This is a genomic window from Mycobacterium sp. UM_CSW (assembly GCF_000455205.1).
Lineage (GTDB): Bacteria > Actinomycetota > Actinomycetes > Mycobacteriales > Mycobacteriaceae > Mycobacterium.
The window spans coordinates 114,080-159,697 of the sequence record NZ_AUWQ01000055.1 but is presented as its reverse complement, the minus strand read 5'-3'; the positions used below and the strand labels follow the sequence as shown (position 1 = coordinate 159,697).

The following is a 45,618-nucleotide window of genomic DNA, read 5'->3' as shown; positions in this document are numbered from 1 at the left end:
GACGAATTCGCCGCCCTGGCTGGTCAACCCCGCCGCCGCGCTCGGCCTGACCGGGCACGCCTGGAACAGCAACGGCGACGGCATCATCGTGGCCGGAGCGCTGGGGGACCTGGTCGAGGGCCTGACCGGTTCGGCGACCGTCGATGCCAGCTCGGGCTTCGACGCCTTCATTCGATTAATCTCTCCCACAAGGCTTTTCACCACGGCATTCAAGGACATCCAGGGCCTGGCCCAGGCGGCGATGCCGCAGGCCGCCAAGGCCGCCGAGGGCGCCGCCAAGGCCGTCGAGTCGGTGCCACACGCCGTTTCCGGCGCCGTGGGCGGCGCCGCCGGAACCATCGGCAGGGCGACTTCGGTTGGGGGACTGTCGGTCCCGGCGTCCTGGGCCGGCGTGGCTCCCCCGGCCAGCCCGGCCGTCGTCACGCTCAACGGCCTCGGGGCCGCCGCTGCCGCCGAGCCCGCCACCAGCGCCCTTGGCGGTGTGCCGCTGATGGGTAGTGGGGGCGGCCGCGGCGTCGCGCACTTCGCCGCTCCCCGATACGGATTCAAGCCGACGGTGGTGCCTGCCCCGTCGGTCGGCGGATGACGCCGGAGCGGAGTATCAGCCGTCGAGGTGGGTCGGCGGGTCGGCGAAGCCGAAACCCCCGGGATTCTGACCGGGCCCCATCAGATCGCAGCGCCTTTCGGGCACCAGGAAGGAACTGGCGCCGCTGGGTATGAGATGGGTGAAGGTGACACAACGTTGCCAGGTGCCGTCGGGCTGGATGGGGTCGTCGCACTTGCTGATAACGGGTCCCCCGTACACGCAGCCGGCGCTGGCCGGCGGCGCCGACGCGATCAGCCCCCCGGCCATCAGCACCACAGCCAGGCCGCCGACGATGCAGTGCTTCATGGTTTCCTCCCGTCACATCACGCCGGGTGCTCGGCGTGCCAGTAACTCGACAGCCCAACCAGTGACAATGACGCTACCGCTTGTCTAGCTGGTCGCGCGGCGGCTCCGCCGGCGGATTGGGGACCTGCAGCACGCGCTGACGGGTGGTCACCTGGAACGGGTCCAGGGACCTCGACTCATCCAGGGCCCCGCGCACGTCGTCGAGCGTGATGAGGCCGAGTTCTACCTGCAGCCACGTGGCGCTCAGCCCGAAGGCATGTGCCGCGCGCCGGGCCTCCTCGGCGTCCGGAAAGTCGTCGGCGTTCGCCCGCCCGACGCCGCCGTACCACCGGCCCTTCGTGACGCCACAGGCGTCGCGCAACTGCTCGATGGTGATGTCGCGATTCAGCGTCGCCTCGAGCAGGCGCTTCAGCCCCCATCCGGCGGCGTTGGTTCTCGGCATGCCTCCCAGAGTAACCGGATGCCAAAACGCGGTCAAACCGTCCTGAACTGCGAGTTATAGACAGGTTTCAAGAATTATCCGCATAAGCCTAGACAGAGATTCATAATTTATGACACAGTGTCCCCACAACGTCAGCCAGTGCCGGACTTCGGCACCGCGGTTCGCATCAGGAGGAACACCACATGTCGTTTGTCGTCACCGTGCCGGAGCTGCTGGAAGCGGCGGCCGGCCGGCTGCACGTTATCGGCTCTGCCGTCAGCGCGGCCAACGTGGCCGCCGCATTCCCGATCACGGGCGTCATCCCGGCCGCGGCCGACGAGGTCTCGGCGGTGACGGCGGCGGCCTTCTCCGGTTACGGCCAGCTCTACCAGGCGATCAGCTCCGAGGCGGCCTTGATCCACGAGGAGTTCGTCCACGCGCTGGGCCTCGCCGCCAACGCGTATGCCGCCACCGAGGCGGCGAACGCCGGGCAGGCCGGAGGTGTCCGGGTGGCGCACGTGGCGCCTCCTCGCATGGCGCCGACTACCCCCGCCCGCATGACGCACGTCGCGCCCCCTCGGCCCGCCCCCACGCCGCCGGCCACCCCGGTCTATGGCGCTGCACCCGCGGGTCGGGCGTCGTATGGCGGCGGTTACGGCGGCGGCAACTATGGCGGCGGTTACGGCGGTTACGCCCGCGGCAACTACGGCGGCGGTCGCGTGGACCCCTATGCGCGCTTCAGCTACGGCGCCCATGCGGCGCCCGCTGCGCCGGCCCACCCTGCTCCCGCCCACCCAGCGCCCGCGGCGCCCGTCCGCCCGGCACCGACTCAGCATGCTCGCGCCACGCCTCTCAGCCCGGCGACCGCGCCGGCGATGCCCGCTCAACCCGTGACCGTGCAGCCCACTCCGAATTACCCGGGGACCGTTCACCCCGAGCGCTACGTGCCCGCCAACCCGTCACCCGCCGGCCCCACCCAGGCCTTGCCGGCGCGCGCCTAGCAACAACCACTCAAAGAAGGGATCTACCTATGGACTTCGCCGCGTTGCCTCCGGAGATCAACTCCGCGCTGATGTATGCGGGCCCGGGTTCGGCGCCGATGCTTGCCGCGTCGGCGGCCTGGGACGGTTTGGCCGCCGAGTTGCGTTCGGCCGCAACCAGTTACGGGTCGGCGATCTTGGAGCTTGCCGACGCCGGTTGGCAGGGCCCGTCATCGGTCGCGATGGCCGGCGCCGCCGCGCCATATGTGGCGTGGATGCACAGCACCGCCGCGCAGGCCGAGCAGGCCGGGATGCAGGCAGCCGCTGCGGCTGCCGCGCACGAAGCGGCCTTTGCCGCCACCGTCCCGCCGCCGCTGGTCGCCGCCAACCGCGCCATGCTGATGACCCTGGTCGCGACCAACTTCCTGGGCATCAACACCCCGGCGATCGCCGCGACCGAGGCGCAGTACGCCGAGATGTGGGCCCAAGACGCCGCGGCGATGTACGCCTACGCCGCGTCGTCGACGACGGCGTCCGCGCTGGCCCCGATGGCGACGGCACCGGTCACCACGAACCTGGTGGGCCTGGCCGGCGGCGCCACCGGAACGGCCGTCAGCAATCTGGAGGGCGCAGCGCAGGGCCTGGCCAGCCAAGCGCTCATGGGGCTGTCGGCGATTCCGTCGGAACTCAACGCCGCCGGGCCATCGCTGATAAGTGGCTTCCAGTCCGGCATAGGCGAATTCGCGCAGCTGCTCAGCGCGCCGCTCGGCCAGGGCGCGGGGACGCCGGGAGCGACGACGCCGAACCCGGGCGTTATGGCGCCGACGGTCGCGCCCGCCCCGACCGTGCGGCCGGCGTTCATGCCCGCGACGCCCGCCGTGCCGACGATGCGCGTGATGCCGGAGATGCGGGTTCCCGCCCACCTGGCGCCGGCGGCGGCGATGGGCCAGGCCAGTTCGGTCGGCGGTCTGTCGGTGCCCTCGGGCTGGACGCCGGCGTCGGCTCCGGCCGCCGAGGCGCCGGCCGTGTCACCGATATCGGGCGCCCCTGCGGCGTCGCCGATGATGGCCCGCGGCCTTCCCGCCACCACGGTCGCCGGCATGGAGATGCGTGCATCCGGTGCCGCCGAATTGCCACGCGTCAGCGTGCTCCCTCGCGTGGTCGGATGACCGGAGGGAGGGAGCGGTTACGCAGTTCACCGATAACCAATTAGCAAACATCACAACTGTTTTCGAAGGAGACATGACATGACCACACGATTCATGACCGATCCGCACGCGATGCGGGACATGGCGGGCCGCTTCGAGGTCCACGCCCAGACCGTCGAGGACGAGGCCCGCAAGATGTGGGCGTCCGCGCAGAACATCTCCGGCGCGGGCTGGAGCGGCCAGGCGCAGGCGACCTCGCTGGACACCATGGGCCAGATGAATCAGGCCTTCCGCAACATCGTCACCATGCTGCACGGGGTGCGCGACGGCCTGGTCCGCGACGCGAACAACTACGAGCAGCAAGAACAGGCCTCCCAGCAGGTGCTGGGCAGCTAGCCAACCGATCAAGAGCAGGAGAGACTCGAATGACCATCAACTATCAATTCGGTGATGTCGACGCGCACGGCGCCACCATCCGCGCGCAGGCCGCGTCACTGGAAGCCGAACACCAGGCCATCGTTCGCGATGTGCTTGCCGCCGGGGACTTTTGGGGAGGCGCCGGCTCGACGGCCTGCCAGCAGTTCGTCACCGAGCTGGGCCGCAACTTCCAGGTGATCTACGAGCAGGCCAACGCCCACGGCCAGAAGGTGCAGGCGGCCGGAAGCAACATGGCCAGCACCGACAGCACGGTCGGATCCAGCTGGGCTTAGTGGCGATCGCAAGCGCGGCGGAGCCGGGCGCGGCGGGTCGCCACCATCGGCCTAAGGCGTAACGAGAATCTTGCAGTGCCGCTCGGGGTCGGCCAGGTCGTCGAAGGCCTGGCCGACGCCGTCCAGCCCGACCTCCCCGGTGATCACCGGCGTGACGTCGATCTCGCCCTCGGCCAGCGCGCGCAGCGAGTCGCCGAACTCCTCCGGGTTGTAGGCGAGGACGAACTGCACGCTGATCTCCTTGGCGATCGCGAAGAAGGGATGCACGGTGTCGGCCTGCATGCACACCCCCGCGACAACCAGGCGGGTGCCGGGCCGCGCGCGGCGCAGCACGTCATCGATGATTCCCGGGACACCGATCGCCTCGAACACGACCGCGGCCTTGACGGAGTCGAAGGGTGATCCCTGGGCCGCGTCCAGCGTCCGGTGCGCGCCCATCGCGGTGGCCAGCTCGCGTCGCTTCGGGGAAAAGTCGCATGCCACAATGGTTTCCACGCCGCGCGCTCGAAGGGCGGCGATGATCGCGATCCCGATCGGACCGCAACCGAGCACCAGGGCGGTCTCGCCCGGCGTGATGTTGGACTTATTGACGGCGTGCAATCCCACCGCCATGGGTTCGGTCAACGCGGCATGCTTGTAATCGAGGCCGTTGGGGATGGGCAACAGCAGCGGCGCCGAGAGCAGCATCCGTTCGGCGTAGCCGCCGATCGTGCTGTTGCTGTAGACGATCGGCTCGACGCCCTTCGGAGACAACAGAACCGGAATCGAGGTGACCATGGTCCCCGGCGGATGGGTGTCGGTATCCGGTCCGGCTTCGAGCACCTCGGCGCTGAACTCGTGACCCATGTAGACGTCGCTGTTCAGGTCGACGCCCATGCCGCCGGCGTCGGCGGCCACTTGGGCCGTCATCTCCATCACCTCGTCGCCGTGGGCAGCGAAATGCAAGTCGGAGCCGCAGATTCCACACGCCCGCACGCCGACCAGCACCTGACCCGGGCCGGGCACCGGTTCGGGCACGTCATCGCGGTAGACCATCCGTCCGTCTCGTAACACCGCAGCGCGCATCAGCTTTCCACGCCTTTCTGTTCGTCGACATGCTCGGTGATGGCCTTGACAATGGCATCGCCGGCGCGCCCGATCAATTGGTCGCGCATGCCCCTGGCCCAGTCGTGCGACGACCGCGACGCCTCGAGCTGTCCCTTGAAGTAGGGAATCACCTTGCGGGCCATCAGGTCATAACAGTGGTAGGTCGCTTCCGGTGAGGCCCAGTCGTGTCCGAGCATCAGCAATGTCCCGAAACCGCCCGACCGTTCGAGCAGGTCTTCGATGTGCGCGATCGCGTCGTCCGGCGTGCCGATGCAGCAATTTCCCTTGGCCGCATAGTCCGCCACGAACTCATACGGCGTCTGCGCCTCGCCGTCGACCTCGTTGGACAGCGGCACGAAGCCCGCCGCGCCGAAGTAGTTCGCGAAATCCTGTAGCCCGTACGTGCAATCCTCGATGGCCTGCTCACGGCTGTCGGCAATGTGCATGATGCTCAAGACGCGCCATGAAGTCCGGTCTGGCTCGTCGCGGCCGACCTTGGCGGCCTGCTCGCGCACCACCTCCCAGGTGTTCTCCAGCGCGGCGTAACCGCCCGGCACCGACATCGACAGCGAGAGCAGCGACGTGCCCAGCGCGCCGGCCAGCCGCGGGCCGGACGGGGAAATCATTGCCGCCGTGGATATCTCGGGATACGGCCAGGTGAAGGGGCGGATGTGCAACTGGGCGTCGCGCAGCGTGAACCAGTCGGTGTGCCGGTCGACCCGTTCGGACGGGCCCGCGCGAAACAGCGCCAGGATCGCCTCGAGGGATTCCTGCATCATGTGTCGCTGATCGACCGGGTCGATGCCCATCATGTACGCGTCCGACGGCAGCGCGCCGGGCCCGGTGCCGAACATGACCCGGCCGCGGGTCAGGTGGTCCAGCAGCACCCAACGGTCGGCCACCATCAGCGGGTGGTGGTAGGGCAGCGACACCACTCCGGTGCCCAGCCGGATGTGCTTCGTGCGCTCCGCCGCGGCGGCGATGAACACTTCCGGGCAGGCGATCAGCTCGTAGCCACCCGAGTGGTGTTCGCCGAACCAGGCTTCGTCGAAGCCGAGGCGGTCCAGCGCGACGACGCGCTCCATGTCGTATTCCAAAGCGACCGTAGGGGATTGGCCGGTCGGATGAAAAGGCGTGATGAAGACGCCGAAACGCAGCGGGACGCCCATTACCATTCCACTCCTTTGAGGAACTCGAGCAGTGCCGCGTTGACCTCGTCGGGCCGTTCTTGCTGCAGCCAATGGCCGGCCCCTTCGATCAGCACCTCGCGGTATGGGCCGGAGATCACCTCCGAAACGCGGTCGCGACTGGTGAAGGACAGCACCGGGTCGCCGGTTCCGGCCATAAAGAGGCACGGCACGCCAATCTTCGCGCCGTCGAGATCGGCCGTGGTCTCCCAGTTGCGGTCGAAATTTCGGTACCAGTTCAGGCCGCCGGTGAATCCCGTACGGGAGAACTCTGCGATGTAATGGTCGAGCTCGTCCTGACTGATCCAATCCGGCAACCCGTCCGGCTCGGCAAGCCGATCGATGAAGCCTTCGGGCCCGGGGGCGGCCATCCGCAGCAGCGCGTCCGCGCCGCCGGAACCGTTGAGGCCGCCCATCATCCGTCGCATGGTGCGGGCGGTGTCGCCCCCGAGTTCGGCGTCGGCGACGCCGGGCTCCTGGAAGTAGAGGATGTAAAAGAAGTTCTCACCGAACAGCTTGCGCCACGCCCGCGTCGGCGCCACCTGCGAGCGGGGCAACGCCGGAACGCTGAGCGCGGCGACCGCCGCGACCCGGGCGGGGTGCAACAGCGGCGCATGCCACACGACGGGCGCGCCCCAGTCGTGTCCGATCCACACGGCGCGCTCGGCGCCGACGTCGTCGAGCAATCCGACCAGGTCGGCGGTCAACTCGTGAATGTTGTACGCCTCGATCGGGTCCGGGCGCGACGATCCACCGTAGCCGCGCTGATCGGGTGCCAGCACGTGATAGCCGGCCTCGGCGAGGACCGGTATCTGGTGGCGCCATGAATAGGCCAACTCGGGAAAGCCATGGGCCAGGATCACCACGGGCGCGCCGCGATCTCCCGCCTCGGTCACCCGCAATTGCACGCCATTTGTGTCTACTAACCGCTGGGTTGACGAAAGCACGGTTTCACCAAATCACAAGGACACCGGGCAGAGAAGGCCTTTCTTTATCGCCTGTGTAGTCCGCCCCATAATTTGGACATGCGATTGGACCACGTGGTTCTTTGGACGAGGGACGCGCGCGCGGCGATGGATTTCTACACGAGAGTGGTTGGGCTGACGCCGGAACGTTTCGCGGAGTTCGAGGCCGGCGAGGCGCCGTTCCCGAGTGTGCGGGTGTGCGACGACTCCATCATCGATCTGATGCCGGTTGAGATGGCCTCGTCCGCGGTGGCCGAGGGAAGTGCCGGCCACCCCGTCAACCACGTCTGCCTCGCGTTGACGAAAGCCGAATACGACGCGTTGGATGCGCGCCTGCAAGCCGCCGGCGTGGACACCGGCGCGCGGCTCACCCACAGCTTCGGGGCCCGAGGGTGGTCGCCGCAGACGTACTACTTCGCCGACCCGGACGGCAACGTCGTCGAGGCCCGCTACTACGAGTGACGGCTCGGGTGGGTGGGCCGAGCGTCACGCCAGCGCGACTGTGGCCGTCCAGAGCCACGCTCGCGTGACATTCGGGAACTGCCGCTCGTTGATTCGTGAAGACGGTGGCGTGCCGCTGCCTCCCGGCTCTGCCGGGCCTGGCAGCAGCCGCTAGCGGTAGCCTGGACATTTGCAGCTTCGTGTATCGGGGAAGGACCTGGCCGACGAGGCCGATGATTGATGAACCGGAAAAACGTGATTCGCACCCTCACGGCGATCGCCGTTGTGGTGCTGCTGGGTTGGTCGTTTTTTTACTTTAGCGACGACACCCGCGGTTACAAGCCCGTCGACACCTCGGTGGCGATGGCCCAGATCAGCGGCGACAACGTCAAGAGCGCGCAGATCGACGATCGCGAGCAGCAGCTGCGGTTGACCCTGAAGAAGGGCAACAAGGACACCGACAACTCCGACAAGGTCATCACCAAATACCCCAGCGGATACGCGGTCGACCTGTTCAACGCGCTCAACACCAAGAACGCGAAGGTCAGCACCGTCGTGAACGAGGGCAGCATCCTGGGTGAGTTGCTCGTCTACGTGCTGCCGCTGCTGTTGCTGGTGGGCCTGTTCGTGATGTTCTCCCGCATGCAGGGCGGCGCCCGGATGGGCTTCGGGTTCGGCAAGTCCCGGGCGAAGATGCTCAACAAGGACATGCCCAAGACCACCTTTGCCGACGTCGCGGGCGTCGACGAGGCGGTCGAGGAGCTCTACGAGATCAAGGACTTCCTGCAGAACCCCAGCAGGTACCAGGCACTGGGCGCCAAGATTCCCAAGGGCGTGCTGCTCTACGGCCCGCCCGGAACCGGCAAGACGCTGCTGGCCCGCGCCGTCGCCGGCGAGGCCGGGGTGCCGTTCTTCACGATCTCCGGCTCCGACTTCGTCGAGATGTTCGTCGGCGTCGGCGCGTCACGCGTGAGAGACCTGTTCGAGCAGGCCAAACAGAACAGCCCGTGCATCATCTTCGTCGACGAGATCGACGCGGTCGGCCGTCAGCGCGGCGCCGGGCTGGGCGGCGGCCACGACGAGCGCGAGCAGACGCTCAACCAGTTGCTGGTCGAGATGGACGGTTTCGGCGACCGCGCCGGCGTCATCCTGATCGCGGCCACCAACCGCCCCGACATCCTCGACCCGGCGCTGCTGCGGCCCGGCCGCTTCGACCGCCAGATCCCCGTCTCCAACCCCGACCTGGCCGGCCGCCGGGCCGTCTTAAGGGTGCACTCCAAGGGCAAGCCGATCGCCCCGGACGCCGACCTGGACGGGCTGGCGAAGCGGACGGTCGGCATGACCGGCGCCGACCTCGCCAACGTCATCAACGAGGCGGCGCTGCTGACCGCCCGCGAAAACGGCACCGTCATCACCGGCCCCGCACTGGAAGAGGCGGTGGACCGGGTGATCGGCGGCCCGCGCCGCAAGGGCCGGATCATCAGCGAGCAGGAGAAGAAGATCACCGCCTATCACGAGGGCGGCCACACGCTGGCGGCCTGGGCGATGCCGGACATCGACCCGGTCTACAAGGTGACGATCCTGGCCCGCGGACGCACGGGCGGGCACGCGGTGGCGGTGCCCGAGGAAGACAAGGGCCTGCGGACCCGCTCGGAGATGATCGCCCAGCTGGTGTTCGCGATGGGCGGGCGCGCCGCCGAGGAACTGGTGTTCCGCGAGCCCACCACGGGCGCCGTGTCCGACATCGAGCAGGCCACTAAGATCGCGCGCTCGATGGTCACCGAATTTGGGATGAGTTCCAAGCTGGGCGCCGTCAAGTACGGCACCGAGCACGGCGACCCGTTCCTGGGCCGCACCATGGGAACGCAGGCCGACTACTCCCACGAGGTCGCCCGCGACATCGACGACGAGGTGCGCAAGCTGATCGAGGCCGCGCACACCGAAGCCTGGGAAATCCTCACCGAATACCGCGACGTGCTTGACACGCTGGCCGGTGAGCTGCTGGAGAAGGAAACCTTGCACCGGCCCGAGCTGGAGGGCATCTTCTCCGGCGTCGAAAAGCGCCCGCGGCTCACCATGTTCGACGACTTCGGGGGCCGCATCCCCTCGGACAAGCCGCCGATCAAGACGCCCGGCGAGCTGGCCATGGAGCGTGGCGAGCCGTGGCCGCCACCGGTCGCCGAGCCGGCCTTCAAGGCGGCCATCGCCGCGGCCAGCGAGGCCGCCGAGGCCGCCCGCGCGGAGGCCGACAGAAACGCCAACGGCCCCAACGGTTCTCACGGCGGCCAGCCCGGCGGCAATCGAGAGCCCGCTCCGCACGGTCCGACCCAGCCGGACTACGGTGCCCCGGCGGGCTGGTATGCGCCGGGCTGGCCACCGCCCCAACAGCAGCAACACCAGCCCAACTACTGGTATCCGCCCGCGCAGCCCCCGCAGCAGCCCTACTGGCCGCAGCCGGTGCCGAGCTATCCGGGTCAGCCGGGGCCGCCCGCCCATCCGCCCTACCCGCCGTACCCGCCCTATCCGCCGCCGGGTCAATCCCATCCGGATGCCGGAAACTCTCCGGAGAAAGAGGATGACGACGTGAGCCGGTCCAACCCGCCGGCGCACGGCTGACGAAACGGAGGATTCGATGGCTCTCCCGGATTTGGAGCCCGATTTAGGGCCGGATACCCGCCAGGCGACTCCGCGCATCCGGGCGTTCGACCAGCAACGCGCCGAGGCGGCGGTCCGCGAGCTGCTATATGCCATTGGGGAAGACCCCGATCGAAATGGCTTGCAGGACACCCCCGCCCGCGTCGCGCGCGCATACCGGGAGATGTTCGCCGGGCTTTACACGGACCCCGACAGCGTCCTGAACACCATGTTCGACGAGGACCACGACGAGATGGTGATCGTCAAGGAGATCCCGCTGTACTCGACCTGCGAGCATCACCTGGTCTCGTTTCACGGGGTGGCCCACGTCGGCTACATCCCCGGCCGGGACGGCAGGGTGACGGGCCTGTCCAAGATCGCCCGGCTGGTGGACCTGTACGCCAAGCGGCCCCAGGTTCAGGAGCGGCTCACCAGCCAGATCGCCGACGCCCTGGTGAACAAGCTCGATCCGCGCGGGGCGATCGTCGTTGTCGAGGCGGAGCACCTGTGCATGGCGATGCGCGGCGTCCGCAAGCCCGGCGCCGTCACCACGACCTCGGCGGTCCGCGGCATCTTCAAGACCAGTCCCGCCTCCCGGGCCGAAGCGCTCGATCTCATCCTGCGCAAGTGAGCCCGGCGCCCGTGCAGGTGATGGGAGTCCTCAACGTCACCGACGATTCGTTCTCGGACGGCGGGCGCTACCTCGATGCCGACGACGCGGTCGCCCATGGCCTGGCGATGGTCGCCGAGGGTGCCTGCATCGTCGACGTCGGAGGCGAGTCGACCCGGCCGGGCGCCGTTCGCGTCGACCCGCGGGTCGAGGCGTCGCGAGTGGTGCCCGTCGTCAAAGAACTTGCCGCGCAACGCATTACCGTCAGCATCGACACAATGCACGCCGACGTCGCGCGGGCCGCGCTGCAGAGCGGCGCGCGGATCGTCAACGACGTGTCGGGTGGTCGCGCCGACCCGGCGATGGCCCCACTGCTCGCCGAGGCCGGCGTGCCGTGGGTGTTGATGCACTGGCGGCCGGTATCGCCCGAGCGCCCGCACGAGGCCCCGCACTACCGCGACGTGGTGGCCGAGGTGCGCGGTGAACTGCTCGCCACCGTCGACGACGCGGTGGCCGCCGGTGTCGATCCCGACAAGCTGGTGATCGACCCCGGCCTGGGATTCGCCAAGACGGGGCAACACAATTGGGCGCTGCTGCACGCGCTGCCGCAGCTCGTGGCCACCGGGATTCCGGTCCTGTTGGGCGCGTCCCGCAAGCGGTTTCTCGGCACCTTGCTGGCCGGACCCGACGGGTCGCCGCGACCGCCCGACGGGCGCGAGACCGCGACCGCGGTGATCTCCGCGCTGGCCGCCCTGCACGGGGCGTGGGGCGTGCGGGTGCACGACGTGCGCGCCTCCGTCGATGCCCTCAAGGTCGTCGAGGCCTGGACTCAGAATGGCTGATCGAATCGAGTTGCGCGGCTTGGCCGTTCGCGGCCGGCACGGGGTCTTCGAACACGAGCGCGCCACCGGCCAGGATTTCGTCGTCGACATCACCGTGTGGATCGACCTGGCTGACGCCGCCGCGAGCGACGACCTGTCCGACACGTACGACTACGGCGCGCTGGCGCAGCTGGCCGCCGACATCGTCGGCGGTCCGGCGCGCAAGCTGATCGAAACGGTCGGCGCCGAGATCGCCGACCGGGTGATGGACGACGGGCGCGTGCACGCCGTCGAGGTGGTCGTGCACAAGCCGCAGGCCCCCATCCCGCAACAGTTCGCCGATGTGGCCGTCGTGGTGCGGCGGTCGCGGCGCGGCGGTCGCGGTTCGGTGATCCCGGCCGGTGGAGCAGTGTGAGTCGCGTCGTGCTGTCCATCGGGTCCAACCTGGGCGACCGGTTGGCGCGGCTGCAGTCGGTCGTCGACGGGCTCGGCAACGCCGTCGTCACGGTGTCTCCCATCTACGAGACGGATCCCTGGGGCCGGGTGGATCAGGCCCCGTTTCTCAACGCGGTGCTCGTCGCCGACGACCCCGCGTGCGACGGGCAGGCCTGGCTGAGCCGGGCGCAGGAATTCGAGCGGGCGGCGGGACGGGTCCGCGGCGAGCGCTGGGGCCCGCGCTCCCTCGACGTCGACCTGGTTGCCTGTTACGCCGACGGTGACACGGAAGTGATCACCCGCGAGCCCAACCTGACGCTGCCGCACCCGCTGGCCCACCTGCGCGCCTTCGTGATGGTGCCGTGGCTGGCCATCGAGCCGGACGCGCGCCTGACGGTGGCCGAGGGGCGGCGCCCCGTCGCGCAGTTGCTCGCCGAGCTCGACCCGGCCGACCGGGCCGGCGTTCGGCTGTCCAACCTGACGCTCGAACTCGGCAGAAACCCGGAATCGGACGCCTGATGGGCCCGACCCGCAAGCGTGACCTGACGGCCGCGGTGGTCGGCGCTGCGGTGTTGGGCTACCTGCTGGTGGTCTCGCTGTATCGCTGGTTTCCGCCCATCACGGTGTTGACCGGGCTGCCGCTGCTCGGTGTGGCCATCGCCGAGGCGCTGTGGGCGCGTTATGTGCGGGTCAAGATCAACGACGGGGAAATCGGCGCCGGACCCGGTTGGCTGCACCCGCTGGCGGTGGCGCGCAGTGTGGTGGTGGCCAAGGCGTCCGCCTGGGTGGGCGCACTGGTGCTGGGCTGGTGGGTCGGGGTGCTGGTGTACTTCCTGCCGCGGCGGTCGTGGTTGCGGGCGGCTGAGCACGACACCCCCGGCACGGTGGTGGCCGCCGTCAGCGCGCTGGCGTTGGTCGTCGCCGCGCTGTGGCTGCAGCATTGCTGCAAGTCCCCGCAGGATCCGACCGAGCACGGCGAGGGTGCGGAAACCTGACGCTCCCGGCGGCCCGGCGATCAACGGGGTTGGGAATCGCCGGTGCCGCGCGACACGCGGAGTGACCTCGCGCAGGTACTCTCAGGCCATGACCGTTCTGTCCCGCGGCGCCCGGGTTCGGCGCGGCGGCCGCAGGCCGGGGTGGGTGCTCTTGACGGCGTTGCTGGTCCTCGCGATGGGAGCCAGTTCCGCACTGGTTTTCACCAATCGGGTGGAACTGCTCAAGCTCGCTGTAATCCTGGCGCTGTGGGCCGCAGTCGCCGGCGCCTTCGTTTCGGTGCTCTACCGCCGCCAAAGCGATGCGGACCAGTCCCGCGTCCGGGACCTGAAGCTGGTCTACGACCTGCAGCTGGACCGGGAAATCTCGGCCCGCCGCGAATACGAGCTGACCGTGGAGTCGCAGCTGCGCCGCGAGCTGGCATCCGAGCTGCGCGCCCAGGCCGAGGACGACCTGGCGGCGTTGCGCGCCGAACTGAGCGCCTTGCGGACCAGTCTCGAGATCCTGTTCGACACCGACCTACAGCAGCGCCCCGCGATCGAGACCCACGAGACCGAGGCGCCCCGCGGCCGGGCGTACAGCGAGTGGGAACGCATCGGCGAGAGCAACCCGGATTGGGTGCCCAGCGATCGCGTCGCGTCGGTCGCACGGGACAACCCGGACGAAGCCGCGATCATCGACGTGCCCGAGGAACCCCTGCTGCCGCCCCGGCAGCCGCCACCCCCGCGCGAGCGGTTCCAGTACGACGTCCGCCAAGACGCGCGGTACGTCGTCTCCCAGGAGCCGCCCTACATGACGCCGCCGCCGGCGCCGGAGCAGCCGCGATACGAACAACGCCAGCCGCCGCCCCCGCCACAAGCGCAGCCGCAGCCGCAGATGCCGGAGTGGCAGCCCCCCGCCGCGGGTGCCGAGTCGCCGGGCGGGCGGCGCGCCCGTCATTACGGCGCCGAGGAAACCCTGGATGGCTCGCCTTTCGAGCATCCGCAGGCACCGCCCTACGGCGAGACTGGCCGGCGTGCGCGGTCGCGCCACTCGGCGGAATATCGCGACTACGGCGTGAGCAACTTTCCCCCGCAAGCGGGCGGTACCCCCACGGCGACGAACGAGCCCGCGCCGCCGCCCCCACCGCAACCGGGACCGCCGCCGCCACCACCGCAGATGGCCCCTCCGCCACATGCCGAGGCCGCGCCCAGGCATCGCGGCACCGACCCCCTGGCGCGGGGCTCGGATGGTGCGGACGACAGCACGCCCAGCGGCGGCCAGTCCGTGGCCGAACTGCTGGCGCGGCTGCAGGTCGAGCCCTCCGGCGGTGGTCGCCGCCGTCGCCGCGACGGCTGAGCTGGGAGCTTCCTCACATTGGGCCTGCACTGAGAATCGACTAAAGTCTTAGTGACCGTCCGGTACCCGCGCATGGGACTGGAACGAACCAAGAAAGCTATGAGGTCGTCTGCGATGAAGCAGTTCGACGGACTGCGCCCGGCCCGGCTCAAGGTGGGAATCATCTCCGCCGGGCGCGTGGGCTCCGCGCTCGGTGTCGCACTGGAGCGTGCCGACCATGTCGTCGTGGCGTGCAGCGCGGTCTCGCACGCATCGCGCCAGCGGGCGCAACACCGGTTGCCCGACACGACGGTGGCATCGCCGCCGGACGTGGCCGCCAACGCCGAGCTGCTGCTGTTGGCGGTTCCCGACAGCGAACTCGCCGGCCTGGTGTCCGGGCTGGCGGCGACCGCGGCCGTGCGCCCCGGCACGATCGTCGCGCACACCTCCGGAGCCAACGGGGTCGGGATCCTGGGGCCGCTGAGCCACGACGGCTGCATCCCGTTGGCCATTCACCCCGCGATGACGTTCACCGGCTCCGACGAGGACATCAGCCGGCTGCCCGACACCTGCTTCGGGATTACCGCGGCCGACGAGGTCGGGTACGCCATCGCGCAGTCGCTGGTCCTCGAGATGGGCGGGGAGCCGTTCTGCGTCCCCGAGCAAGCCAGAGTGCTCTATCACGCCGCGCTGGCACACGCGGGCAACCACATCGTGACGGTGCTCGCCGACGCGATCGAGGCGTTGCGGGCCGCGCTGCGCGGCAGCGAACTGCTCGGCCAACAGAGCGTCGACGACCAGCCCGGCGGTCTCGCCGAGCGCATCGTCGGGCCGCTGGCCCGGGCGGCGCTGGAGAACACCCTGCGGCGCGGGCAGGGCGCCCTCACCGGGCCGGTCGCCCGCGGTGACGCCGCCGCCGTCGCCGAGCACCTGGCCGCGCTGGCCGACGTCGACCCCGACCTGGCCCAGGCGTACCGGGTCAATGCGTTGCGGACGGCCCAGCGCGCCCATGCTCCCGCCGACGTCCTCGAGGTGCTGGCGCGATGACGCCCACCTTCAAGCCCGGCGAACTCAACGTCTACTCGGCGCCGCGCGACGTCGCCGACGTCAGCCGAGCGCTGCGCCACACCGGCCGGCGCGTGATGCTGGTGCCTACCATGGGCGCCCTGCACGACGGGCACCTCGCGCTGGTGCGGGCCGCCAAGCGGGTCCCCGGCTCGGTGGTCGTGGTCTCGATCTTCGTCAACCCGCTGCAGTTCGGGGTCGGGGAAGACCTGGACGCCTACCCCCGGACCCTCGACGAGGACGTCGCGTTGCTGCGCGGCGAGGACGTCGAGATCGTGTTCGCGCCCACCGCGGCGGCGATGTACCCCGACGGCCTGCGCACCACCGTGCACCCCGGCCCGCTGGCCGCCGAACTCGAGGGCGGCGCGCGTCCCACCCATTTCGCCGGCGTGCTCACCGTCGTGTGCAAGCTGCTGCAGATCGTGCACCCGGACCGGATTTTCTTCGGCGAGAAGGATTACCAGCAGCTGGTCCTGATCCGCCAGATGGTGACGGACCTCAACATCGACGTGGCGGTGGTCGGCGTGCCCACCGTGCGCGAATACGACGGCCTGGCGATGTCGTCGCGCAACCGCTACCTGGACCCGGCGCAACGCGAGCTGGCCGGCACCCTTTCGGCCGCGCTGACGGCGGCGGCGCACGCCGCGCCCACGGGCGCGCAGGCCGCGCTGGACGCCGCTAACGCCGTGCTGGACGCCGTCCCGGCGATCAGCGTCGACTACCTGGAATTGCGCGACGCGAACCTCGGCCCGCTGCGGCCCGGCGCGCCTGGCCGGCTGCTGATCGCGGCCCGCCTGGGCACCACCCGACTGCTGGACAACATCGCCATCGAAATAGGAGCAACACCGCCGGCACCCTCGGGGCCGGACGCTTATCGGGACGCCCTCGAATCACATTGGAGGAATTGATGTTACGGACCATGCTGAAGTCGAAGATCCACCGCGCCACGGTGACGCAGGCCGACCTGCACTACGTCGGCTCGGTGACCATCGACGCCGACCTGATGGACGCCGCGGACCTGCTCGAGGGCGAGCAGGTGACCATCGTGGACATCGACAACGGCGCCCGCCTGGTCACCTACGCGATCACCGGCGAACGCGGCAGCGGCGTGATCGGAATCAACGGCGCCGCAGCGCATCTAGTGCACCCGGGCGACCTGGTGATCCTGATCGCCTACGGGACGATGGAAGACGCGGAGGCGCGCGCCTACCGGCCGCGGATCGTGTTCGTCGACGCCGACAACAAGCCGATCGACCTCGGCGACGACCCCGCCTTCGTGCCCGCTGATGCGGCGGAGCTGCTCGACCCCCGGATAGTCGCGAGTTAGCCGTGCTGCTGGCCATCGACGTCCGCAACACGCACACCGTCGTCGGACTGCTGTCGGGATCCAAAGAGCACGCAAAGGTCGTGCAGCAGTGGCGCATTCGCACCGAGTCCGAGGTCACCGCGGACGAGCTCGCGCTGACCATCGACGGCCTGATCGGTGACGATTCCGAGCGCCTCACCGGCGCCGCCGCGCTGTCGACCGTCCCGTCGGTGCTGCACGAGGTGCGGGTCATGCTCGACCAGTACTGGCCGTCGGTGCCCAACGTGCTCATCGAGCCGGGGGTACGCACCGGGATCCCGCTGCTGGTCGACAATCCGAAAGAGGTGGGCGCGGACCGGATCGTCAACTGCCTGGCGGCATTTCACAAGTACCGCAAGGCGGCCATCGTCGTCGATTTCGGGTCGTCGATCTGTGTGGACGTGGTGTCGGCCAAGGGCGAGTTTCTCGGCGGCGCCATCGCCCCGGGTGTGCAGGTTTCGTCCGATGCCGCCGCCGCCCGCTCCGCGGCGCTGCGCCGCGTCGAGCTGACCCGGCCCCGGTCGGTGGTCGGCAAGAACACCGTCGAATGCATGCAGGCCGGTGCCGTTTTCGGCTTCGCCGGTCTGGTCGACGGGTTGGTCCGGCGCATCCGCGACGACGTGGACGGCTTCGCCGGCGATGACGTGGCCGTCGTGGCGACCGGCCACACCGCGCCGCTGCTGCTGCCCGAACTGCACACCGTCAACCACTACGACCAGCACCTGACGTTGCATGGCCTGCAGCTGGTCTTCGAACGCAACCGCGACGCGGAGCGCGGCCGGCTGAAGACGGCGCGTTAAGTCGCCTTCGCCGGCGGTCAGCGTGAATCCACGGCGTTGGGTGTGAAATGTCGCAGCGATTGCGCCGAATTTTTCGCCCAGGTGCAACACGCAAAGCCCTGAATGCACACGCAGTGCCTGCTGATGCCTTCTGATGCCTTCTTAGGCCCGCTTGAGCGTCCTTTAAGCTGGCACGTCGTGAGTGACGCCGCCCCCGACCTTCCCGAGCAGTTCCGGATCCGCCGGGACAAGCGCGCTCGGCTGCTGGCCGAGGGATCCGACCCCTACCCCGTTGCGATCGAGCGCACCCACACCCTGGCCGAGGTCCGCGCCGCCCACCCAGACCTGCCCACCGACACCGCCACCGACGACATCGTCGGCGTGGCGGGCCGGGTCATCTTCGCGCGCAACTCGGGAAAACTGTGCTTTGCGACACTCCAGGACGGCGACGGCACCACGCTGCAGGTGATGGTCAGCCTCGACAAGGTCGGCCGGGAGTCGCTCGACGCGTGGAAGGCCGACGTCGACCTAGGCGACATCGTCTACGTGCACGGCAACGTGATCAGCTCACGGCGCGGCGAATTGTCCGTGCTGGCCGACTCCTGGCGGATGGCGGCCAAGTCGCTGCGGCCGCTGCCCGTCGCTCACAAGGAGATGAGCGAGGAGTCGCGGGTGCGGCAGCGCTACGTCGACCTGATCGTCCGCCCCCAGGCCCGCACGGTGGCCCGGCAGCGAATCGCCGTGATCCGGGCGATCCGCAATGCGCTGGAACGGCGCGGCTTTCTCGAAGTCGAAACCCCTATCTTGCAGACGCTGGCCGGCGGTGCCGCGGCCCGGCCGTTCATCACGCATTCCAATGCGCTCGACATCGATCTCTACCTGCGGATCGCGCCGGAACTGTTCCTCAAGCGCTGCATCGTCGGCGGTTTCGACAAGGTCTTCGAGCTAAATCGGGTGTTCCGAAACGAAGGAGCCGATTCGACGCATTCTCCGGAATTCTCCATGCTCGAGACATACCAAACGTACGGAACCTACGACGATTCGGCGATCGTCACGCGTGAGCTTATTCAAGAGGTCGCCGACGAGGCGATCGGAACCCGACAACTGCCGTTCCCGGACGGCAGCGTGTACGACATCGACGGAGAATGGGCGACTATACAAATGTACCCGTCGCTGTCGGTGGCACTTGGTGAGGAGATCACGCCCGAGACGACGGTCGAGCGGCTGTGGGCGATCGCCGATCGGCTTGGTGTGGAGATCCCCGCCGACCGCGGCTACGGGCACGGCAAACTCGTTGAGGAGCTGTGGGAGCACACGGTGGGCAATTCCCTGACCGCGCCCACCTTCGTCAAGGATTTCCCAGTGGAGACAACACCTTTGACGCGACAGCACCGCAGCATTCCGGGCGTGACCGAGAAGTGGGACCTCTACCTTCGCGGGATTGAACTGGCCACCGGGTATTCCGAGTTGAACGATCCCGTCGTGCAGCGGGAGCGGTTCGCCGCGCAGGCGCGCGCCGCGGCCGCCGGCGACGACGAGGCGATGGTGCTGGACGAAGATTTTCTCGCCGCGCTCGAGTATGGGATGCCGCCGTGCACCGGAACCGGAATGGGTATCGATCGGTTGTTGATGTCTTTGACCGGCCTGTCAATTCGAGAGACAGTTTTGTTCCCGATTGTTCGGCCGCACTCCTGAGTTACCCGTTGCGTCCGGATTGAGTATCCTGCGTTGTTATGGCAGATTGGTGACTTGGGGAGTGAATCCAAACTGCTCAGCAACTGCTCAGGACGAAACGCGAGGGTAAGCTAATGGCGAAAAAAGTGACCGTCACCTTGGTCGATGATTTCGACGGTGCGGGCGCGGCCGACGAAACGGTTGAATTCGGGCTTGACGGGGTGACCTACGAGATTGACCTTTCGTCCAAGAATGCTGCGAAACTGCGCAACGATTTGAAGCAATGGGTCGCAGCGGGCCGCCGCGTCGGCGGTCGCCGGCGCGGGCGTTCGGGCTCGGGTCGTGGCCGCGGCGCCATCGACCGCGAGCAAAGCGCCGCGATCCGCGAATGGGCCCGCCGCAACGGGCACAACGTGTCGACGCGCGGCCGCATCCCGGCGGACGTCATCGACGCGTTCCACGCGGCGACCTAAGCGAAGCGCTTACCGGCGCCCGGGTCCGCAAGGCCCGGGCGCCGGTTGTTTTCAATTTCGCTGGCGGCGCAACGCTCGCCGGCCCGCTCGGGAAACGCTTTGGTGTTTTTCCTCGTTTACCTGGTACGGCTGTGCGCCCACGGGGGTATGCGGCCGGGACGGCCAGCAACCGCAACGTTAGGAACCCCGGCGGGCCGACCATTACAGTGGAGAGCAGGTACGCGGTTCCGGCCCCCAGGGGCCGGCAATTGGCCATCAAGAGGTCTGTACCGATGTGAGGGAGAGCAGGTAAGCACCGATGTTCGAAAGATTTACCGACCGTGCCCGCAGGGTCGTCGTCCTGGCGCAAGAAGAGGCCCGGATGCTCAACCACAACTACATCGGCACCGAGCACATCCTGTTGGGTTTGATTCACGAGGGCGAGGGCGTCGCGGCGAAGTCGCTGGAGTCCCTGGGCATCTCGCTCGAGGGCGTTCGCAGCCAGGTCGAGGAGATCATCGGCCAGGGCCAGCAGGCGCCGTCGGGGCACATCCCGTTCACACCACGCGCCAAGAAGGTTCTCGAGCTGAGCCTGCGCGAGGCGCTGCAGCTGGGCCACAACTACATCGGCACCGAGCACATTCTGCTCGGCCTGATCCGCGAGGGTGAGGGCGTGGCCGCCCAGGTGCTGGTCAAGCTGGGCGCGGAGCTGACGCGGGTGCGCCAGCAGGTGATCCAGCTGTTGAGCGGCTACCAGGGCAAGGAAGCCGCGGAAGCCGGAACCGGCGGCCGCGGCGGCGAGTCCGGCAGCCCGTCCACGTCGCTGGTGCTCGACCAGTTCGGCCGCAACCTGACGGCCGCCGCGATGGAAGGCAAGCTGGACCCGGTCATCGGCCGCGAGAAGGAAATCGAGCGGGTGATGCAGGTGCTGAGCCGGCGCACCAAGAACAACCCGGTGCTGATCGGCGAGCCCGGCGTCGGCAAGACCGCCGTCGTCGAGGGCCTGGCGCAGGCCATCGTGCACGGCCAGGTTCCGGAGACGCTGAAGGACAAGCAGCTCTACACGCTCGACCTGGGTTCGCTGGTGGCGGGCAGCCGCTACCGCGGTGACTTCGAGGAACGCCTCAAGAAGGTGCTCAAGGAGATCAACACCCGCGGCGACATCATCCTGTTCATCGACGAGCTGCACACGCTGGTGGGCGCCGGTGCCGCGGAGGGCGCGATCGACGCGGCGAGCATCCTCAAGCCCAAGCTGGCCCGCGGCGAGCTGCAGACGATCGGCGCCACCACGCTCGACGAGTACCGCAAGTACATCGAGAAGGACGCCGCCCTGGAGCGCCGCTTCCAGCCCGTGCAGGTGGGGGAGCCGACGGTGGAGCACACCATCGAGATCCTCAAGGGCCTGCGCGACCGCTACGAGGCGCACCACCGGGTGTCGATCAGCGACAGCGCGATCGTGGCCGCCGCCACGCTGGCCGACCGCTACATCAACGACCGGTTCCTGCCGGACAAGGCGATCGACCTGATCGACGAGGCGGGCGCGCGGATGCGGATCCGCCGAATGACCGCGCCGCCAGACCTGCGCGAGTTCGACGAGAAGATCGCCGAGGCGCGCCGCGAGAAGGAATCGGCGATCGACGCCCAGGACTTCGAGAAGGCGGCCAGCCTGCGCGATCGCGAGAAGCAACTGGTGGCCCAGCGTGCCGAGCGCGAAAAGCAGTGGCGCTCGGGCGATCTCGACGTGGTCGCCGAGGTCGATGACGAGCAGATCGCCGAGGTGCTCGGCAACTGGACCGGCATCCCGGTGTTCAAGCTCACCGAGGCCGAGACCACGCGCCTGCTGCGCATGGAGGACGAGCTGCACAAGCGGATCATCGGCCAGGAGGACGCCGTCAAGGCCGTCTCCAAGGCGATTCGCCGGACCCGCGCCGGGCTGAAGGACCCCAAGCGCCCGTCGGGCTCGTTCATCTTCGCCGGCCCGTCCGGTGTCGGTAAGACCGAGCTGTCCAAGGCGCTGGCCAACTTCCTGTTCGGCGACGACGACGCGCTCATCCAGATCGACATGGGCGAGTTCCACGACCGGTTCACCGCGTCGCGGTTGTTCGGCGCCCCGCCGGGATACGTCGGCTACGAGGAGGGCGGCCAGCTCACCGAGAAGGTGCGGCGCAAGCCGTTCTCGGTCGTGCTGTTCGACGAGATCGAGAAGGCCCACCAGGAGATCTACAACAGCCTGTTGCAGGTCCTCGAGGACGGCCGGCTCACCGACGGTCAGGGCCGCACGGTGGACTTCAAGAACACGGTGCTGATCTTCACGTCCAACCTGGGCACGTCCGACATCTCGAAGCCGGTCGGCCTGGGCTTCACGCAGGGTGGCGGTGAGAACAACTACGAGCGGATGAAGCAGAAGGTCAACGACGAGCTGAAGAAGCACTTCCGCCCGGAGTTCCTCAACCGCATCGACGACATCATCGTCTTCCACCAGCTGACCAAGGACGAGATCATCCGGATGGTCGACCTCATGATCGGCCGGGTCGCGGGCCAGCTCAAGAGCAAGGACATGGCCCTCGAGCTCACCGACAAGGCCAAGTCGCTGCTGGCCAAGCGCGGCTTCGACCCGGTGCTGGGCGCGCGTCCGTTGCGGCGCACCATCCAGCGCGAGATCGAGGACCAGCTCTCGGAGAAGATTCTCTTCGAGGAGGTCGGACCCGGACAGATCGTCACCGTCGACGTGGACAACTGGGACGGCGAAGGCGCCGGCGAGGAGGCGGTGTTCACGTTCACCGGGACCCGCAAGCCGCCGGCCGAGCCGGATCTGGCCAAGGCCGGAGCGCACGCGGCTCCCGAAACGCAGTAGTCAGTACCGAAAACGGGCGGCTAGTCTCTGACGGGACTACCGCCCGTTTTTGTTTGCTCAAGAGAAGGACTCGCCGTGCTGATCGTGACAACCAATGACCTTCCGGGCTGGGAGATCCAGCGCGTGTGCGGCGAAGTGTTCGGGCTGACCGTTCGCTCGCGAAATGCGTTCTCCCAGATGGGTGCCGGCTTCAAGGCGATGTTCGGCGGCGAGCTGCAGGGGATGACCAAGAATCTCTCCGACAGCCGGAACGAGGCGATGGGACGGCTGATCGCCGAAGCGCGCAACCGGGGCGGCAACGCAATCGTCGCGATGCGCTTCGACACCACCGAGATCGGCGACGTGTGGACCGAGATCTGCGCCTACGGCACGGCGGTCCAGGCGGTCCCGGTCACCGAGGGTGCCAAGTACACCGCCGGCCAGCTCGGCTACGGCGCCGCGGCTCCCCAGCATTGACGCGCGGTCTACACTGACAGCTGTCCTGACGGGACACGGAATCTGGTGAAATTCCAGAACGGTCGCGCCACTGTCGAAAGTCAGACCCGTAGCCCGTCATCCGCAGCGGGGACGCGCAATCCCCGGAAGGAGAACCCGTGGCAAATCTCGAGAAAGCCGGTGCACGTACTCGGGCGGTCGATCTGTCGGCGGCAAGTGCCGCGCTCTGGTTGGCGGCGACCGCCTTCCTGGCGCTCTTGGCGCTGTACTTCGTCGGGGTCGATCAGGGCGCGGTGTCGCTGTTCGGCAGCGACTCCCATGTGCACGAGTTGGTCCACGACGCGCGCCATTTGCTCGGCTTCCCCTGCCATTAGACCGGGATAGACGCGGCAGCGTGGAGAAGCGGCTGATCGCACGCGGTCTCCTCGCGGGGGCCGTCGGCGCGGTGCTGGCCTTCCTCTTCGCCCGCGTGTGCGCCGAGCCGGTCATCGCCCGCGCGATTGCTTTTGAGGACGGGCGAAGCGACGCCCTGGACGCTCATGGCGTGCACGAGCACGGCGCCGAGTTGTTCACCCGAGGCGTGCAGGCCAACGCCGGATTGGGTTTCGGCGTATTGATTTTCGGCCTCGCGATGGGGGCGCTGTTCGCCGTGGCGTTTTGCGTCGTCGCCGTGCGCGCGAGAGCCATTGGGCCGCGGCCGCTTTCGGCTCTGCTGGCGGCGGGCGCGTTCGTAGCGGTATACCTCGTGCCGTTCCTGAAGTACCCCCCGAACCCGCCTGCGGTCGGTCAGGCGGACACGATCGGGGCCCGCACCGGCTGGTATCTGGTGATGGTGGCGGCCTCGGTGGCGCTGACGATCGCCGCGGTGTGGCTGGCCCGGCGGCTCGCCGCTGGGCTCGGCGCGTGGAATGCGGGCCTGGTCGCGGCGCTGGCCTATGTGCTGGCGATCGCGGTGCTGGCGGTGCTGCTTCCTGTCGTCGACGAGACGCCGGCGCCGTTGCGCGACGCCTCGGGCGCGATCGTCTATCCCGGCTTTCCGGCCGATGTGCTCTACGAATTCAGACTCCTTTCGCTGGGGGCGCAATTGGTGTTGTGGGCGGCCATCGGTGTGGTCTTCGCGACGCTGGCGGGCCGGCTGCTGGGTGAGCGCGCCGACAGCGGACGGGAACCGAGCGCCGCGACATGACCGACGTCGTCCGCCTGACCCTGGTGTCGCACGCGATGACCGACGCCATGGCCGACGGGCGCTTCCCCGCGGACGAGCCCCTCAACGGCCTCGGCCTCAGGCAGGCCAAAAAGGCTGGGCGCCTTGAGGTGGATGGGACCACACGCCAGCTCACGGGACCCGAGCGGCGCGCCTGCCAAACCGCCCAGCTGCTGGGCCTGCACGCCACGGTCGAGCCGCGGCTGGCCGACCTCGATTGCGGCGGGTGGTGCGGGCAGACCCTGCGCGCCGTCGGCCCCGCCGATCTCGAGACGTGGCTGACCGATCCGACGGGCGCGCCGCACGGCGGCGAGTCGATCGTCGCCCTGATGGATCGGGTGGCCGGTTGGCTGGAGTCCCTGACCGGCGACGCGTCGCCCGCGGTGGCGGTGACGCACCCCGCGGTGATCCGCGCCGCCATCCTGCGTGGCCTGGATGCACCGCCGAAGTCGTTCTGGCGCATCGATATTGCGCCGGCCAGTCGCACCGTGCTGCATTTCCGAAGCGGCCGCTGGACGCTGCGTTTGTGAGTTCCTAGCCGCTATCCAGGTCATGCGGATTGCGCGAGTCGCTATGTCCTGACTCAATCGGATCTTGGCGGATAGACAGCGGTTGGTAGGCCAGCCTGACGACACCCGACGGGTACGTCACCGTCGAGAGCAGTTGCATCCGAACCGGCGGGCTGCCCTCCTGGAACGCTCGGGTTCCCTCGCCCCACACCCACGGGAACATCCAGAACCGCACCTCGTCGACCAAACCCAAACGCGCTAGGTCGTAGGCCAATTCGCCGCAGCCGTAGACGATCAGGTCGCCCGAGTGGCGGGCCTTCGCGGCGCGCACATCGGCGGCCAGGTCGGCGCCGAGCAGTTGCGAGTTCCACGTCAGCGGCTCGCTCAATGTCCGTGAGGCGACGTACTTCGGCATCGGATTGATCAGATCGGCGTATCCACCGCTCGCGTCGGGCCAATATTTGGCGAGGCCTTCGTAGGTCTTGCGGCCCAGTACGAGCGCGTCGGCGGCACGCAATTGTGCGATGCCGTCCGGGTCGCCGTCGGGTTCGAACCAGCCCTCCAACGGATCGATGACCAGATCAACCGTCGTACAGGCCGAAACAATCAGCCGTCCCATGATTCCTCCGCCTTCCGAGTTGCAAGTACAGACTCGGCCGGGCGGCGGAACTCATCGACCTCGGTCAAACCCCTGCGGGTCTGATCTCCACGTCCGGTGGTTCGCGCAGCCACGCCGTGGAGACCGTCGACCACTCCCCGACGCCGACATAAGAGCCGAACCTGCTCGTCGAGATCTTGGGATGTGCCAGCAGCAGTCCCGCCGCTGACAGGTGTACGGCATCCCAGGACTCCGCGATCGCCGGCCAGTCCGGGTACTCGCAGCCGCCCGCCATCACGCTGTTCGCGTCGATCAAGTCGGCCCAATCACGGGCCGAATCGATCCGCGCCACGCGAACCCGGGCGAGGTCGAAATGCACTTCCCAGCGCGGCATTTCGGGCTTGACATTCTCGCCGCAGAGCGTCCACGTGTCCTCGGCCTCCGTGATCGGCGTCGAGGTCCAGAACGCGCCGGCTGGCAACGCGCTCAACGGGTCCCGATTGCCGATGCGGGGTGCGCGCAATTCGCCGATCGGGTCGCCCTGATGGATCTGCGGCGAGCCGAAGGTGTTCAGCCCCGTGAGGGCCGCGAGGCCGGCGACGTCGTAGCTGCGCAGCTCCGCATCGTTCACGTCGAGGTCCGCGACCTCCAGGTAGCGATCGGAGTAGAGATAACCGCTGATGGCCCAGGTCGCGGCCCGGATCAGCCTTACGGGTACGGCGAGCCCACCGCGGGAGCGCATGTCCTCGATGAACAGCCGCCCCGGAAAGGTGTCCAGCAGCGACTCGCGAGCGCTCACCCGGCTACTTGGGCGCGATCAGCGCGAAGGCCTGCCTGGCGACCTGCAGCATCCAACCGGTCACCCGGGGGCCGTGATCGCGGGGCCAGTTGAGCTGAAAGCTGACCACCCACGGCTGCTGGTTCTTGTCGACGGCGTACCAGCTGAACGTCAGATCCCCCGGCAGCCCACCGGCTTTCGCGCCGATATACGGCCAGATGTTGCGGTCCAACTGGATGCCGGCCACCGCGGAAAGGATCTGCCTGACCGGTGCGGCCGGGCCGACCGCGTCGGCTTGCAGCGCCACGTGCACCCGGCAGATGTCCTCGGCGCTGCCGTACCACTCCGCGCCGTAGGCCGACGCCGGGGTGTGGGCATGGGCCGGATCCGGTTGGTAGGGAGTCGAATCCGCCTGCGCCAGCAGCTGGGCGCGCACCTGCTTGGAGCCCTGCTTCCACTGGTCCCGCAGATCCGGTTTGCCCCAGCCGACGGAGAACAGCTCATACATCGTGGGGAACGGCGTCATGCTGCCCGGGTCGTGATGCCCCGCGGTGGCCAGCGCCTCCTCGATGGCGTGCGTTCCCAGTCTTCCGATCAGCAGGTCGGTGGCCATGTTGTCGCTGGTGGCGATCATCTTCTCGGCGGCCGTGCGCACCGAAACCTGTGCCCCCACAGGCAGTTCCAACCCAGACGAGCCGACCGCTCGGCCCTTCTCGGTGACGGTGAGCTGATCGTCCCACGACACTGTGCCGTTTCGGACGGCGCTCGCGACCGCGTGCAGCACGTACAACTTGAAAATCGATGCCAGCGGTAGTGATTCGGCGGTGTTGGTGCCGGCGACGGGGTCACAGTGACCGTTGTCGACCTTGGCGGCCTGGTAGGAGTAGCGGGCGCCCGTCTTGCTCAGCACGGCGTCGACGTCGCGCCAGGAGTTGATCTTCGGCGGCTGGGTGTCGACGTCGAACCGGTCGACCCGGCCCTCGTCGTCGGTGTGTATCCGAATGTCTTGCCGTGCGCCGTACGACGTGACCAGGTGCAGGGTGGCGACACTGGCGCCGAGGTCGACGGCGCCAAGGGTGAAGGGGCGATCCCACCACAGCCCCTCCATGGTGGTCTCTACCGACTCGACCTTCTCGGGCGCGGCCAGGGTGCCCACCCCGACCGGGCCGATGGGCCAGTCCGAGTTCAGCATGTCCAACGTCTGCTGCGCGCGGATGCCGGGAGGCGTCCGGGTGTCGATCTGCCGGCCCGGGTTCGCCGCGTTCGCCTGCGGGGAGGGGGAGGGGGCGCAACCCGGCGCCAGGGTGACCACCAGCGCCGCCGCGGCGCCCAACGCCGCCGCGCGGCGCCGAGCCGATCGGTCGCTAATTACCCTGCTTGCTGCCGGCAACGTCCATCACGACCTCGAATTCCAGCAAAGATGCCCCGGTCGCCACCGGGTTGGCCCGCTCGCCGGCATGAGCCTCGATGGCGGGCCCCTTCGCCCAGGCCTGGAAGGCGTCTTCGGACTCCCAATGCGTTACCACGAAGTAGCGGTTCTCGCCCTTGATCGGGCGCAGCAACTGGAAGCCGAGGAAACCGGGCTGGTTGTCCACCGCGTGCGCGCGGTGGGCGAACCGCTTCTCCAGCTCGGGGCCGGCATCTGCGGGCACCTCGATTGCATTGATCTTCACCACTTGCGGCATTCCGCTAGGCTACCGCGCCGCCCGCCTTAACCGACTCCCGGGCGGGCCACGCAAGATGGTGATATGCCCAGCGACCTGTTGACCTGCCGCGGCGGCCGGGGTGAGCCGTTGGTGCTGGTGCACGGCCTGATGGGCCGCGGCACCACCTGGTCGCGCCAGCTGCCGTGGCTGGCGCGGTTGGGCACCGTCTACACCTACGACGCCCCCTGGCACCGGGGCCGTGACGTCGACGACCCACACCCGATCAGCACCGAACGCTTCGTCGCCGATCTGGCCGACGCGGTCGGCTCCCTGGGAACGGCGGCCAGGATGGTCGGGCATTCGATGGGGGCCCTGCACTCGTGGTGCCTCGCCGCGGAGCGCCCGGATCTGGTCTCGGCGCTGGTGATCGAGGACATGGCGCCGGACTTCCGCGGCCGCACCACCGGGCCGTGGGAGCCCTGGCTGCACGCCCTTCCGGTCGAATTCGACTCTGCCGAGCAAGTATTCGACGAGTTCGGGCCCGTCGCCGGGCAATATTTCCTGGACGCCTTCGACCGCACCGAACGCGGGTGGCGCCTGCACGGGCACACCCCGCGCTGGATCGAGATCGCGGCCGAATGGGGGACCCGGGACTACTGGGCACAGTGGGCAGCCGTGCGGGCCCCGGCGCTGCTGATCGAGGCCGGCAACTCCGTAACCCCGCCGGGCCAGATGCGCGCGATGGCCGAAACACCTTCCCCGACAACATATCTGCACGTACCGCAGGCCGGCCACCTGATCCACGACGAGGCTCCGCAGGTATATCGCGAGGCCGTGGAGTCGTTTCTGGCGGTCACCGCCGGCCGGTGATCCCGCGCGCGGTGCGCAGCGCCACCGCCATGAGCGTGTTGGTCGGGTTCTGGCAACCGGACGTGACGAACACGCTGCCGTCGGCGACAAAAACGTTGTCCATCTGGTGCATTCGCCCGTTGGGGTCGACGACGCTGGTCGCCGGGGACACGCCCATCTGCATCCCGCCCATGACGTGCTTGGTGTTCGGCGGCGTGCCGCCGCCCAACTTTCGCTCCAGGCCGTCCGGGACGGCGGCGAACAGCTGCGCGCCGGCCGCCGCCATCATCGCGGTGATGGGCACCAGGTAGAACGTCTGTGCCACCGCCTCGTGCCTGCCCGGCGCCCAGGTCACGCGAGCCACCGGTTGGCCGTTGAGGTCCGTGACCGTCGGGTCGAGGGTGACGTTGTTGGTCAGGTACGGCAGATCGGTGCCGATGAAGTTCACGCCGGCGAGCCGGTCGCGCAGCAGCGAGGCGCGCATCAGGTCCTTGAACGGGCTGCCGAACAGCTGCACCCCGGGCAGGAATCCGAGGATCTCCTGGTAGAACTTGCCCTCGGTGATCGGGTCCTGGCTGCCGCCGAGTTCGCACAGGCCGCCGCGGATGTAGGGCAGCCCGGCCAGCTTCGCCGCGAGTCGGGCCCCGGGGAAGTTGGGGTCGCAGAAATCCTCCATGCACTGCGTGATCGAGCGGCCGCGGTAGGCGTGCACTCGCTGGTCGAGGTAGATGCCGAACCCGTCGACGAAGTTGTGGAACATCAGCCGCGCGCCGATCCGCCCGCTGGCGTCGGGCAGGCCGGACAGCAGCGCCAGGCGCGCGGTCTCGATCGCCGACGCGGCGAGCACCACCAGGTCCGCGCTTTCCCCGCCGGGGCTGCCCCGCGGGTCGAGATAGGAGACGCCGGTGGCCCGCCGGCCGGCGAAATTCACCTTGGTGACGGTCGTTTCGGGACGTAACTGCGCCCGCCCGGTCCGCAGCGCCAGCCGCAGCGGGGCGAGCGCGCCCACCCGGGCCGAGATCGGGCAACCGTAGTTGCTGCAGAAACCGCAGTTGTTGCACGCCGGGCGGCCGTCGTACTCGACCGAATTGATCGCGGTCGGGAACGGATACGGATGAAGCCCGATTCGCTTGGCCCCCTTGGCGATCAGCGTCGACGAGCGCTGCTGCGGTCCGGGCGGCATCGGATATTGCCGCGAGCGCGGCGCGTGCTTCAACGAGAGCGCGGGAATCGTCCCGACGTCGCCCTGCGTCCCGAGCAGCACCTCGACGATGTCGTAATACGGTGCGATCTCGCTGTATTCGAACGGCCAGTCCTGCACGTCCGCGCCCGGTTGCGGGCCGAGCATCGACAGCCCCTTGAAGTCGATGTCCCAGAACCGCGGCACCTTGGCGTCCCAGTGCACGGTTCCGCCGCCGACGGTCACCGGAAGCTCGTTGACCGGGCCGACGTAGCCGGCGGCCTGGGAGGCGTTGTGCCGATAGGTGCGCGGGTAGGCGAGCGGGTCCGGCTGCTCGAAGTAGCGGTACAGCGACTTGAGTTCGTCGTTGGCGAATGTCGTCCCGAGCGGACCGGTGCCATCCAGGTTGGTGAAGTAATTCGATCCCTTCTCGAATATCACCACATCCCAACCGTTTTCGGCGAGTTCCATCGCCACCGTCGACCCGCCGGCGCCGGAGCCGACGATGACCGCCTTAGGCACTCACGCCGCCCCTTCCGCCCAGTTTGCCGATGACCTGTTCCCAGCCACCGCGGCGCAGGCGGTTGATGATGTCGCTGAGGACGACCACGTCCCACTGAACCGCCTCCACCTCGGCGGGGGTGTATCCGCGCGGCTGCGAGTCCCCGGGGTACTTGATGTCCTTCCAGCCCACCAGGTTCGCGTTGCCGCCGTACTCGGGGACGCTGTACATCGCCTCGATGGTGTGACCGAACAGCACGCCGGCGAACGTCGCCGCCGGACCGTGAGCCAGGATGAGGTCTTGCTTCACCCCCGGGATCGCGGTGAAGTCGCCGCCGGCCTGCTGGTCGAGTAACGCGATGCCGCTGCTGTATTGGTCGCGCAGCTGCGTCAGGCGCTGCTGCCACGCGTAGGCCTGGGCGCGGTTGAGCGGCACGAAGGTGGCCATGTAGTCCTGCGAGCCGCCGGCGCGATTGCTCCACGGCCCGCCGGCGTGCACGTCGGCGGGCGTGACGTCGAAGACCGACAGCATCCGGTCCAGGTAGTTGACAACGTTCGCCTCGTGCGCCCCGGGACCGAACTCGACCGGGCAGTCCTGCGGCCCGGGGATCAGGCGGCGGGTGGCGGCGTCGAGCACCGCGGCCTGGTGCTGGGTCAGGAAGCGGTAGCCCGGGTCGGCCGACGCGACGGGCACGGCGCCCCCCATGGCGGCGGCCAGGGGCAGCAGGCTCAGGCCGCCGAGCACCGCGCGCCGGGACACCGGCGGCAAGCGGGATCCCTGGCCGGCCTCCTCGCTGGGCACATCGGCAGGGTATGACGCGGATATGAGTCTGACGTGGAACGCGGACCGAGCGGCGTGTCGCGTTGCGCGGGAAGGGGCTTGTGGGATAACGCCCGGCACTTCCGGCTCGCCGTCCCACTCCCGGACGGGGCCCGAAGCCGGACCCCGCGGTGCGGATCGCGGCACAATTTGATAAATTCTTCAATCATTCGAATATAGGAAACGTGGAGTCTTCAGGAGAGCTGCCGTGTCGGTGCCGCTGTACAAGGTCAAGGCCGAGTTCTTCAAGACATTGGGACACCCGGCGCGGATCAGGGTTCTCGAGCTCCTCGTCACCGGGGATAAGTCTGTCGCCGAACTGCTGCCCGAGGTGGGCCTGGAGTCGTCGAACCTGTCGCAGCAGCTGGGCGTTTTGCGCCGCGCGGGCGTGGTCGACGCGCACCGGGACGGCAACACAATGATCTATTCGATCGCCTCGCCGGACATCGCCGAGCTGCTGTTGGTTGCGCGCAAGGTTCTCACCGGGGTGCTCAGCGACCGCGTGGCGGTGTTGGAGGACCTGCGCGCCGGCGGTGCGGGGTAGCGCATGGGCTGGATCCGCAAAGCGTTCCGGGTCGGCCGGATCGCCGAACCCGCTACACCCGCTCCGCGACCGGTGGTGAAACCGCTTGCCGGGGTGCGTGGTTCGCTTCAGATCCGCCACGTCGACGCGGGTTCCTGCAACGGATGCGAGGTGGAGATCGCCGGGGCGTTCGGACCGGTCTACGACGCCGAGCGGTTTGGTGCGCGGTTGGTGGCCTCCCCGCGCCACGCCGACGCGCTGCTGGTGACCGGCGTCGTGACGCGCAACATGGCGGGCCCGTTGGCCGCGACGCTCGAAGCCACCCCGCTGCCGCGCCGGGTGATCGCATGCGGGGACTGCGCGCTGAACCGCGGGGTTTTTGCGAACGCGTACGGCGTGGTCGGCGCGGTGGGTGAGCTGGTGCCCGTCGACGTCGAGATTCCGGGCTGCCCGCCGACCCCGGGTCAGATCGTCGAGGCGCTCAGATCGGTGACCGGCAAGTGACCGCGGAACTGGCGACGCGTCCGGTGGCCGCGCCAAACCTCTTGGCCCGCAGGGACTTCCGTCCCGCACTCGCGGGTGCGCTGACGTCACTGCTCGGGGCCGGCGGGGTATGGGCGGGCACGATCGGGATGTTCGGTTCGGCGCGCGACGTGCGCATCGGATGGTTGCTGCCGCTGTCGGGGGTGCAGCTGGGCCTCGACCCGCTCGGCGGGTTCTTCATCGCGCTCGTTGGGGCGGTCGCCGTCGTCGTCGGGCCGTACACGATCGGTTATGCGCGCCGCGAGCATCTCGGCGGGACGGCGCTGGCGGTGTTGCCGCTGTTCGTCGCGGTGATGCTGCTGGTACCGGCGGCGGCGTCGGTCACCAGCTTCCTGTTGGCATGGGAACTGATGGCGCTCGCGTCGCTGGTGTTGGTGCTGGCCGAACACACTCGCCCACAGGTTCGTTCGGCCGCATTGGCGTACGCGGTGATGACCCAGTTGGGGTTCGTCGCGATCCTGGTCGGGCTCATGGTGCTGTCCGCGGCCGGCGGCGCCGACCGGTTCGCCGACCTGCACCGCATACCGCAGGGCGCGCGCACCGCGGTATTCGTCTTGACGGTGGCGGGATTCGGGTCCAAGGCCGGGCTGGTGCCGCTGCACGCCTGGTTGCCGCGCGCCCATCCCGAGGCGCCCAGCCCGGTGTCGGCTCTGATGAGCGCGGCGATGGTCAACCTCGGTGTCTACGGCATCTGCCGTATCGACATGCAGCTGCTCGGCCCGGGTCCGCGCTGGTGGGGTCTCACCCTGATGCTGGTCGGCGGGGTATCGGCGCTCTACGGCGTGGTGCAGGCCTCGGTGGCCACGGATCTCAAACGGCTGCTTGCCTATTCGACCACCGAGAACCTCGGGTTGATCGCGCTGGCGCTGGGTGCGGCCACCCTGTTCGCTGCCGCCGGTGCGAACGGGCCGGCGACGATCGCCGCGGTCGCGGCCATGCTGCACCTGATCGCGCACGCGGCGTTCAAGAGCCTCGGGTTCCTGGCCGCGGGGTCGGTGCTGGCGGCGACCGGGCTGCGCGACCTCGACCGGCTGGGCGGTCTGGCCCGCCGGATGCCGGCGACCACCACGCTGTTCGGGGTGGCGGCGCTCGGGGCGTGCGGGCTGCCGCTGGGTGCCGGCTTCGTCAGCGAGTGGCTGCTGGTCCAGTCGCTGATTCACACGGCCCCGCAACACGTGACGGTGTTGGCGCTGACCACGCCGCTGGCGGTGGGCGCCGTCGCGCTCACTACGGGCCTGGGCGTGGCGGCGATGGTCAAGGCGTTCGGGATCGGATTCCTGGCCCGGCCGCGCTCGGCGCGGGCCGCCGAGGCCAGCGAAGCGCCGGGCAGCATGCTGGCGGGGATGGCCGTCGCAGGGGTCGCCTGTGTGGTGCTCGCTGTGGCGCCCTCGGTCGTCGCGCCCGCACTGCGCCGGACGGTCGCCGCGCTGCCGGCGGCGCGGGCGGAGCAATTCACCGACCTCGGCGCCGTGGTGCGACTCCCGGGCCTGCAGGGATCGATCGCTCCCGGCGTGATCGCCGCCGGTGTCGTCGTGGCCGCGCTAACCGTCGCCGTCCTGGCTCGGTGGCGCCGGACGCAGCGCCCCCAACCCGCCACGTTGCCGCTATGGGCCTGTGGCGCGGAGGATCTCACGGCACGCATGCAGTACACCGCCACGTCGTTCGCCGAGCCGCTGCAGCGCGTCTTCGATGACGTCTTGCGCCCGGACACCAACATCGAAGTCGTGCCCAACGCCGGGTCGCGGTACCTGGCCGACAAGATCACCTATCGCAGCAGCATCGGCGATGCGATCGAGGAGCGTTTCTACATGCCGGTGCTCCAAGCGATTTCGTCGGCGGCGGTGTTGGTACGGCGCGCCCACACCGGCAGTGTGCACCTGTATCTGGCGTACGGTGCCCTGGGCGTCCTGACCGTGTTGGTGGTCGCCCGATGAACGTCTGGTCCTACGTCGCGGGCGCCGCGCAGATCGGCGGCGTGATGGCCGGGGCACCGCTGGTGGTCGGCCTCACCCGCCAGGTACGGGCGCGCTGGGAGGGCCGCGTCGGGGGCGGCCTCCTGCAGCCCTGGCGGGACATCGTCAAACAGCTTGGCAAGCAACAGGTCACGCCGCGCGGCACGACGGTGGTGTTCGCGGCCGCGCCGGCGGTCGTCGCCGGGTCCGCGTTGCTGATCGCCGCGATCGCGCCGCTAGTCGCCACCGGCTCGCCGCTGGACGCTAGCGCCGACTTGTTCGCCGTCGTCGGCCTGCTGTTCGTGGGCACAGTCGCGCTGACCCTGGCCGGCATTGACACCAGCACCTCGTTCGGTGGCATGGGCGCCAGCCGCGAGATCACCATCGCCGCGCTGGTCGAGCCCACCATCCTGCTGGCGGTCTTCGCCCTGTCGATGCCAGCGGGGTCGGCCAATCTCGGTGCCCTGGTGGAACATACGATCGACCATCCCGGGCAGGTGGTGTCGCTGGCCGCGGTGCTGGCGTTCGCCGCGCTGGTGATCGTCATCGTCGCCGAGACCGGCCGGCTGCCGGTGGACAATCCGGCGACCCACCTCGAGCTGACGATGGTCCACGAGGCGATGATCCTCGAATACGCCGGGCCGCGGCTGGCGCTGGTCGAGTGGGCCGCCGGCATGCGACTCACCGTGCTCTTGGCGCTGCTGGCGAACCTGTTCGCGCCGTGGGGCATCGCCGGCACCCAGCCCACCGCGCTGGGCGTGCTCGCCGGCCTGGCGGCGGTGGTGGCCAAGGTCGCTGTGCTCGCAGGGCTGCTGGCCACCGTCGAGGTCTTCGTCGCGAAGCTGCGGCTGTTCCGGGTCCCGGAGTTGCTTTCCGGGTCTTTCCTGCTGGCGTTGCTCGCGGTGGTCGCCGCCAACTTCTTCGCGGTGCCGGCATGACGCCCGATAACTTCGCGGTTCTCGTCGACCTCGCCGCCGGCGGACTGCTCCTGGGCGCGGTGCTGATCGTGTGGCGCCGCGACCTGATCGCCATCGTCCGCCTGCTGGCGATGCAGGGCGCAGCGCTGGCGGCCATCCCCGTGCTGCGCGGAATGTACGACGGCGACGGCGCGCTGATCGGTGTCGGCGCCGCGGTTTTCGTGTTGCGCGCCGTGGTGTTGCCGCGGCTGCTGTCCCGCGCCGTCGGGTCCGGACCGCAGTCGCATCGCGAAGCCACCCCGCTCGTGAACACCGCCACGTCACTGCTGATAACTGCCGCGCTGACGCTGGCCGCCTTCGCGGCCACCCGGCCGCTGGTGAATTTGCAACCGGCGGCCACGACGACTGCCGTCCCGGCCGCCACCGCGGTCGTCCTCATCGCGCTGCTCGTGATGGTGACACGGCGCCATGCGGTCTCGCAGGCGGCGGGATTCCTGATGCTGGACAACGGAATCGCCGCCACCGCGTTCCTGCTCACGGCCGGGGTGCCCATGATCGTCGAGCTCGGCGCGTCGCTGGACGTGCTGTTCGCGGTCATCGTGATCGGCGTGCTGACCGGTCGGCTGTCTCGTGCGTTCGGGGGTGCCGACCTGGACCGGCTGCAGGAGCTGCACGACTGATGACCGCTCTGCTGCTCACCGCGATCCTCGCGCCGGTCGGCGCGTCGGTCGCCACACTGATCGCCGGCTGGCGCCGGGCGACGGCGACGCTGATCGCCTTGTCGGCGATGACGGTGCTCGGATGCGGTGCGGCGCTGGGGTTGCGGGTCGGATCGGGGACGCAGTTCGCGCTGGGCGGATTGCTGCGCGTCGACGCGCTCACCGTCACCATGCTGATCGTCATCGGAATCGTTGCCGCACTGGCTACCTGGGCAAGCATCGGCTACCTCGACACCGAGCTCGCGCACGGCCACACCGACGCGCGCGGCGCCCGAATCTACGGCGCGCTGACGTCGGCCTTCCTGGCGGCGATGGTGGTGGCGGTGTGCGCCAACAACATCGGGGTCATCTGGATCGCCGTCGAAGCCACCACCGTCATCACCGCCTTCCTGGTCGGGCACCGCCGCACCCGTGGCGCGCTGGAGGCGACGTGGAAGTACGTGGTGATCTGCTCGGTAGGAATCGCGGTCGCCTTCCTCGGCACGGTGCTGTTGTATTACGCGGCCGAGCACGCCGGCGCGCCGGCCGCGGCCGCGCTGAACCTCGACGTGCTGGCGGCGCATGCGGGCACGCTGAATCCCGACATCGCCCGGCTCGCGGGCGGACTGCTGCTCATCGGCTACGGCGCGAAGGTCGGGCTGTTTCCGTTCCACACCTGGTTGGCCGACGCGCACAGCCAGGCCCCGGCACCGGTTTCCGCGCTGATGAGCGGGGTGCTGCTGTCGGTGGCCTTCTCGGTGCTGATCCGACTCAAGCCGATCATCGACGCGGCCACCGGGCCCACCTTCATGCGGTCCTGGCTACTGGTGATCGGGCTGGCCACCCTGGTGGTGGCGGCCCTGATGCTGACGGTGACCCCCGACCTCAAGCGCATGCTCGCCTACTCCTCGATGGAGAACATGGGCCTGATCGCGATCGCCGCGGCCGCGGGAACCACGCTGGCCGTCGCCGCGCTGCTGCTGCATGTGCTGGCCCACGGAATCGGCAAGACGGTCCTCTTCCTGGCGAGCGGCCAGCTGCAGGCCGCGCACCGCTCCACCGCGATCGCCGACATGAGCGCCGTGTTGCGGCGCTCCCGTCTGGTCGGTGTAGCGCTCGCGGCCGGTGTGGTCGTGCTGCTCGGGCTGCCGCCGTTCGCGATGTTCGCCAGCGAGTTGGCCATTGTGCGCTCGCTCGCCGATGCCAGGCTCACGTGGGCCATTGGGGCGGGCCTGCTGTTGGTTGCGATCGCCTTCGCCGCGCTGGCGCGCAACTTCGGCCGAGTCCTGTTGGGGGACAGCCGCGCTGACGCGCCGGCGATCACGGTGCCGCGGACGGTCGCGGCGGCGTTGGTCGTCGGGGTCGCCGCGTCGGCGGCGCTCGGTGTCACCGCGGGCCCGCTCACCGGCTTGTTCACCACCGCCGCCAGCGAGGTCGGGGCCCCGCGATGAGCCGTGACTGGGTGCGTCACCGGGTATCCCAACCCAATCTGGCGGAGACGACGGAAATGCTGCTGGACAGGGGCTTTCGTTTGGCCCTGATGGCCGCCCACGACGACGGCGGCGCCTTTCGCGTCGTCTATCTCTTCCTGGCCGGCTGGCCCGATCGCCGCGTCGAATTGGAATGCGTTGTCCCGAAGGATAATCCGGAGATCAGATCGCTGGCGTATCTGTCGTTTGTGGCCGGCCGGTTCGAGCGCGAGATAGCGGACCTGTACGGAATCCGGCCGCTCGGGCATCCCAAGCCGCGACGGCTGGTGCGCCACGCCCACTGGCCGGAGGAGTGGTATCCGATGCGCAGCGCCGCGCCCACCGCCCCCAAATTCGATGGCAGCGGCCATTTTCCGTTCGTCACTGTCGAGGGGCCGGGGGTGTACGAGATCCCGGTGGGTCCCGTGCACGCGGGGTTGATCGAGCCCGGTCACTTCCGCTTCTCTGTCGCCGGCGAAACCGTGCTGCGGCTCAAGGCCCGACTGTGGTTCGTCCACCGGGGCCTGGAAAAGCTCTTCGAGGGCCGCCCAAGCGGCGGCGCGGTCGACTTGGCCGAACGCGCCAGCGGTGACACCTCCGCCGCGCACGCGCTCGCCCACTGCCTCGCCGTCGAGGATGCGCTCGGGATTGAACTTCCCGACGAGGCGCACCGACTGCGGGCGCTGCTCGTCGAACTCGAACGGCTGTACAACCACTCCGCGGACCTGGGCGCGCTGGCCAACGACGTCGGCTTCGGCATCGCCCACGCGCACGCGCAACGCGTGCGCGAGGAGCTGTTGCGACTCAACGCGTCCGTCACCGGACATCGGCTGCTGCGCGGCGCGATCCGCCCGGGCGCGGTCGCGCTGCGGGCGCTGCCGGATGCCAACGCGTTGCGGCGGATTGCCGCGGACGTCGCCGAGATCGCTGAGCTGACGCTGCACAACGCCGTGGTGTACGACCGCTTCGCCGGGACGGCCGTCCTGGGCAAGGAAGACGCCGAGGCACTCGGGTGTCTGGGCTATGTGGCGCGCGCCAGCGGTATGCGCACCGACGCGCGAATCGAACATCCCACAACCGCGCTGCCCGTCAGCGAGGTCGGGGTCACCGCGGGTGACGTGCTGGCCCGCTACACGGTGCGGCGTGACGAGTTCGCGGCGAGCGCCGAGCTGGCGTGTCATCTGATCGAGTCGCACAGTGGCCCAATCGAATACGTCGAGGCCGCGCCCGCCTCACACGGGCCCCGAAGTGGCATCGGCATCGTCGAAGGCTGGCGCGGCACCATCGTGCACCGCGTCGAAACCGCTGCCGCCGACCGGATCACGCGCGCGAAGATCGTCGACCCGTCCTGGTTCAACTGGCCCGCGCTGCCCGTCGCGATGGCCGACACCATCGTCCCCGACTTCCCGCTGGTCAACAAAAGCTTCAATCAGTCGTACGCGGGCAATGATCTCTGAGGACCTCTGAGGGCCCTAGCCCTCGCCCAGCAGCGCGAACCGGCCGTCGACCGTCCGTGTCACCAGTCCGTCGGCAAGAAGCGAATCCAGCGCCCGGTCACGCTGCTGCGTGTCGCTCAGCCAGGCCACGTCGAGTTCCGCCCGGGTGACGGGAGAGTCCTTGGCGCGCAGCACATCCAGCAATCGTCCGCGCACCTGGCGGTCGGTTCCCGCATAGGTCTGGACGCGGCGGGCCGGCCCTTGGGCGGGGGGATAGCCGGCGCGCCGCCACGCGCACTCGGCAAGCGGGCACAGCCCGCAGCGCGGGGACCGGGCGGTGCACACGATCGCGCCCAACTCCATGAGCGCCACCGAAAACGTCGGCGCCCGTTCGTCATCGGGCAGCAATGCCGAGACGTCCGCGTGGTCGCGCGACGCGGACGGCGGCCCGGAGTCGGCCAGGCCGTGCACGGCGCGGGCGATCACGCGCCGCACGTTGGTGTCGACCACCGGCACCGGTCGACGGTAGGCGAAGCACGCGACGGCGCGCGCGGTGTAGCTGCCGACGCCGGGCAGCGTCAGCAGCACTTCGATGTCGTCGGGGACCACGTCGCCGTGGTCGCGCGCGATGACGGTGGCGCATTCGTGCAAGTTTTTGGCGCGCCTCGGGTAGCCGAGCTTGCCCCACGCCCGCAGCACATCGGCCGCGCTGGCCGCGGCGGTCGCCGACGCGGTGGGCCAGCGCCGCACCCAGTCCGGCCAGATCGACAGCACCCGGGTCACCGGTGTCTGCTGCAGCATGAACTCGCTGACCAGGATCTGCCACGCGCTGACATCCGGCTCCCGCCAAGGCAAGTCACGGCGGGACCGCTCGTACCAATCGATGAGCTCGCCCGGGCTGACGTTCATGTGCGGGTGCGGCATGATATGGGCCATGCCGAACACCAGCCCGATAACCGCGTGGAAAGCACTCAAAGAGGGTAACGAGCGATTCGTTGCCGGCAAGCCGCAGCATCCCAGCCAAAGCGTCGATCACCGCGCCAGCCTGGCCGCCGGTCAAAAGCCCACCGCGGTCGTGTTCGGCTGTTCGGACAGCCGGGTGGCCGCCGAGCTCATCTTCGACCAGGGTTTGGGCGACATGTTCGTGGTCCGCACCGCCGGGCAGGTCATCGACTCCGCGGTGCTCGGCTCCATCGAGTTCGCGGTGACGGTGCTCGACGTGCCGCTCATCGTCGTTCTCGGCCACAACAGCTGCGGCGCCGTCAAGGCGGCCCTAGCGGCGATTCAGGACGGCGCAATACCCCCAGGTTTCGTGCGCGACGTCGTGGAGCGGGTCGCGCCGTCGATCCTGATGGGCCGACGCGACGGCCTGACCCGCGTCGACGAGTTCGAGGAACGCCACGTCAAAGAGACGCTCGCACAACTCGTCGCGCGTTCCTCGGCCATCGCCGAGCGGGTGGCCGCGGGCACGGTGGGCATCGCGGGCGTCACCTATCACCTCGCCGACGGCAAGGCGGCGCTGGTCGACCATGTCGGGGATATCGGCGAATAACCGCGGGATTCCGCGACCCGCCGGCATTTTGTGTGCGGCGGCGGCGTTGAGACTGCGCTGGCGGTGCAGTGCCTCGGCGTGTCGTCACCCTGGCCGCACGCGCAACGCCCAGGGCGCACGCTGAAAGGTGCCCACTAGCACGGCGGTCGGCCAGCAAACATCGCGACACGCCGGGCCGGATATAACAAATTGGCGTGACCTGGGCCTACGGTGTGATCGTGCTGGATCTGGAACCGCGTGGCCCGCTACCCACCGAGATCTATTGGCGGCGCAGGGGCCTGGCCCTGGGCATCGCGGTCGTCGTGATCGGGGTCGTGGTCGCCACGATCATCGCCTTCATGAGCCACAGCACCGGCGCCAAACCCGCCAGCGTGGGCAAGCCGGGCACTGCCGAGAGCAAGCCGGCCGCACCGCCGGCCCAGGCGCCTCCCCCCGCGGGGCAGGAGGGCGTCACCCCGGTGGCGCCGCCGGGACAGAACCCCGAGTCGGTCACGCCCACCGCCGCGGTGCAGCCGCCGCCGGTGCTGAAGGAGGGCGATGACTGCCCCGATTCGACGCTGGCCGTCAAGGGCCTGACCAACGCGCCCCAATACTTCATCGGCGACCAGCCGAAGTTCACCATGGTCGTCACCAACATCGGCCTGGTTGCCTGCAAGCGCGACGTCGGGGCCGCGGTGCTGGCGGCCTACGTGTACTCGCTGGACAACAAGCGGCTGTGGTCGAACCTCGACTGTGCGCCGTCCAACGAGACCCTGGTGAAGACCTTCACGCCGGGCGAGCAGGTGACGACGGCGGTGACGTGGACCGGCATGGGGTCGGCGCCGCACTGCCCGCTGCCGCGGCCCGCGATCGGGGCCGGGACCTACAACCTCGTCGTGCAGCTGGGCAACCTGCGCTCGATGCCGGTGCCGTTCATCCTGAATCAGCCGCCACCGCCGCCTGGGCCGGTGCCGGGTCAGCCGGGTCAGCCGGCCATGGCGCCGCCGCCGGAGGGGCCGCCGGGGGCCGCCCCGGGCCCGTCTCCCGCGGGCTGACCGAGCTCAGGTGAGCGGGTCGGCGATCGTCGACTCCGCCAGTTGCGACAACCCCTCCCGCACGTGGCGGGCCCACATCGTGCCGATGCCGTCGACCGATTGCAGGTCGTTGGCGCTGGCCGCCAGCAGGCCCTGCAGCGTTCCGAAGGTCCGGACCAGCAAGTCCGCGTGGGCGAACTGCAGCCGCGGGATCCCCGCCATCGCGCGGTAGCCGCGCGGGCTGAGCGCCGAGTCCTGCGCCTCGGTCGTCGTCGGGTAGCCGAAAACCTTTGCCAGCGAAGTGAAGTCGAGCAATTCGGTATCCGACAGGGCGTCCAGCTCGTCCAGGGTCGCGGTCATCTGCGCCTCGGACAGCGGCTCGGGGCTGGCGTGGTAGTCGCGCACGATCAGCTCGCGGGCCAGGTCGTTACCGCCCAGCAACTCCTCGAGCTGCAGCCGCAGCTGCCGCCCGTCGGTGCCGAGCTCGACGCAGTCGTAGTCGATCACCAGCCCGATGCGCCGGACCAACTCGAGCCGCTGCACCACCGTCATCACGTCGCGCAGGGTGACGAAGTCCTCGATCTCCATCCGGGACAGCTGCCTGCTGACCTCGTCGAGCCGGGTCTTGTACCGCTCCAGCGTCGCGATGGCCTGGTTGGCCCGCGACAGGATGGTGGCCGAATCGGCCACCACGTGGCGCTCGCCGTCGACGTAGACGGTGACGATGTTCATCGAGTGGCTGACCGAGATCACCGGGTAGCCGGTCTGGATCGCGGCCCGCTCCGCCGAGCGGTGCCGGGTTCCCGACTCGTCGGTCGGTATCGACGGGTCCGGAACCAGCTGCACGTTGGCCCGGACGATGCGGCTGCCGTCGGTGGACAGCACGACGGCGCCGTCCATCTTGGACAGCTCGCGCAGCCGCGTCGGCGCGTAGCGGACGTCGAGGGCGAAGCCGCCGTCGCAGATGGCCTCGACGTTCTCGTCATTGCCCAGCACGATCAGCGCCCCCGTGCGGCCGCGCAGGATGCGCTCCAGGCCGTCCCGCAGCCCGGTGCCCGGCGCCAGGCGGGCGACGGTCTCACGCAGTGTCGGACGGGTCACAGCGTGTCATTGTGCGGCCCGACTGCGTTATGCGTCCAGCCAGTGCCGCGCCGGGCGATGGCTTTCATGTGTCGCAGCGCCGCGTCGATGGTTGGCGCCCGCAGCGCTCGCATCCCATCCGGCACTATCTCGCGGCGCGGGTCGTCGCCGTCGGGGATGAGGGCGATGCTGAATCCCTGACGCACGGCTTCACCCAGCCGTCGTTCCATGCCGCTGACCCGCCGCAGGTCGCCCGCCAGCCCCACCTCACCGATCATCACCGCCGTCGTCGGCAACGGCAGGTCGGAGTACGCCGAGGCCAGCGCCATCGCGACGGCGAGATCCGAGGACGGGTCGGTCAATCGCATGCCGCCCACGGTGGACAGGTAGATGTCGTTCATGGCGACGGCCAGCCTGCCGTGCTTCTCCAGCACCGCGGTGATCATCGCGGCACGGGAGTGGTCGATGCCGCTGACGGCTCGGCGCGGCGAGCCGCCCCCCGGTGTCGCCAGCAGCGCCTGGACCTCGCCGATCAGCGGCCGCTTGCCGTCCAGCGTCACCGTGATCGCGGTGCCGGAGACGGGCGCCGGCCGCTGATCCAGGAAAAGGTGCGACGGGTCGGCGACGCCCTCGATTCCGTTGTCGTGCAGGGTGAAGCAGCCGACCTCGTCGGCCGCGCCGAACCGGTTCTTGATGCCCCGGACCATCCGCAGCGTGCCGCTGCGGTCGCCCTCGAAGTGCAGCACCACGTCGACGAGGTGTTCCAGGGAGCGCGGCCCGGCGATGGCGCCGTCCTTGGTGACGTGGCCGACCAGGATCATCGCGACGCCGTTGGCCTTGGCGGCCGCGGTGAGCGCCGCGGTCACCGCGCGCACCTGCGTGACCCCGCCGGGGACGCCGTCGGCCTCGGTGGTGGACATGGTCTGCACCGAGTCCACGATCACCAGCGCGGGTCGGACCGTGGCGATGTGTTCGAGCACCGTGTGCACGTCGGACTCGGCGGCCAGGTACACCTCGTCACTGCCGCAGTCGATCCGGTCGGCGCGCAGCCGGATCTGGCCGGCGGACTCCTCACCGGAGATGTACAGCGCGCGCCGGCCCGACTGAGCCCAGCGGTGGGCGACCTTGAGCAACAGCGTCGACTTGCCCACGCCGGGATCACCGGCCAGCAGCGTGACGGAGCCGGGCACCACGCCGCCCCCGAGCACGCGGTCGAGTTCTCCTATGCCCGTCGAGCGGTGGTGGCTGGCGGTCGGCTCGATGGAACTGATCGGAACGGCCCGCGAAGCCGCCCCCGCGGGACGCCTGGCGCGTCCACCCACCGCGGCGAGCGCCGGCACCTCGTCGACGGTGCCCCAGGTGCCGCATTCCAGGCAGCGGCCCACCCATTTGGCGGTGACGTGCTGGCATTCCGAGCAGCGGTATTGGGATCGCGCATGGGCCACGTCATGACGGTATCGGGCCGGTGTGACAAGCCCCGGAAAGACAGGCCGAGTCAGGCGGGTTGTGCGCCCACTCCCGCCGAAATCGGGACCAGCAAGGTGGCCGGCCCGGCCTTCTCGAAGTTGAAGGTGAAGCTGTAGGTCAGGCCGTTGCTGATGGGCTTGGCCAGTGCCACCGTCGCCTTGACCGCGTTGTTGGACTCGATCGGGCCCGGCGCCACCTTCGGGCCGTCGGGCGTGCCGATGAACAGCATGCCGCCCGCGGGCAGCCGGCCGTCGCCGCCGATCGTCACGGCGCCGACGTCACTGGTGATGCTCACGAGCCGGTCCGGGACGTCGGGTGACTGGTTGACGGCGACCGCCACCAGGTCCACCGTCTTGCCCGGCTGCAGGAAGTCGCCGGTCTGGACGGCTTGCATCCGGACGTCGCGCAGCGCCACGTTGTTGACCGTGACCTTGTTGCCGTTGACTGCCGGTTCCTGGGTGGCCATCTGGGAGATCTGGCCGGCTCCGCAACCGCTGAGCAGGGCGGCGACCAGGGCGACCAGACCGACGACGGCGAAGCGGTTCACTCAAAGCCTCCTGCTCGGCGGACCCACCATGTCAGTGGTTCGACTATGCAACTATGCACAGTAGTAGGAAGGTCTTCGCGACGGTAGCGCAGGGCACCGGACCAGCGCGGCAGGGCCTCGCAGGGGTGGCTGCGCGGGCCCGATCGGGACCGGCGTAGTGTGACCCCTTGCACGTCCAGCTCCGCCTGTCAACCCCTAATCCGCCCGTGTTGTGCCCCTGACCTGCACCGTTGTTCCGCACGCCTAGGGCCGCCGTGCTAGCATGAAGTAACGAAAGGGGCTCGAATCAGATGATCTTCAAGGTCGGCGACACCGTTGTCTATCCACATCACGGTGCTGCGTTAGTCGAGGCGATTGAAACCCGGACCATCAAAGGGGAGCAAAAAGAGTATCTCGTCTTGAAAGTCGCGCAGGGTGACCTGACCGTTCGAGTACCCGCCGAAAACGCCGAGTACGTCGGTGTTCGCGACGTTGTTGGCCAGGAGGGCCTGGACAAGGTCTTCCAGGTTTTGCGCGCTCCCCACACGGAAGAGCCCACCAACTGGTCCCGCCGCTACAAGGCCAACCTGGAAAAGCTCGCCTCCGGCGATGTGAACAAGGTGGCCGAGGTGGTGCGCGACCTGTGGCGCCGCGACCAGGAGCGGGGACTGTCCGCCGGCGAGAAGCGCATGTTGGCCAAGGCCCGCCAGATTCTGGTCGGTGAACTGGCGCTAGCCGAGAGCACCGACGACGCCAAGGCGGAGACCATCCTCGACGAGGTTCTGGCCGCCGCTTCCTGAAGGCCCTGACGCTCTGGTGGCCGACGAAACCGGCGTCCCGGGCAAAGTAGTTGCAATCGTCCCGGCCGCCGGGTCGGGTCAACGGCTGGCCGCCGGCATCCCGAAAGCGTTCTGCGAACTCGACGGGCGCACCCTGCTGGAGTGCGCCGTCGCCGGGCTGCTGGATTCCGGCGCCGTCGACCACGTCGTGGTGGCCGTGCCCGCCGACCGCATCGACCAGGCCGGGCAGCTGCTGGGTGACCGGGCCGTCGTCGTCGCAGGCGGCGCCGAGCGCACCGAATCGGTGCGCCTGGCGCTGTCCGCCCTGCCCACG

At 69.1% G+C, this 45,618-nt stretch carries 51 protein-coding genes (1 of these 51 running past the window's edge); 36 read left to right on the top strand and 15 right to left on the bottom strand.

Annotated elements, in window-relative coordinates; translation table 11 throughout:
• Positions 1 to 586: PE/PPE C-terminal domain-containing protein (locus N415_RS19530; protein ID WP_193376482.1), on the top strand; the 586-nt coding region annotated here is incomplete at its 5' end.
• Between the two features lie 15 nt (positions 587 to 601).
• Here N415_RS19530 and N415_RS19525 read toward each other — a convergent pair.
• The gene (locus N415_RS19525; protein ID WP_068128754.1) at positions 602 to 892 is read right to left on the bottom strand and encodes a hypothetical protein; all 291 of its coding nucleotides are present in this window, start codon (positions 890 to 892) and stop codon (positions 602 to 604) included.
• Positions 893 to 965: 73 nt separating this feature from the next.
• On the bottom strand, positions 966 to 1,334 hold the full coding sequence (locus N415_RS19520; RefSeq protein WP_068185580.1) for a hypothetical protein: 369 nt from the start codon (positions 1,332 to 1,334) through the stop codon (positions 966 to 968).
• Between the two features lie 182 nt (positions 1,335 to 1,516).
• Here N415_RS19520 and N415_RS33270 point away from each other — a divergent pair, with 182 nt between their 5' ends.
• The 4 genes from N415_RS33270 (at position 1,517) to N415_RS19500 (ending at position 4,151) form a co-directional block, all read left to right on the top strand.
• Positions 1,517 to 2,314: a PE family protein gene (locus N415_RS33270; protein ID WP_068185577.1), complete on the top strand. Its 798-nt coding sequence runs from the start codon at positions 1,517 to 1,519 to the stop codon at positions 2,312 to 2,314.
• Positions 2,315 to 2,343: 29 nt separating this feature from the next.
• A complete protein-coding gene (locus N415_RS19510) occupies positions 2,344 to 3,462 on the top strand; it encodes a PPE family protein (RefSeq protein ID WP_068185575.1) in 1,119 nt (372 codons plus the stop codon).
• A 78-nt stretch (positions 3,463 to 3,540) separates the two neighbouring features.
• On the top strand, positions 3,541 to 3,837 hold the full coding sequence (locus tag N415_RS19505; RefSeq protein WP_068185570.1) for a WXG100 family type VII secretion target: 297 nt from the start codon (positions 3,541 to 3,543) through the stop codon (positions 3,835 to 3,837).
• A 29-nt stretch (positions 3,838 to 3,866) separates the two neighbouring features.
• The gene (locus tag N415_RS19500) at positions 3,867 to 4,151 is read left to right on the top strand and encodes a WXG100 family type VII secretion target (RefSeq protein WP_067015078.1); all 285 of its coding nucleotides are present in this window, start codon (positions 3,867 to 3,869) and stop codon (positions 4,149 to 4,151) included.
• A gap of 51 nt (positions 4,152 to 4,202) precedes the next feature.
• Here the strand turns inward: N415_RS19500 and N415_RS19495 are convergent, their stop codons facing one another.
• From N415_RS19495 to N415_RS19485, 3 genes are read right to left on the bottom strand one after another with little or no spacing between them, the layout of a single operon-like run.
• Complete coding sequence (locus N415_RS19495) at positions 4,203 to 5,216, bottom strand: zinc-binding dehydrogenase (protein WP_068185563.1); 1,014 nt, start codon at positions 5,214 to 5,216, stop codon at positions 4,203 to 4,205.
• Positions 5,216 to 6,406 (bottom strand): LLM class flavin-dependent oxidoreductase, encoded by a 1,191-nt coding sequence (locus tag N415_RS19490; RefSeq protein WP_068104141.1) that lies wholly within the window; start codon positions 6,404 to 6,406, stop codon positions 5,216 to 5,218. Before N415_RS19490 ends, N415_RS19495 begins: the two co-directional genes overlap by 1 nt.
• Entirely contained in the window at positions 6,406 to 7,371 is a 966-nt protein-coding gene (locus N415_RS19485; RefSeq protein ID WP_152531477.1) for an alpha/beta hydrolase, read from the bottom strand. Before N415_RS19485 ends, N415_RS19490 begins: the two co-directional genes overlap by 1 nt.
• Positions 7,372 to 7,449: 78 nt before the next feature.
• On the opposite strand from N415_RS19485, the gene N415_RS19480 reads away from it, so the two are divergent.
• From N415_RS19480 to N415_RS19390, 19 genes are all read left to right on the top strand, one after another.
• The gene (locus N415_RS19480) at positions 7,450 to 7,851 is read left to right on the top strand and encodes a VOC family protein (RefSeq protein ID WP_068185557.1); all 402 of its coding nucleotides are present in this window, start codon (positions 7,450 to 7,452) and stop codon (positions 7,849 to 7,851) included.
• A 219-nt stretch (positions 7,852 to 8,070) separates the two neighbouring features.
• Positions 8,071 to 10,446: an ATP-dependent zinc metalloprotease FtsH gene (ftsH, locus tag N415_RS19475; RefSeq protein ID WP_068185554.1), complete on the top strand. Its 2,376-nt coding sequence runs from the start codon at positions 8,071 to 8,073 to the stop codon at positions 10,444 to 10,446.
• Positions 10,447 to 10,462: 16 nt separating this feature from the next.
• Positions 10,463 to 11,095, top strand: a complete 633-nt coding sequence (gene folE, locus N415_RS19470; protein WP_068100056.1) for a GTP cyclohydrolase I FolE — start codon at positions 10,463 to 10,465, stop codon at positions 11,093 to 11,095.
• Complete coding sequence (gene folP / locus N415_RS19465) at positions 11,092 to 11,916, top strand: dihydropteroate synthase (RefSeq protein WP_152531476.1); 825 nt, start codon at positions 11,092 to 11,094, stop codon at positions 11,914 to 11,916. Before folE ends, folP begins: the two co-directional genes overlap by 4 nt.
• Complete coding sequence (folB, locus tag N415_RS19460; protein WP_068185551.1) at positions 11,909 to 12,310, top strand: dihydroneopterin aldolase; 402 nt, start codon at positions 11,909 to 11,911, stop codon at positions 12,308 to 12,310. Before folP ends, folB begins: the two co-directional genes overlap by 8 nt.
• A complete protein-coding gene (folK, locus tag N415_RS19455) occupies positions 12,307 to 12,849 on the top strand; it encodes a 2-amino-4-hydroxy-6-hydroxymethyldihydropteridine diphosphokinase (RefSeq protein ID WP_068185549.1) in 543 nt (180 codons plus the stop codon). The genes folB and folK overlap by 4 nt, the downstream gene beginning before the upstream one ends.
• Positions 12,849 to 13,325, top strand: a complete 477-nt coding sequence (locus N415_RS19450; protein WP_068185546.1) for a DUF3180 domain-containing protein — start codon at positions 12,849 to 12,851, stop codon at positions 13,323 to 13,325. Before folK ends, N415_RS19450 begins: the two co-directional genes overlap by 1 nt.
• An 88-nt stretch (positions 13,326 to 13,413) precedes the next feature.
• Positions 13,414 to 14,661: a DUF6779 domain-containing protein gene (locus tag N415_RS19445; RefSeq protein WP_068185543.1), complete on the top strand. Its 1,248-nt coding sequence runs from the start codon at positions 13,414 to 13,416 to the stop codon at positions 14,659 to 14,661.
• Between the two features lie 114 nt (positions 14,662 to 14,775).
• A complete protein-coding gene (locus N415_RS19440) occupies positions 14,776 to 15,687 on the top strand; it encodes a DUF2520 domain-containing protein (RefSeq protein WP_068185541.1) in 912 nt (303 codons plus the stop codon).
• On the top strand, positions 15,684 to 16,613 hold the full coding sequence (panC, locus tag N415_RS19435; protein ID WP_068185540.1) for a pantoate--beta-alanine ligase: 930 nt from the start codon (positions 15,684 to 15,686) through the stop codon (positions 16,611 to 16,613). The genes N415_RS19440 and panC overlap by 4 nt, the downstream gene beginning before the upstream one ends.
• On the top strand, positions 16,613 to 17,032 hold the full coding sequence (gene panD, locus N415_RS19430) for an aspartate 1-decarboxylase (RefSeq protein ID WP_068185538.1): 420 nt from the start codon (positions 16,613 to 16,615) through the stop codon (positions 17,030 to 17,032). The genes panC and panD overlap by 1 nt, the downstream gene beginning before the upstream one ends.
• A 2-nt stretch (positions 17,033 to 17,034) precedes the next feature.
• A complete protein-coding gene (locus tag N415_RS19425; RefSeq protein ID WP_068185535.1) occupies positions 17,035 to 17,850 on the top strand; it encodes a type III pantothenate kinase in 816 nt (271 codons plus the stop codon).
• Between the two features lie 123 nt (positions 17,851 to 17,973).
• Entirely contained in the window at positions 17,974 to 19,524 is a 1,551-nt protein-coding gene (lysS, locus tag N415_RS19420; RefSeq protein ID WP_152531475.1) for a lysine--tRNA ligase, read from the top strand.
• A gap of 113 nt (positions 19,525 to 19,637) precedes the next feature.
• Positions 19,638 to 19,976: a histone-like nucleoid-structuring protein Lsr2 gene (gene lsr2, locus N415_RS19415; RefSeq protein WP_036363110.1), complete on the top strand. Its 339-nt coding sequence runs from the start codon at positions 19,638 to 19,640 to the stop codon at positions 19,974 to 19,976.
• A gap of 298 nt (positions 19,977 to 20,274) precedes the next feature.
• Positions 20,275 to 22,809 (top strand): ATP-dependent protease ATP-binding subunit ClpC, encoded by a 2,535-nt coding sequence (gene clpC1, locus N415_RS19410; RefSeq protein WP_068100041.1) that lies wholly within the window; start codon positions 20,275 to 20,277, stop codon positions 22,807 to 22,809.
• A gap of 75 nt (positions 22,810 to 22,884) precedes the next feature.
• On the top strand, positions 22,885 to 23,265 hold the full coding sequence (locus N415_RS19405) for a YbjQ family protein (protein WP_068131246.1): 381 nt from the start codon (positions 22,885 to 22,887) through the stop codon (positions 23,263 to 23,265).
• A gap of 137 nt (positions 23,266 to 23,402) precedes the next feature.
• Complete coding sequence (locus N415_RS19400; protein WP_068185530.1) at positions 23,403 to 23,618, top strand: CbtB-domain containing protein; 216 nt, start codon at positions 23,403 to 23,405, stop codon at positions 23,616 to 23,618.
• A gap of 20 nt (positions 23,619 to 23,638) precedes the next feature.
• Positions 23,639 to 24,430 (top strand): CbtA family protein, encoded by a 792-nt coding sequence (locus tag N415_RS19395; protein WP_068185528.1) that lies wholly within the window; start codon positions 23,639 to 23,641, stop codon positions 24,428 to 24,430.
• A complete protein-coding gene (locus tag N415_RS19390; RefSeq protein ID WP_068185526.1) occupies positions 24,427 to 24,978 on the top strand; it encodes a histidine phosphatase family protein in 552 nt (183 codons plus the stop codon). Before N415_RS19395 ends, N415_RS19390 begins: the two co-directional genes overlap by 4 nt.
• 4 nt (positions 24,979 to 24,982) lie before the next feature.
• On the opposite strand, the gene N415_RS19385 is transcribed toward N415_RS19390, so the two are convergent.
• The 4 genes from N415_RS19385 to mhuD form a co-directional block, all read right to left on the bottom strand.
• Positions 24,983 to 25,576, bottom strand: a complete 594-nt coding sequence (locus tag N415_RS19385) for a dihydrofolate reductase family protein (RefSeq protein WP_068185518.1) — start codon at positions 25,574 to 25,576, stop codon at positions 24,983 to 24,985.
• Between the two features lie 64 nt (positions 25,577 to 25,640).
• The gene (locus N415_RS19380) at positions 25,641 to 26,354 is read right to left on the bottom strand and encodes a hypothetical protein (protein WP_068185515.1); all 714 of its coding nucleotides are present in this window, start codon (positions 26,352 to 26,354) and stop codon (positions 25,641 to 25,643) included.
• Positions 26,355 to 26,358: 4 nt separating this feature from the next.
• A complete protein-coding gene (locus N415_RS19375) occupies positions 26,359 to 27,723 on the bottom strand; it encodes a serine hydrolase (RefSeq protein WP_068185511.1) in 1,365 nt (454 codons plus the stop codon).
• Entirely contained in the window at positions 27,698 to 28,018 is a 321-nt protein-coding gene (gene mhuD, locus N415_RS19370; protein WP_067153222.1) for a mycobilin-forming heme oxygenase MhuD, read from the bottom strand. The genes N415_RS19375 and mhuD overlap by 26 nt, the downstream gene beginning before the upstream one ends.
• A gap of 63 nt (positions 28,019 to 28,081) precedes the next feature.
• Between mhuD and N415_RS19365 the strand changes: the two genes are divergently transcribed.
• Positions 28,082 to 28,849, top strand: a complete 768-nt coding sequence (locus tag N415_RS19365) for an alpha/beta hydrolase (RefSeq protein ID WP_068185508.1) — start codon at positions 28,082 to 28,084, stop codon at positions 28,847 to 28,849.
• Here N415_RS19365 and N415_RS19360 read toward each other — a convergent pair.
• Both N415_RS19360 and N415_RS19355 read right to left on the bottom strand, forming a co-directional pair.
• The gene (locus N415_RS19360) at positions 28,833 to 30,530 is read right to left on the bottom strand and encodes a GMC family oxidoreductase (protein ID WP_068185505.1); all 1,698 of its coding nucleotides are present in this window, start codon (positions 30,528 to 30,530) and stop codon (positions 28,833 to 28,835) included. The two genes, N415_RS19365 and N415_RS19360, sit on opposite strands and share 17 nt — an antisense overlap.
• The gene (locus N415_RS19355) at positions 30,523 to 31,311 is read right to left on the bottom strand and encodes a gluconate 2-dehydrogenase subunit 3 family protein (RefSeq protein ID WP_068185502.1); all 789 of its coding nucleotides are present in this window, start codon (positions 31,309 to 31,311) and stop codon (positions 30,523 to 30,525) included. The genes N415_RS19360 and N415_RS19355 overlap by 8 nt, the downstream gene beginning before the upstream one ends.
• A 226-nt stretch (positions 31,312 to 31,537) precedes the next feature.
• On the opposite strand from N415_RS19355, the gene N415_RS19350 reads away from it, so the two are divergent.
• From N415_RS19350 to N415_RS19320, 7 genes are read left to right on the top strand one after another with little or no spacing between them, the layout of a single operon-like run.
• On the top strand, positions 31,538 to 31,873 hold the full coding sequence (locus N415_RS19350) for a lsr2/espR transcriptional regulator (protein ID WP_068105752.1): 336 nt from the start codon (positions 31,538 to 31,540) through the stop codon (positions 31,871 to 31,873).
• A 3-nt stretch (positions 31,874 to 31,876) separates the two neighbouring features.
• Positions 31,877 to 32,356: an NADH-quinone oxidoreductase subunit B family protein gene (locus N415_RS19345; protein WP_068185499.1), complete on the top strand. Its 480-nt coding sequence runs from the start codon at positions 31,877 to 31,879 to the stop codon at positions 32,354 to 32,356.
• A gap of 41 nt (positions 32,357 to 32,397) precedes the next feature.
• Positions 32,398 to 34,329, top strand: coding sequence for a proton-conducting transporter membrane subunit (locus N415_RS19340; RefSeq protein ID WP_239645618.1), 1,932 nt, complete (start codon positions 32,398 to 32,400; stop codon positions 34,327 to 34,329).
• Positions 34,326 to 35,285 (top strand): NADH-quinone oxidoreductase subunit H, encoded by a 960-nt coding sequence (locus tag N415_RS19335; RefSeq protein ID WP_068185495.1) that lies wholly within the window; start codon positions 34,326 to 34,328, stop codon positions 35,283 to 35,285. The genes N415_RS19340 and N415_RS19335 overlap by 4 nt, the downstream gene beginning before the upstream one ends.
• Positions 35,282 to 35,944, top strand: a complete 663-nt coding sequence (locus N415_RS19330; protein WP_068185490.1) for a hypothetical protein — start codon at positions 35,282 to 35,284, stop codon at positions 35,942 to 35,944. Before N415_RS19335 ends, N415_RS19330 begins: the two co-directional genes overlap by 4 nt.
• On the top strand, positions 35,944 to 37,413 hold the full coding sequence (locus N415_RS19325) for a proton-conducting transporter membrane subunit (RefSeq protein WP_068185487.1): 1,470 nt from the start codon (positions 35,944 to 35,946) through the stop codon (positions 37,411 to 37,413). The genes N415_RS19330 and N415_RS19325 overlap by 1 nt, the downstream gene beginning before the upstream one ends.
• Positions 37,410 to 38,888, top strand: coding sequence for an NADH-quinone oxidoreductase subunit C (locus N415_RS19320; RefSeq protein WP_068185485.1), 1,479 nt, complete (start codon positions 37,410 to 37,412; stop codon positions 38,886 to 38,888). The genes N415_RS19325 and N415_RS19320 overlap by 4 nt, the downstream gene beginning before the upstream one ends.
• A 15-nt stretch (positions 38,889 to 38,903) precedes the next feature.
• Here N415_RS19320 and N415_RS19315 read toward each other — a convergent pair whose 3' ends face one another.
• Positions 38,904 to 39,803: an A/G-specific adenine glycosylase gene (locus tag N415_RS19315; protein ID WP_068185482.1), complete on the bottom strand. Its 900-nt coding sequence runs from the start codon at positions 39,801 to 39,803 to the stop codon at positions 38,904 to 38,906.
• Here N415_RS19315 and N415_RS19310 point away from each other — a divergent pair.
• Positions 39,802 to 40,419 carry a carbonic anhydrase gene (locus N415_RS19310; RefSeq protein WP_068185480.1) on the top strand — a complete coding sequence of 206 codons (618 nt, stop codon included), beginning with the start codon at positions 39,802 to 39,804 and terminating at the stop codon, positions 40,417 to 40,419. The two genes, N415_RS19315 and N415_RS19310, sit on opposite strands and share 2 nt — an antisense overlap.
• Before the next feature lie 218 nt (positions 40,420 to 40,637).
• Complete coding sequence (locus N415_RS19305) at positions 40,638 to 41,453, top strand: hypothetical protein (RefSeq protein ID WP_152531478.1); 816 nt, start codon at positions 40,638 to 40,640, stop codon at positions 41,451 to 41,453.
• A 6-nt stretch (positions 41,454 to 41,459) separates the two neighbouring features.
• Here N415_RS19305 and disA read toward each other — a convergent pair whose 3' ends face one another.
• Genes disA through N415_RS19290 form a run of 3 tightly spaced genes read right to left on the bottom strand, consistent with a single transcriptional unit; the run spans position 41,460 to position 44,526 of the window.
• Positions 41,460 to 42,533 carry a DNA integrity scanning diadenylate cyclase DisA gene (disA, locus tag N415_RS19300; protein ID WP_067153236.1) on the bottom strand — a complete coding sequence of 358 codons (1,074 nt, stop codon included), beginning with the start codon at positions 42,531 to 42,533 and terminating at the stop codon, positions 41,460 to 41,462.
• Positions 42,530 to 43,957, bottom strand: a complete 1,428-nt coding sequence (gene radA, locus N415_RS19295) for a DNA repair protein RadA (protein ID WP_068185473.1) — start codon at positions 43,955 to 43,957, stop codon at positions 42,530 to 42,532. The genes disA and radA overlap by 4 nt, the downstream gene beginning before the upstream one ends.
• 50 nt (positions 43,958 to 44,007) lie before the next feature.
• Positions 44,008 to 44,526, bottom strand: a complete 519-nt coding sequence (locus tag N415_RS19290; RefSeq protein ID WP_068185468.1) for a hypothetical protein — start codon at positions 44,524 to 44,526, stop codon at positions 44,008 to 44,010.
• A gap of 290 nt (positions 44,527 to 44,816) precedes the next feature.
• On the opposite strand from N415_RS19290, the gene carD reads away from it, so the two are divergent.
• Positions 44,817 to 45,305 (top strand): RNA polymerase-binding transcription factor CarD, encoded by a 489-nt coding sequence (gene carD, locus N415_RS19285; RefSeq protein ID WP_003419482.1) that lies wholly within the window; start codon positions 44,817 to 44,819, stop codon positions 45,303 to 45,305.
• 16 nt (positions 45,306 to 45,321) lie between these two features.
• Positions 45,322 to 45,618 carry the 5' end (the start) of a 2-C-methyl-D-erythritol 4-phosphate cytidylyltransferase gene (gene ispD / locus N415_RS19280; protein ID WP_068185465.1) on the top strand. Its footprint extends 390 nt past the window's final position, so only the first 297 of its 687 coding nucleotides appear in the window; its start codon is at positions 45,322 to 45,324; its stop codon lies beyond the right edge, outside the window.

Bases quoted from the DNA above. Each gene is read 5' to 3' on its own strand.
- carD (WP_003419482.1), top strand. From the start codon at position 44,817: ATGATCTTCAAGGTCGGCGACACCGTTGTCTATCCACATCACGGTGCT.
- N415_RS19325 (WP_068185487.1), top strand. From the start codon at position 35,944: ATGACCGCTCTGCTGCTCACCGCGATCCTCGCGCCGGTCGGCGCGTCG.
- clpC1 (WP_068100041.1), top strand. From the start codon at position 20,275: ATGTTCGAAAGATTTACCGACCGTGCCCGCAGGGTCGTCGTCCTGGCG.
- N415_RS19440 (WP_068185541.1), top strand. From the start codon at position 14,776: ATGAAGCAGTTCGACGGACTGCGCCCGGCCCGGCTCAAGGTGGGAATC.
- panD (WP_068185538.1), top strand. From the start codon at position 16,613: ATGTTACGGACCATGCTGAAGTCGAAGATCCACCGCGCCACGGTGACG.
- N415_RS19450 (WP_068185546.1), top strand. From the start codon at position 12,849: ATGGGCCCGACCCGCAAGCGTGACCTGACGGCCGCGGTGGTCGGCGCT.
- mhuD (WP_067153222.1), bottom strand. From the start codon at position 28,018: ATGCCGCAAGTGGTGAAGATCAATGCAATCGAGGTGCCCGCAGATGCC.
- N415_RS19320 (WP_068185485.1), top strand. From the start codon at position 37,410: ATGAGCCGTGACTGGGTGCGTCACCGGGTATCCCAACCCAATCTGGCG.
- N415_RS19445 (WP_068185543.1), top strand. From the start codon at position 13,414: ATGACCGTTCTGTCCCGCGGCGCCCGGGTTCGGCGCGGCGGCCGCAGG.
- ftsH (WP_068185554.1), top strand. From the start codon at position 8,071: ATGAACCGGAAAAACGTGATTCGCACCCTCACGGCGATCGCCGTTGTG.
- N415_RS19385 (WP_068185518.1), bottom strand. From the start codon at position 25,576: ATGGGACGGCTGATTGTTTCGGCCTGTACGACGGTTGATCTGGTCATC.
- N415_RS19390 (WP_068185526.1), top strand. From the start codon at position 24,427: ATGACCGACGTCGTCCGCCTGACCCTGGTGTCGCACGCGATGACCGAC.
- lysS (WP_152531475.1), top strand. From the start codon at position 17,974: ATGCCTTCTGATGCCTTCTTAGGCCCGCTTGAGCGTCCTTTAAGCTGG.
- N415_RS19490 (WP_068104141.1), bottom strand. From the start codon at position 6,406: ATGGGCGTCCCGCTGCGTTTCGGCGTCTTCATCACGCCTTTTCATCCG.
- panC (WP_068185540.1), top strand. From the start codon at position 15,684: ATGACGCCCACCTTCAAGCCCGGCGAACTCAACGTCTACTCGGCGCCG.
- N415_RS19335 (WP_068185495.1), top strand. From the start codon at position 34,326: ATGAACGTCTGGTCCTACGTCGCGGGCGCCGCGCAGATCGGCGGCGTG.
- N415_RS19495 (WP_068185563.1), bottom strand. From the start codon at position 5,216: ATGCGCGCTGCGGTGTTACGAGACGGACGGATGGTCTACCGCGATGAC.
- folE (WP_068100056.1), top strand. From the start codon at position 10,463: ATGGCTCTCCCGGATTTGGAGCCCGATTTAGGGCCGGATACCCGCCAG.
- N415_RS19520 (WP_068185580.1), bottom strand. From the start codon at position 1,334: ATGCCGAGAACCAACGCCGCCGGATGGGGGCTGAAGCGCCTGCTCGAG.
- N415_RS19500 (WP_067015078.1), top strand. From the start codon at position 3,867: ATGACCATCAACTATCAATTCGGTGATGTCGACGCGCACGGCGCCACC.
- N415_RS19310 (WP_068185480.1), top strand. From the start codon at position 39,802: ATGCCGAACACCAGCCCGATAACCGCGTGGAAAGCACTCAAAGAGGGT.
- N415_RS19365 (WP_068185508.1), top strand. From the start codon at position 28,082: ATGCCCAGCGACCTGTTGACCTGCCGCGGCGGCCGGGGTGAGCCGTTG.
- lsr2 (WP_036363110.1), top strand. From the start codon at position 19,638: ATGGCGAAAAAAGTGACCGTCACCTTGGTCGATGATTTCGACGGTGCG.
- N415_RS33270 (WP_068185577.1), top strand. From the start codon at position 1,517: ATGTCGTTTGTCGTCACCGTGCCGGAGCTGCTGGAAGCGGCGGCCGGC.
- N415_RS19510 (WP_068185575.1), top strand. From the start codon at position 2,344: ATGGACTTCGCCGCGTTGCCTCCGGAGATCAACTCCGCGCTGATGTAT.
- N415_RS19525 (WP_068128754.1), bottom strand. From the start codon at position 892: ATGAAGCACTGCATCGTCGGCGGCCTGGCTGTGGTGCTGATGGCCGGG.
- N415_RS19480 (WP_068185557.1), top strand. From the start codon at position 7,450: ATGCGATTGGACCACGTGGTTCTTTGGACGAGGGACGCGCGCGCGGCG.
- N415_RS19315 (WP_068185482.1), bottom strand. From the start codon at position 39,803: ATGGCCCATATCATGCCGCACCCGCACATGAACGTCAGCCCGGGCGAG.
- folB (WP_068185551.1), top strand. From the start codon at position 11,909: ATGGCTGATCGAATCGAGTTGCGCGGCTTGGCCGTTCGCGGCCGGCAC.
- N415_RS19345 (WP_068185499.1), top strand. From the start codon at position 31,877: ATGGGCTGGATCCGCAAAGCGTTCCGGGTCGGCCGGATCGCCGAACCC.
- N415_RS19330 (WP_068185490.1), top strand. From the start codon at position 35,282: ATGACGCCCGATAACTTCGCGGTTCTCGTCGACCTCGCCGCCGGCGGA.
- N415_RS19505 (WP_068185570.1), top strand. From the start codon at position 3,541: ATGACCACACGATTCATGACCGATCCGCACGCGATGCGGGACATGGCG.